The organism is Pseudonocardia hispaniensis, from assembly GCF_042658695.1.
Classification (GTDB): domain Bacteria; phylum Actinomycetota; class Actinomycetes; order Mycobacteriales; family Pseudonocardiaceae; genus Pseudonocardia; species Pseudonocardia hispaniensis.
In genome coordinates, this window is record NZ_JBHSQW010000011.1 from 71055 (window position 1) to 115146 (window position 44092).

44 protein-coding genes, 1 tRNA gene and 1 pseudogene are annotated in these 44092 nt (G+C 70.7%); 24 read left to right on the top strand and 22 right to left on the bottom strand.

Annotated features, from left to right (window positions below; all coding sequences use genetic code 11):
• Positions 1-55 precede the first annotated feature (55 nt).
• Both ACFQE5_RS05810 and ACFQE5_RS05815 read left to right on the top strand, forming a co-directional pair.
• A complete protein-coding gene (locus ACFQE5_RS05810) occupies positions 56-856 on the top strand; it encodes a siderophore-interacting protein (protein ID WP_379583608.1) in 801 nt (266 codons plus the stop codon).
• Positions 857-1039: 183 nt separating this feature from the next.
• Positions 1040-3589, top strand: a complete 2550-nt coding sequence (locus tag ACFQE5_RS05815; protein ID WP_379583610.1) for an ATP-dependent Clp protease ATP-binding subunit — start codon at positions 1040-1042, stop codon at positions 3587-3589.
• A gap of 705 nt (positions 3590-4294) precedes the next feature.
• Here the strand turns inward: ACFQE5_RS05815 and ACFQE5_RS05820 are convergent.
• Positions 4295-5749: a GAF domain-containing protein gene (locus ACFQE5_RS05820; RefSeq protein ID WP_379583612.1), complete on the bottom strand. Its 1455-nt coding sequence runs from the start codon at positions 5747-5749 to the stop codon at positions 4295-4297.
• Between the two features lie 192 nt (positions 5750-5941).
• Between ACFQE5_RS05820 and exaC the strand changes: the two genes are divergently transcribed.
• Both exaC and ACFQE5_RS05830 read left to right on the top strand, forming a co-directional pair.
• Positions 5942-7465: an acetaldehyde dehydrogenase ExaC gene (exaC, locus tag ACFQE5_RS05825; RefSeq protein WP_379583614.1), complete on the top strand. Its 1524-nt coding sequence runs from the start codon at positions 5942-5944 to the stop codon at positions 7463-7465.
• Positions 7465-7812 carry a DUF779 domain-containing protein gene (locus ACFQE5_RS05830; protein ID WP_379583616.1) on the top strand — a complete coding sequence of 116 codons (348 nt, stop codon included), beginning with the start codon at positions 7465-7467 and terminating at the stop codon, positions 7810-7812. The genes exaC and ACFQE5_RS05830 overlap by 1 nt, the downstream gene beginning before the upstream one ends.
• A gap of 65 nt (positions 7813-7877) precedes the next feature.
• On the opposite strand, the gene ACFQE5_RS05835 is transcribed toward ACFQE5_RS05830, so the two are convergent.
• The 5 genes from ACFQE5_RS05835 to ACFQE5_RS05855 all read right to left on the bottom strand — a co-directional run bounded on the left by ACFQE5_RS05835 (position 7878) and on the right by ACFQE5_RS05855 (position 11031).
• Positions 7878-8366, bottom strand: a complete 489-nt coding sequence (locus tag ACFQE5_RS05835) for a beta-class carbonic anhydrase (protein WP_379583618.1) — start codon at positions 8364-8366, stop codon at positions 7878-7880.
• Between the two features lie 88 nt (positions 8367-8454).
• Positions 8455-9279, bottom strand: coding sequence for an SIR2 family NAD-dependent protein deacylase (locus tag ACFQE5_RS05840; RefSeq protein WP_379583702.1), 825 nt, complete (start codon positions 9277-9279; stop codon positions 8455-8457).
• Positions 9276-9587: an antibiotic biosynthesis monooxygenase family protein gene (locus ACFQE5_RS05845; RefSeq protein WP_379583620.1), complete on the bottom strand. Its 312-nt coding sequence runs from the start codon at positions 9585-9587 to the stop codon at positions 9276-9278. The genes ACFQE5_RS05840 and ACFQE5_RS05845 overlap by 4 nt, the downstream gene beginning before the upstream one ends.
• A gap of 4 nt (positions 9588-9591) precedes the next feature.
• A complete protein-coding gene (locus ACFQE5_RS05850; protein ID WP_379583622.1) occupies positions 9592-10083 on the bottom strand; it encodes a 2'-5' RNA ligase family protein in 492 nt (163 codons plus the stop codon).
• Positions 10084-10125: 42 nt separating this feature from the next.
• The gene (locus tag ACFQE5_RS05855; protein WP_379583624.1) at positions 10126-11031 is read right to left on the bottom strand and encodes an A/G-specific adenine glycosylase; all 906 of its coding nucleotides are present in this window, start codon (positions 11029-11031) and stop codon (positions 10126-10128) included.
• Between the two features lie 101 nt (positions 11032-11132).
• Here ACFQE5_RS05855 and ACFQE5_RS05860 point away from each other — a divergent pair, with 101 nt between their 5' ends.
• Positions 11133-11825, top strand: a complete 693-nt coding sequence (locus tag ACFQE5_RS05860) for a hypothetical protein (protein WP_379583626.1) — start codon at positions 11133-11135, stop codon at positions 11823-11825.
• Between the two features lie 4 nt (positions 11826-11829).
• On the opposite strand, the gene radA is transcribed toward ACFQE5_RS05860, so the two are convergent.
• On the bottom strand, positions 11830-13206 hold the full coding sequence (gene radA / locus ACFQE5_RS05865) for a DNA repair protein RadA (protein ID WP_379583704.1): 1377 nt from the start codon (positions 13204-13206) through the stop codon (positions 11830-11832).
• Positions 13203-13769, bottom strand: coding sequence for a copper chaperone PCu(A)C (locus ACFQE5_RS05870; protein ID WP_379583708.1), 567 nt, complete (start codon positions 13767-13769; stop codon positions 13203-13205). The genes radA and ACFQE5_RS05870 overlap by 4 nt, the downstream gene beginning before the upstream one ends.
• A gap of 267 nt (positions 13770-14036) precedes the next feature.
• On the opposite strand from ACFQE5_RS05870, the gene ACFQE5_RS05875 reads away from it, so the two are divergent.
• Genes ACFQE5_RS05875 through ispF form a run of 3 tightly spaced genes read left to right on the top strand, consistent with a single transcriptional unit; the run spans position 14037 to position 15709 of the window.
• Positions 14037-14528, top strand: a complete 492-nt coding sequence (locus tag ACFQE5_RS05875; protein WP_028928940.1) for a CarD family transcriptional regulator — start codon at positions 14037-14039, stop codon at positions 14526-14528.
• A 33-nt stretch (positions 14529-14561) separates the two neighbouring features.
• Complete coding sequence (gene ispD, locus ACFQE5_RS05880) at positions 14562-15245, top strand: 2-C-methyl-D-erythritol 4-phosphate cytidylyltransferase (RefSeq protein WP_379583628.1); 684 nt, start codon at positions 14562-14564, stop codon at positions 15243-15245.
• Positions 15242-15709, top strand: a complete 468-nt coding sequence (gene ispF / locus ACFQE5_RS05885; protein ID WP_379583630.1) for a 2-C-methyl-D-erythritol 2,4-cyclodiphosphate synthase — start codon at positions 15242-15244, stop codon at positions 15707-15709. Before ispD ends, ispF begins: the two co-directional genes overlap by 4 nt.
• A gap of 6 nt (positions 15710-15715) precedes the next feature.
• On the opposite strand, the gene ACFQE5_RS05890 is transcribed toward ispF, so the two are convergent.
• The gene (locus tag ACFQE5_RS05890; RefSeq protein WP_379583632.1) at positions 15716-16144 is read right to left on the bottom strand and encodes a VOC family protein; all 429 of its coding nucleotides are present in this window, start codon (positions 16142-16144) and stop codon (positions 15716-15718) included.
• 95 nt (positions 16145-16239) lie between these two features.
• On the opposite strand from ACFQE5_RS05890, the gene cysS reads away from it, so the two are divergent.
• Together cysS and rlmB are read left to right on the top strand one after the other, a co-directional pair.
• Positions 16240-17634 carry a cysteine--tRNA ligase gene (cysS, locus tag ACFQE5_RS05895; RefSeq protein WP_379583634.1) on the top strand — a complete coding sequence of 465 codons (1395 nt, stop codon included), beginning with the start codon at positions 16240-16242 and terminating at the stop codon, positions 17632-17634.
• 40 nt (positions 17635-17674) lie between these two features.
• On the top strand, positions 17675-18652 hold the full coding sequence (rlmB, locus tag ACFQE5_RS05900) for a 23S rRNA (guanosine(2251)-2'-O)-methyltransferase RlmB (protein ID WP_379583706.1): 978 nt from the start codon (positions 17675-17677) through the stop codon (positions 18650-18652).
• 9 nt (positions 18653-18661) lie between these two features.
• Here the strand turns inward: rlmB and ACFQE5_RS05905 are convergent, their stop codons facing one another.
• Genes ACFQE5_RS05905 through ACFQE5_RS05915 form a run of 3 tightly spaced genes read right to left on the bottom strand, consistent with a single transcriptional unit; the run spans position 18662 to position 21384 of the window.
• Entirely contained in the window at positions 18662-19507 is an 846-nt protein-coding gene (locus ACFQE5_RS05905) for a metal ABC transporter permease (RefSeq protein ID WP_379583636.1), read from the bottom strand.
• Positions 19500-20372, bottom strand: coding sequence for a metal ABC transporter ATP-binding protein (locus tag ACFQE5_RS05910; protein ID WP_379583638.1), 873 nt, complete (start codon positions 20370-20372; stop codon positions 19500-19502). The genes ACFQE5_RS05905 and ACFQE5_RS05910 overlap by 8 nt, the downstream gene beginning before the upstream one ends.
• 34 nt (positions 20373-20406) lie before the next feature.
• Positions 20407-21384: a metal ABC transporter solute-binding protein, Zn/Mn family gene (locus ACFQE5_RS05915; RefSeq protein WP_379583640.1), complete on the bottom strand. Its 978-nt coding sequence runs from the start codon at positions 21382-21384 to the stop codon at positions 20407-20409.
• A 136-nt stretch (positions 21385-21520) separates the two neighbouring features.
• On the opposite strand from ACFQE5_RS05915, the gene ACFQE5_RS05920 reads away from it, so the two are divergent.
• Positions 21521-22624 carry a LacI family DNA-binding transcriptional regulator gene (locus ACFQE5_RS05920; protein WP_379583642.1) on the top strand — a complete coding sequence of 368 codons (1104 nt, stop codon included), beginning with the start codon at positions 21521-21523 and terminating at the stop codon, positions 22622-22624.
• Positions 22625-22636: 12 nt separating this feature from the next.
• Here ACFQE5_RS05920 and otsB read toward each other — a convergent pair whose 3' ends face one another.
• From otsB to ACFQE5_RS05935, 3 genes are read right to left on the bottom strand one after another with little or no spacing between them, the layout of a single operon-like run.
• Positions 22637-23407, bottom strand: coding sequence for a trehalose-phosphatase (otsB, locus tag ACFQE5_RS05925; RefSeq protein WP_379583644.1), 771 nt, complete (start codon positions 23405-23407; stop codon positions 22637-22639).
• Positions 23400-24827, bottom strand: a complete 1428-nt coding sequence (locus ACFQE5_RS05930) for an alpha,alpha-trehalose-phosphate synthase (UDP-forming) (RefSeq protein ID WP_379583646.1) — start codon at positions 24825-24827, stop codon at positions 23400-23402. The genes otsB and ACFQE5_RS05930 overlap by 8 nt, the downstream gene beginning before the upstream one ends.
• Positions 24828-24883: 56 nt before the next feature.
• Positions 24884-26296 (bottom strand): threonine/serine exporter family protein, encoded by a 1413-nt coding sequence (locus ACFQE5_RS05935; protein ID WP_379583648.1) that lies wholly within the window; start codon positions 26294-26296, stop codon positions 24884-24886.
• Positions 26297-26664: 368 nt separating this feature from the next.
• Between ACFQE5_RS05935 and ACFQE5_RS05940 the strand changes: the two genes are divergently transcribed.
• The 3 genes from ACFQE5_RS05940 (at position 26665) to ACFQE5_RS05950 (ending at position 27914) form a co-directional block, all read left to right on the top strand.
• A tRNA-Thr gene (locus ACFQE5_RS05940) sits at positions 26665-26740 on the top strand.
• 306 nt (positions 26741-27046) lie between these two features.
• Positions 27047-27598, top strand: a complete 552-nt coding sequence (locus ACFQE5_RS05945) for a GNAT family N-acetyltransferase (protein WP_379583650.1) — start codon at positions 27047-27049, stop codon at positions 27596-27598.
• Positions 27519-27914, top strand: a complete 396-nt coding sequence (locus ACFQE5_RS05950) for a PEP-utilizing enzyme (RefSeq protein ID WP_379583652.1) — start codon at positions 27519-27521, stop codon at positions 27912-27914. Before ACFQE5_RS05945 ends, ACFQE5_RS05950 begins: the two co-directional genes overlap by 80 nt.
• Positions 27915-28046: 132 nt before the next feature.
• On the opposite strand, the pseudogene ACFQE5_RS05955 reads toward ACFQE5_RS05950, so the two are convergent.
• Positions 28047-28265, bottom strand: a pseudogene (locus ACFQE5_RS05955) (MarR family winged helix-turn-helix transcriptional regulator); the annotation flags it as partial.
• A 157-nt stretch (positions 28266-28422) separates the two neighbouring features.
• On the opposite strand from ACFQE5_RS05955, the gene ACFQE5_RS05960 reads away from it, so the two are divergent.
• Positions 28423-29562 carry a cytochrome P450 gene (locus ACFQE5_RS05960; protein ID WP_379583654.1) on the top strand — a complete coding sequence of 380 codons (1140 nt, stop codon included), beginning with the start codon at positions 28423-28425 and terminating at the stop codon, positions 29560-29562.
• Between the two features lie 95 nt (positions 29563-29657).
• On the opposite strand, the gene ACFQE5_RS05965 is transcribed toward ACFQE5_RS05960, so the two are convergent.
• A complete protein-coding gene (locus ACFQE5_RS05965; RefSeq protein WP_379583656.1) occupies positions 29658-30137 on the bottom strand; it encodes a hypothetical protein in 480 nt (159 codons plus the stop codon).
• A 151-nt stretch (positions 30138-30288) separates the two neighbouring features.
• Here ACFQE5_RS05965 and ACFQE5_RS05970 point away from each other — a divergent pair, with 151 nt between their 5' ends.
• Both ACFQE5_RS05970 and ACFQE5_RS05975 read left to right on the top strand, forming a co-directional pair.
• A complete protein-coding gene (locus ACFQE5_RS05970; protein ID WP_379583658.1) occupies positions 30289-31632 on the top strand; it encodes a phosphoribosyltransferase family protein in 1344 nt (447 codons plus the stop codon).
• Positions 31632-32744, top strand: coding sequence for a CapA family protein (locus ACFQE5_RS05975; RefSeq protein WP_379583660.1), 1113 nt, complete (start codon positions 31632-31634; stop codon positions 32742-32744). The genes ACFQE5_RS05970 and ACFQE5_RS05975 overlap by 1 nt, the downstream gene beginning before the upstream one ends.
• Before the next feature lie 55 nt (positions 32745-32799).
• On the opposite strand, the gene ACFQE5_RS05980 is transcribed toward ACFQE5_RS05975, so the two are convergent.
• The 3 genes from ACFQE5_RS05980 to ACFQE5_RS05990 form a co-directional block, all read right to left on the bottom strand.
• Positions 32800-33069: a DUF1876 domain-containing protein gene (locus ACFQE5_RS05980; RefSeq protein WP_379583662.1), complete on the bottom strand. Its 270-nt coding sequence runs from the start codon at positions 33067-33069 to the stop codon at positions 32800-32802.
• An 80-nt stretch (positions 33070-33149) separates the two neighbouring features.
• Positions 33150-33626, bottom strand: coding sequence for an Hsp20/alpha crystallin family protein (locus tag ACFQE5_RS05985; RefSeq protein WP_379583664.1), 477 nt, complete (start codon positions 33624-33626; stop codon positions 33150-33152).
• A 52-nt stretch (positions 33627-33678) separates the two neighbouring features.
• Positions 33679-34227, bottom strand: coding sequence for a flavodoxin family protein (locus ACFQE5_RS05990; protein WP_379583666.1), 549 nt, complete (start codon positions 34225-34227; stop codon positions 33679-33681).
• Between the two features lie 481 nt (positions 34228-34708).
• On the opposite strand from ACFQE5_RS05990, the gene fabG reads away from it, so the two are divergent.
• On the top strand, positions 34709-35470 hold the full coding sequence (gene fabG / locus ACFQE5_RS05995; RefSeq protein WP_379583668.1) for a 3-oxoacyl-ACP reductase FabG: 762 nt from the start codon (positions 34709-34711) through the stop codon (positions 35468-35470).
• Between the two features lie 70 nt (positions 35471-35540).
• Here the strand turns inward: fabG and glsA are convergent, their stop codons facing one another.
• A complete protein-coding gene (glsA, locus tag ACFQE5_RS06000) occupies positions 35541-36494 on the bottom strand; it encodes a glutaminase A (RefSeq protein ID WP_379583670.1) in 954 nt (317 codons plus the stop codon).
• A gap of 222 nt (positions 36495-36716) precedes the next feature.
• Between glsA and ACFQE5_RS06005 the strand changes: the two genes are divergently transcribed.
• Positions 36717-38225: an APC family permease gene (locus ACFQE5_RS06005; RefSeq protein ID WP_379583672.1), complete on the top strand. Its 1509-nt coding sequence runs from the start codon at positions 36717-36719 to the stop codon at positions 38223-38225.
• A gap of 83 nt (positions 38226-38308) precedes the next feature.
• Here the strand turns inward: ACFQE5_RS06005 and ACFQE5_RS06010 are convergent, their stop codons facing one another.
• Entirely contained in the window at positions 38309-38974 is a 666-nt protein-coding gene (locus ACFQE5_RS06010) for a FadR/GntR family transcriptional regulator (RefSeq protein WP_379583674.1), read from the bottom strand.
• A 257-nt stretch (positions 38975-39231) separates the two neighbouring features.
• On the opposite strand from ACFQE5_RS06010, the gene ACFQE5_RS06015 reads away from it, so the two are divergent.
• Genes ACFQE5_RS06015 through ACFQE5_RS06035 form a run of 5 tightly spaced genes read left to right on the top strand, consistent with a single transcriptional unit; the run spans position 39232 to position 44056 of the window.
• Complete coding sequence (locus ACFQE5_RS06015; protein ID WP_379583677.1) at positions 39232-39963, top strand: SDR family NAD(P)-dependent oxidoreductase; 732 nt, start codon at positions 39232-39234, stop codon at positions 39961-39963.
• Positions 39960-41234 carry a YlbE family protein gene (locus ACFQE5_RS06020; protein WP_379583680.1) on the top strand — a complete coding sequence of 425 codons (1275 nt, stop codon included), beginning with the start codon at positions 39960-39962 and terminating at the stop codon, positions 41232-41234. The genes ACFQE5_RS06015 and ACFQE5_RS06020 overlap by 4 nt, the downstream gene beginning before the upstream one ends.
• Before the next feature lie 2 nt (positions 41235-41236).
• Positions 41237-41998 carry an SDR family NAD(P)-dependent oxidoreductase gene (locus tag ACFQE5_RS06025; protein ID WP_379583682.1) on the top strand — a complete coding sequence of 254 codons (762 nt, stop codon included), beginning with the start codon at positions 41237-41239 and terminating at the stop codon, positions 41996-41998.
• Complete coding sequence (locus ACFQE5_RS06030; RefSeq protein WP_379583684.1) at positions 41995-43068, top strand: hypothetical protein; 1074 nt, start codon at positions 41995-41997, stop codon at positions 43066-43068. The genes ACFQE5_RS06025 and ACFQE5_RS06030 overlap by 4 nt, the downstream gene beginning before the upstream one ends.
• Positions 43061-44056, top strand: coding sequence for a hypothetical protein (locus ACFQE5_RS06035; RefSeq protein ID WP_379583686.1), 996 nt, complete (start codon positions 43061-43063; stop codon positions 44054-44056). Before ACFQE5_RS06030 ends, ACFQE5_RS06035 begins: the two co-directional genes overlap by 8 nt.
• The last annotated feature ends 36 nt before the right edge of the window (positions 44057-44092 follow it).

The window sequence follows — 44092 nt, forward strand, 5'->3', positions numbered from 1 at the left end:
CCCCGCCGCGTCTGGTCCGCCTAGGCTGGGGGCTCGCGGCAGCGAGGAGGACGCGATGAGTCGCAGACTCACCAGCCTGCGGGTCGTGCGAACCGAGTGGCTCAACCCGCGCATGATCCGGGTCGTCGCCGGCGGAGCCGATCTGGCCGGTTTCCCCGACACGGGCCACACCGACCGCTACGTCAAGATCGTTTTTCCCCGGCCGGGGGTCGCCTACCCCGTCCCGCTCGATCTCGACCTCGTCCGGCGGACGTTCCCGCGGTCGCACTGGCCGCTCACCCGCACCTACACCGTCCGCGCCATCGATCGGGCCGCGGGCACGATGACCATCGACTTCGTCTACCACGGTGACAGCGGGCTGGCCGGGCGCTGGGCCGCCGCAGCGGGCACCGGTGACCCGCTGCTGCTCCTGGGCCCCGGAGGGGCCTACGCTCCGCGGGCCGACGCCGACTGGCACCTTCTGGTGGGTGACGAGGCCGCCATACCCGCCATCGCCGCGGCCCTCGAACGGATCCCCGCCCGCGTCCCGGCAACGGTGATCATCCAGGTCGACGGCCCGCAGGAGCACCAGGATCTGCGTTCCCCGGGCGAGGCGCGCATCACCTGGCTGCACCGGCCCGACCAGCTTCTCGATGCGGTGGCCGGGCTCGAGTTCCCGCCGGGGGCCGTGCACGCGTTCGTCCACGGCGAGGCGGGGGCGGTGAAGCAGGTGCGCCGGCACCTGCTCGCCGAGCGCGGCGTTGCGCGCGACGCGCTTTCGATCTCCGGTTATTGGCGCCTCGGTCGCGACGAGGACGGGTTTCGGCAGGACAAGGCCGCCGAGCGCGCCGCGCCGGAAGCGGCGACGGCAGGCTGAATCGGCTCCGAACCATTTTCCGGAGGTCGCCGGGAATCCCGAGGCGTGGGACCGTGTTGGCTTCTACCGTGTGCGCCGGGGCGGTGCACTAGAGGCGGTGGAGGCCGCTCGCCCGATACAGTGGTATGGGGCGCCCGCGGTGCAACGCGCGCCGCACGAGGGCGCAGCAGGCAAGGAGTGCACATGTTCGAGAGGTTTACCGACCGAGCGAGGCGGGTTGTCGTCCTGGCCCAAGAAGAGGCCCGGATGCTCAACCACAACTACATCGGCACCGAGCACATCCTCCTTGGCCTGATCCACGAGGGCGAGGGTGTGGCAGCGAAGGCGCTCGAGTCGCTCGGGATCGCCCTGGAGGGCGTCCGTCAGCAAGTCGAGGAGATCATCGGGCAGGGGCAGCAGGCACCCTCGGGCCACATCCCGTTCACCCCGCGGGCGAAGAAGGTCCTTGAACTCTCGTTGCGCGAGGCGCTGCAGCTCGGCCACAACTACATCGGCACCGAGCACATTCTGCTCGGCCTGATCCGCGAGGGCGAGGGCGTCGCGGCACAGGTGCTGGTCAAGCTGGGTGCCGACCTGAACCGGGTGCGCCAGCAGGTGCTCCAGCTCCTGTCCGGCTACCAGGGCAAGGAGCCCGCCGAGGCCTCGACGGGCCGTGGCGAGGGCACCCCGTCCTCGTCGCTGGTGCTCGACCAGTTCGGTCGCAATCTCACCCAGCAGGCCCGCGAGGGCAAGCTGGACCCGGTCATCGGCCGGGCCAAGGAGATCGAGCGGGTCATGCAGGTCCTGTCCCGGCGGACCAAGAACAACCCCGTCCTGATCGGCGAGCCCGGCGTCGGCAAGACCGCGGTTGTCGAGGGGCTGGCCCAGGGGATCGTCAAGGGCGAGGTGCCCGAGACGCTCAAGGACAAGCAGCTCTACACGCTCGACCTCGGTTCGCTCGTCGCGGGCTCGCGCTACCGCGGTGACTTCGAGGAACGCCTGAAGAAGGTGCTCAAGGAGATCCGCACCCGCGGCGACATCATCCTGTTCATCGACGAGATCCACACGCTGGTGGGGGCGGGCGCCGCCGAGGGCGCGATCGACGCGGCGTCGATCCTGAAGCCGATGCTCGCCCGCGGGGAGCTGCAGACGATCGGCGCGACCACGCTCGACGAGTACCGCAAGTACGTCGAGAAGGACCCGGCGCTGGAGCGCCGCTTCCAGCCGATCCAGGTCGGCGAGCCGAGCGTCACCCACACCATCGAGATCCTCAAGGGTCTGCGCGACCGGTACGAGGCGCACCACCGGGTCACCATCACCGACCCCGCCCTGGTCGCCGCGGCCACCCTCGCCGACCGGTACATCAGCGACCGCTACCTGCCGGACAAGGCGATCGACCTGATCGACGAGGCCGGAGCCCGGATGCGGATCCGCCGGATGACCGCACCGCCGGATCTGCGTGAGTTCGACGAGCGGATCGCTGCGGTGCGCCGCGACAAGGAGTCCGCGATCGACGCGCAGGACTTCGAGCGGGCCGCGCACCTACGTGACCAGGAGAAGCAGCTGCTCGTCCAGAAGGGTGAGCGGGAGAAGCAGTGGAAGTCCGGCGACCTGGACGTCGTCGCGGAGGTCGACGACGAGCAGATCGCCGAGGTCCTCGCCAACTGGACCGGTATCCCGGTGTTCAAGCTCACCGAGGAGGAGACCACGCGGCTGCTCCGCATGGAGGAGGAGCTGCACAAGCGGATCATCGGCCAGGAGGACGCCGTCAAGGCGGTGTCCCAGGCGATCCGGCGTACCCGCGCGGGCCTCAAGGACCCGAAGCGTCCGTCGGGCTCGTTCATCTTCGCCGGGCCGTCCGGTGTCGGTAAGACCGAGCTGTCCAAGGCGCTGGCGAACTTCCTGTTCGGCGAGGACGACGCGCTCATCCAGATCGACATGGGTGAGTTCCACGACCGCTACACCGCGTCGCGGCTCTTCGGCGCCCCGCCCGGATACGTGGGCTACGAGGAGGGCGGTCAGCTCACCGAGAAGGTGCGGCGCAAGCCGTTCTCGGTGGTCCTGTTCGACGAGATCGAGAAGGCCCACCAGGAGGTCTACAACACCCTCCTGCAGGTGCTGGAGGACGGAAGGCTGACCGACGGCCAGGGCCGGACGGTGGACTTCAAGAACACCGTCATCATCTTCACCTCGAACCTCGGCACCCAGGACATCTCGAAGGCCGTCGGCCTTGGGTTCGCGCAGAGCAACGACGAGGCGTCGAACTACGAGCGGATGAAGAACAAGGTCAACGACGAGCTGAAGAAGCACTTCCGCCCGGAGTTCCTCAACCGCATCGACGACATCATCGTCTTCCACCAGCTCACCGAGGAGCAGATCATCAGGATGGTCGACCTGATGATCACCCGGGTCGAGGCGGCGCTGGCCAACAAGGGCATGTCCATCGAGCTGACCCCGGCGGCGAAGAGCCTGCTCGCCCGTCGCGGCTTCGACCCCGTGCTGGGTGCCCGGCCGCTGCGCCGGACCATCCAGCGCGAGATCGAGGACCAGCTGTCGGAGAAGATCCTGTTCGGCGAGGTCGAGCCGGGTCAGATCGTCATCGTCGATGTCGAGGGCATCGACCCGGACGCCCCCGAGGGCTCCCGGGCCGCCGACGACAAGGCGCATTTCACCTTCCGCGGTGAGCCGCGCCCGGCCGTCACCGTCCCCGACGCACCGCCGGTCGACATGGCCGCCGGCAGCGGCGAGGAGTAAGCAACACCCGATGGGCCGGCCCGGACGATGTCCGGGCCGGCCCTTCGCGTCGCCCTCCCCGCGAGTCGCGGTATTTCCGTGCGCGAGTCGCGGTATTTCTGCGACCGAGTCGTGGGATTTCCGTGCCCCGCGTCACCGAGGCGGGACGAGAAAGCGCCGGTGCCGCCGCTACGACGACGTCCGGCGGCGAGCCAACCGCCGTGCCTGACCCTCACCCGCCTGTCGTGCACCAGGACGGAGCTCCCGCAGCCGAGCCGGTCCACAGCCAGCAGAAGGACACCCACGACAGCGGTCTCCGCGCGGGTGCACCGTCGAGCCTCGTTCTCAGGTCGGACGCCTGGTAGCGCAGGTGGGGTGATCGTGTCCGCACCGTTGTGCCTGCCGACGCAGCGTCCAGGCCGCCATCTCGGCGGGGGACTTCCGGGGTCCACGGCGTCCTCGGCGCCGCGCTCGCTCGGGGTACTTGCGCTTTGCCCTCCGGCCCGAACGACCGCAGCTGGGCCGGGACCAGCCGGGTTGTCGGTCACGGAGCTGGCGGCGAGGGCGAGCAGCACCGGGTCCTGTGCGACGGACCGGGCGGTTACGAGGTGGGCCCGCGTCGATGCCGAAGGAGCGAACGATCGCGTCCTCGGCAGACCTGCTCGCGACTCGCGCACGGAAATACCGCGACTCGCGCACGGAAATACCGCGACTCGCGGGGAGGGGCTAGGGGAGGGAGGTGGTGGTGCGGGCGGCGAGCACGGCGCGGCGCGGGTCGGACGCGGGAAGGACATGCAGGAGTTGTTCGGCGAGCTCCATATCGCCTGCGCCGTCGGCGGTCCGTGCCAGTGCCCACATGTCGCTGACATCTCCCTGGTGCAGCACGGCGTTGCGGATCGCGGCGGCGAGCTGTTCGCGTTCCTCGCGCACCGCGGGCGCCTCGGAGGACGGCAGCAGCGGGCCCCGGTAGAGTTCCGCCGCCTCGCGCAGCGCGCCCTCGGTGAGGGCGGAGCGAACTCGCACGAAATCGGCGTCGACGCGGGCGTGCAGCCGGTAGGGCTGGGTGTGGATCACGCTGGCCACGAGGGCGACCCGCAGCCGGTGCATCTCGGCCCGGACGGTGACGGCCTTACCGGCATCCCCGTAGAGGTCGGCGGCCAGTTCGTCGGCGGTGCGCCCCCGTGGGTGCAGGGCCAGGACGGTGAGCAGTTCGGCGTGCCGCTGGGTGAGCGGCACGCGGCGCCCGTCGAGGCGCGCCGCGGGACGCACCGCCCCGAGGAACGGCAGGGTCAGCACAGGCCGGTCACGGGTGCCCGGGCGGGGCAGGCGCAGCAGCCACCCCTCGGCGAGTGGTTCGAGCACGCCCTCCCCGCCCTCGGCGAGCCGGACCCGTTCACCGCCCTGTGGTAGCGCGATCCGGTCGGGCAGCCACCCGGCGGGTTGCGCCGCCAGGACCCGGCCCTGCGGGTTGAGCAGGGCGCCCGGCTCGCCGCGCAGCGCGATGAGATGCGACATGTTGCGCTGCCGCAACTGCTCGTCGCGGACGGAGAGCTGGGCGGCCAGGTGGTTCTCGGCCAACCGTGCGGCGGCGATGACCAGCGCGAACGTCGTCGGATGGAACGTCTGTAGCGGCCCGGTGACGTCAACGGCGCCGATCAGCTCGCCGGACTCGGGGTGGTGGATGGGGGCGGCCGCGCAGGTCCACCGGTGGTAGGCCCGCACGAGATGCTCGGCGGAGTGGATCTGCACCGCGCTGTCGGCGGCGAGCGCGGTGCCCATCGCGTTGGTGCCGATGCAGTCCTCGCTCCACCGGGTGCCCTCGACGAGCCCGACCCGCTCGGCGCGCTGCAGGACGTCACGATGACCCTCCCGCCAGAGGATGTGCCCGTGAACGTCGGTCACGATCATCATGTGCATGGCGTCGTCGGCGATGCCCAGGAGCGTGTCCCGCAGCACCGGCAGCACGGCGGCGAGCGGGTGCCGGCTGCGCATCTCCCCGAGCTCGCGCTGCCGATAGACCAGCGGCGGCCCGTCCAGTTCCGGATCGACCCGTGCGGCGAGCGAACGCCGCCAGGACGCGGACACGATCGGCCGCGGCTCGGCCGGGGCCTCGTCGCCGCTGAGCACCGCGTCCCGGACCTTGGCCAGCAGGCGGGCTCGCTCGACCGGATCGTTTGTCATATCCCTCACCGGACGTCAGGCGGACGGCGGAACCCCATCCTGATTCGTTCGTGGTAGTAAGGCAAGCCTGAGGCTGATTGGCGTCTGCGACCTGTCTGAACGGATAGGTTCGCACCTGCGGTGCAACGCCGCTGCAACCCCCGCATCCCTAGTGTCCCTGCCCACCTGCACCAACGAGGGGAAGGATGCACGATGGCCAGGTATGCGGCCCCGGGCGACGCCGGCAGCGTCGTCTCGTTCCGGTCCCGCTACGACCACTTCATCGGTGGCGAGTACGTCGCGCCGAAGAAGGGGCAGTACTTCGAGAACCCGACCCCGATCACCGGACAGACGTTCACCGAGGTCGCCCGGGGTACGGCCGAGGACGTCGAGGCCGCCCTCGACGCCGCGCACGCCGCCGCCCCGGCCTGGGGGAAGACGTCGCCCACCGAGCGGGCCAACATCCTCATCAAGATGGCCGACCGGATCGAGGCGAACCTGGAAAAGGTCGCCATCGCGGAGAGCTGGGAGAACGGCAAGGCCTGCCGGGAGACCCTGGCCGCGGACATCCCGCTCGCGATCGACCACCTGCGCTACTTCGCGGGCGCGATCCGCGCGCAGGAGGGCGGCATCTCGCAGATCGACGACAACACCGTCGCCTACCACTTCCACGAGCCGCTCGGCGTCGTCGGCCAGATCATTCCCTGGAACTTCCCGATCCTGATGGCGATCTGGAAGCTCGCCCCGGCGCTGGCCGCGGGCAACGCGATCGTGCTCAAGCCCGCCGAGCAGACCCCGGCGTCGATCCACGTGCTGCTGGAACTGGTCGCGGACCTGCTCCCGGCCGGGGTGCTCAACGTCGTCAACGGCTTCGGCGTGGAGGCCGGCAAGCCGCTCGCGCAGAACAAGCGCATCCGCAAGATCGCCTTCACCGGAGAGACCACCACCGGCCGGCTGATCATGCAGTACGCCAGCGAGAACTTGATCCCGGTCACCCTCGAGCTGGGCGGCAAGAGCCCGAACATCTTCTTCGACGACGTCGCCGCCCAGCAGGACGCCTTCTACGACAAGGCGCTCGAGGGCTTCGCGATGTTCGCTCTCAACCAGGGCGAGGTCTGCACCTGCCCGTCGCGGGCGCTGATCCAGGGCGGGATCTACGACGACTTCCTCGCCCAGGCCGTCAAGCGCACCGAGCAGATCAAGCAGGGGCACCCGCTCGACACCGAGACGATGATCGGTGCCCAGGCCTCCAACGACCAGCTCGAGAAGATCCTGTCCTACATCGACATCGGCCGGCAGGAGGGCGCGCGGATCCTCACCGGGGGTGAGCGCGCCGACCTCGGGGGCGAGCTGTCCGGCGGCTACTACATGCAGCCGACGATCTTCGAGGGCGACAACTCGATGCGGATCTTCCAGGAGGAGATCTTCGGTCCCGTGGTCTCGGTGACCCGGTTCGCCGACTACGACGACGCCATGAAGATCGCCAACGACACGCTCTACGGCCTCGCCGCCGCCGTGTGGTCGCGCGACGGCACCATCACCTACCGGGCCGGGCGCGACATCCAGGCGGGCCGGGTGTTCGTGAACAACTACCACACCTACCCGGCGCACGCGGCGTTCGGCGGCTACAAGCAGTCGGGCATCGGACGGGAGAACCACAAGATGATGCTCGAGCACTACCAGAACACGAAGAACCTGATGGTCAGCTACTCGCCGGACGCACTGGGATTCTTCTGATGGCCGAGCGGGTCGCGCTGACATCGGCGGCCGCCGAGCTCCTGCGGAAGCTGACCGCGGTGCACGGCCCGCTGATGTTCCACCAGTCCGGCGGGTGCTGCGACGGAAGCTCGCCGATGTGCTATCCAGCGGGGGAGTTCCGAACCGGCGACTCCGACGTCCACCTCGGCGACCTGGAGGTGGACGGGATCGACGCGGTTCCGTTCTGGATGTCCGCGGCGCAGTTCGAATACTGGAAACACACCCATCTCACCGTGGATGTGGTGGCCGGGCGGGGCAGCGGATTCTCGGTCGAGGCGCCCGAGGGCGTCCGGTTCCTGATCCGCTCCCGGTTGCTCAACACCTGACGCCGGGTCGGCGCGGGGGGCGTGGCGATGGCCGTCGGGGGTCGGTCATCGCCACGGCCGCTGGCTCAGCCGACCTCGTTCAGCCGCCCGGTCGCGACATCGAACACGAAGCCGCGGACCGCGTCCCGGTGCGGCAGGAACGGGTTGGCCATGATTCGGGCGATGGACTGGCGGACATCCGCGGCGGGATCCGGGAACGATTCGGCGGCCCACCCCGGTTTGATACCCGTGTCGTCCTGAATCGAGCGACGGAACTCGTCGTCGGTGAAGGTCAGCATGCCGCAGTCGCTGTGGTGAATCAGAATGATCTCGGTGGTGCCCAGCAGCCGCTGGCTGATCGCCAGCGAGCGAATCGTGTCCTCGGTGACGACGCCGCCGGCGTTGCGGATGACGTGCGCCTCGCCGTCGCCGAGTCCGAGCACCCGGTAGACGTCCAGCCGCGCATCCATGCAGGCCACGATCGCGACGTGTTTGCTGGGCGGCATCGGCAGCGGACCGGAGAAGGTTTCGGCGTATCGGGCGTTGTTGTCGAGCAGTTCATCAGTGACGGACATCGTTGTCTCCCTCGATAGGAACTGCCATCCCCGCGAGTCGCGGCAATTATGCGACCGAGTCGCGGTATTGACGAGTTCCAGCGAACCGCTAATGGAGGCGTTCGTCGAGGGCACGGAGCGCTTCGGCCGCCCGGGCGGCGATTTCGGCGCCCCGGCCGTGTCGTACCTCGGGCTCGTGCAGGTTGATCCGGACGAGCGCGCCCGACGAGGCGGAGGCGAGTTCGGCCTGCCGACGGACCGTGGGGACGGCGGTGCCGGCACCGATCTCGACCACGGTGAGCCGCCGACCCTCGGCGCGCAGCGACCGAAGCCACCGGGTGTGGCTATCCAGTTGCGCCTGGGTGCGGGCGGGATCCCAGGAAAGGTCCCCGAACATGAGGATGTTCGGCCTGGCCAGGCCGCCGCAGGCGGGGCAGGACGGCAGCGGGGCCGCCGCCCGCATCGTCACCGGATCGACCCGCGCCGAGACGCCGTCGGCCGGCCACACCGGCTGTCCGCAGTTGTCGAGACACTGCAGGTGGTGGATCGACCCGTGGCATTCGGCGACCACATCGGCGGCGAATCCGGCGCGGTGGAACTGGCCGTCGACGTTCGAGGTGAACACCCGCGCCGGCCACCGGCGCGCCCACGCCAGCAGCACCCCGAAGCCGTCGTGCGGCACCGTCGAGCGGTAGAGGTCGAGGCGGTGGCCGTAGAAGCCCCAGGCCAGTTCCGGGTCGTCGGCGAAATGCACCGGATCGGCCAGCTCCTCGAACCGCAGGCCCAGCGCCCGATACGGCGGGTAGGCGCGCCAGAATCCCTCGGGGCCGCGGAAGTCCGGCAGGCCCGAGTCGACGCCCATCCCGGCACCCGCGCAGACCAGCAGGGCGTCGGCGCCACGCAGCAGCTCGGCCGCGCGGTCGAGCTCGTTCAGGAGCCCGACGCGGTCGAGGACTGGATGACCTCGAACTCCAGGAGGGAGGACCCCGACGCCACCGGGCGGGCGCGCTCGCCGGAGTGTGCCTGCATGGCCGGGCCGGTCAGCCAGGCCTGGAAGTCCTCCTCGGTCTCCCAGTGCGTCACCACGAAGTAGCGGTTCTCGCCCTTGACCGGCCGCAGCAGCTCGAAGGAGATGAACCCCTTCTGGCCGTCGACGGCATGGAGCCGGTTGGCGAAGCGCTGCTCCAGCTCTGGGCCTGCGCCCTCGGGGACCTCGATAGCGTTGATCTTCACGACTGCCACGGGTTCAGGTTATCGGCTCTGCGGTTCCGGTTCGCGTGTCGACCAGCTCGACGCCGCTGACCCCGGCCCGCACCGGCCGGAACGGGTGGAGCAGCGCGAACGCCTCGGCCGGCCGTTCGTGCGCCAGCGTGCAGTGCGGAAGCCAGGCCCCGGGCAGGTAGGCGGCGACCGGGGCGCGCACCCGGCCGGCGAGTGCGTCGTGCACGGCGGCGTGGACGGCCAGCAGCTCGGCATCGACGATCGCGGCCAGCACGAGCTCGTCGTCGTGGCCCGCGATGGTGCCGAGCGTGGCCAGCCACAGCGCGGGCAGGGTCAGCACCCGCAGTTCGTCGATGAGGGCGGCGCGCGCGGCGGGCGGGATCGTGGCCGCCGCGGCGAACGTGACGGCCGGTCGGGCGGTGGGCGCCGGTATCCCGGCGGCGTGCAGTCGCTCCCGCAACGCCGTGAGCTCGGCCACGGCGTCGTCGTCGAGGCGGAACCGCACGGCGTGGCTCATCGCCTCGACCGGGTTGCATCGGCCCGGACCATCATCCGCCGCTCACGGGGCGCAGCCCAGCCTGAACCGGCCGTCGGCGAGCTGTTCGGCCAGCCCGTCGACGAGCAGCGAGTCCAGGCAGCGGTCGCGCTGGGCGGCATCGGACCAGACGGCGTCCAGGACGGCCTTCTCGACCGGCATCGAGGTGTCGCGCAGCACGTCGAGGAGTCTGCCGCGGACCTGCCGATCGGTGCCGGCGTAACCCTGCGGGGGCCGCCGTGGTCCGGTGTAGGCCGGGTGTCCGGCGGCGTGCCAGGCGCACGCCCCGCGGGCCGGGCAGACCCCGCACAGCGGGTTGCGGGCGGTGCAGATCACGGCCCCGAGCTCCATCAGCCCGGCACAGACCCGGGCGGCGGCCGGTTCGTCGGCGGGCAGCAGCGCCTCGACGTCGACGAGGTCGGCCTTGGTTCTGGCGGGTCCGGCGGCGCCGCGGCCGTGCACGGCGCGGGCAACGACCCGCCGGACGTTCGTATCCACGACCGGGCAGCGCCGCCGGTAGGCGAACGCGGCCACCGCCCGCGCGGTGTAGCTGCCCACCCCGGGCAGCGTCTCGAGAATATCCACATCGGACGGAACGACGTCGTCGTGCTCGGTGGCGATCACCCGTGCCGCCTCGTGCAGCCGCACGGCTCGGCGCGGGTAGCCGAGCTTCCCCCACGCGCGCAGCACATCGGCGCGCGATGCGGCGGCGAGTGCGGAGGGCAGCGGCCAGTCGGTCATCCAACGGGTCCAGACCGGCTCGACGCGAGCCACCGGGGTCTGCTGGAGCATGAACTCACTGACCATGACGCCCCACGGCGTGGTCCCGGCCCGGCGCCACGGCAGGTCCCGGGCCTGAGCGTCGAACCAGGGCAGGATGAGATCAGCCAGCGGGGGTACGGGCGGCGCCACGGTTGCTGATCGTGCCATCGCGGTGAATGATCATCCGGGGAGGGCGGCTCCCTCCTTCCGGGGGCGACATGCCGGTGCCATCCGCCACCTGCAGTAATCGCTGAGCTACGCTGAGTGACATGTGGGAGCCGGTGGGGCCGCTGCCCGCGTCCGTCTACTGGCGTCGACGCCTGGTCGCGCTCGGCTGCGTCATCGCGACGTTCGCCCTGGTCGGCGTGACGATAGCGGGCGCCACCGGGCCGGATGAGCCGGGCCACGCACCGGCTGTCCAGGCCGCGACCCTGGTCAGCGACGTTGCGCCGGTGACCGCCGCGCCGACCGTCGACCGGGTGGAGAATCCCCGGGACAGTCCCGGGCCCCCACCCGCCGAGCCCCCACCCGCCGAGTCCCCATCCGCAGCGCCCCCGCCGGCCGAGCCCCCACCCTGCACGAACGCCATGCTCACCGCGGGAGCCGAGATCGACCGCCCGGTTCACCGGGTCGGCGAGCGCCCGGTCCTGCGCGTCGTCATCACCAACATCAGCGACCGGCCCTGCATCCGCGACCTCGACGGAAAGCGGCTGGAGATCGTGGTCTGGAGCGGCGACGGGGTCGACCGGCTGTGGTCGAGCAACGACTGCGTCAACCCGGCTCGCGCCGATGTGCGAACCCTGGCCCCGGGCGAACCGGTGGCGTTCGCCGTCACCTGGGCGGGGCGCACGTCCTCCCCGGGCTGCGCAGAGCCGCGCCGGGCGGTCCCCGCGGGCGCATACCGCGTCATGACCCGCATCGATGACCTGATCAGCGCGCCCACCCCGTTCCTGCTGATCTGAGCGATCAGCCGGCGCGCAGCCCCCGTACGACGTGCGCGAGGTCGGCGACCTCCTGGACCCGCATCCCCATCGGCTTCACGTCGCTGCCGAGCGGCACCAGTGCCCGGGTGAAGCCGAGCCGGGCGGCCTCGGCGAGCCTGCGCCCGATCCCATTCACCCGGCGCACCTCGCCGGCCAGCCCGATCTCGCCGAGCGCGACCAGGTCGGGGGGCAGCGCCACATCGCGTTTGGCCGATACCACCGCGAGGGCCAGAGCCAGGTCGGCCGCGGGTTCCACGACTCGCATCCCGCCGACGGTCGCGGTGTAGACCTCGGCGTCGTACAGCTTGATCCCCACCCGCCGCTCCAGCACCGCGAGCAGCATGGCGACGCGAGCGCTGTCCAGGCCGCTCACCGCGCGCCGCGGGCTGGGGATGTTCTCGCCCGCGACCAGCGCCTGCACCTCGGCCAGCAGCGGACGACGTCCGTCCATCACCACGGTCACCGCGGTCCCGGGGACGGCCTCGTCGTGCGTGGTGCCGAAGCGGGCCAGGAACAGCCCCGAGGGGTCGGCGAGCCCGACGATGCCCTCGTCGCGCAACTCGAAGCAGCCGACCTCGTCGGCCGCGCCGAAGCGATTCTTCACCCCACGGACCATGCGCAGCGTCGAACTCCGGTCGCCCTCGAAGGACAGCACGACGTCGACGAGGTGTTCGAGCACCCGCGGGCCGGCGATGGATCCGTCCTTCGTGACGTGCCCGACCAGGATCACCGGCAGGGCGCGCTCCTTGGCCAGCGCCGTGAGTGCGACGGTGACCGCGCGGACCTGGGTGACCCCGCCGACGTTGCCGTCCGCCTCGGCGGTGGACATGGTCTGGATCGAGTCGACGATCAACAGGTCCGGGCGCAGCAGCTCCAGATGCCCGACGATCGCGCCGAGGTCGGACTCCGCCGCCAGGTACAGCCGGTCGTGCACCGCCCCGGTGCGCTCGGCGCGCAACCGCACCTGTCCGGCCGACTCCTCACCGGTGACATACAACACCGTGCCGCGTGCGGCGGCCTTGGCCGCGACGTCGAGCAGCAGGGTCGACTTGCCGACGCCCGGCTCTCCGGCCAGCAGGACCACCGAGCCGGGGACGAGACCGCCGCCGAGCACCCGATCGAGCTCGTCGACGCCGGTCCGGCGGGCCCGTGCCGCGTCGAGCTCGACCTCGGCGATCGGCCGGGCCGGGGTGCTGGGCGCGCCCGCCGCGACCCGCTTCGCCCGCGTGGCCGGGGTGACCTGCTCCTCGAGCGTTCCCCAGGCCTGACAGGAGGGGCAGCGCCCCACCCACTGCGCGACCTGGTGCCCGCACTCGGCGCAGCGGTACCCAGTGCGTGCGGTGCGGGGGCGTCCGGTCAGTGGCCGCCTCCGCCGCCGCTGCCCTCGGTCTGGCGGCCGGTCGCAGAGGCGTCGACCGGCAGGTCGACGGTCACGGCGCCGGCCCGCTCGAAGACCAGCACGATCGGGTAGTCCAGACCCGGGCTGACGTCGCGGGTGAGCCCGTCGAGGACGACGTCGATCTGGCGCGAGTTCGGCACCTTCGTCGCATCGCCGCCGGAAATGAGCGCCTGCTCTCCGGGAATCATCGTGTCCCCGGTCACCTGAACCGCGGTCGCGACCGGGCTGCTGGCGGACAGCAGTCGGTCGGCGGTGTCGGACTGGTTCGCGATGACGAGCGCCACCGGTGCCGCGCCCCCGCGCGGGTAGATGACCTTCCCGTGCTGGTGCTCGTCCGGGAAGGTGATCATGGCGTTGCGCACGGCGATATCGCCTGCCGTGACGTTCGCGCCGCTGACGGCGGGGGTCTGCCGGGCGGTCTGCGCGATCTGCCCGGCGCCGCATCCCGTCAGCCCCAGCGCTGCGATCGTGCCACCGATGACGAGGGCGAATCGGATCGGACGGAAGCGCTCAGTGCGGCTCACGGGTCGGACATCCTTCCTGCCGTCGCCCCCCTTGCCGGCGGGGTGCGGTGTCGCGGGGGTCGCCCGTTTCGCGGGGTGACCAGGCGGAAGCGTAACCGCGCCGGTCACGGGCCCGGCACGCGGTTCCCGTTGGCCGGCGGCCCGGTCCTGCCCGACGCACGTTTCGGGCCCGCTGTCAACCCCCTGACCTGCGACGACGAGCCACGTCGGGCCGCGGCTGTTTACGTGCCGTGTTAACCTGGATGCATCGAAAGGGGCAGAGGACACATGGTTTTCAAGGTCGGAGAGACCGTTGTCTACCCGCACCACGGTGCCGCTCTCATCGAGGCCATCGAAACCCGAACGATCAAGGGCGAGGAACGCAAGTATCTCGTCCTGAAGGTCGCGCAGGGGGATCTCACGGTGCGCGTACCCGCTGACAACGCCGAGGTCGTCGGCGTTCGAGACGTTGTGGGCCAGGAGGGTCTGGATCGGGTGTTCGAGGTGCTGCGCGCCCCGCACACCGAGGAGCCGACCAACTGGTCGAGGCGGTACAAGGCGAATCTGGAGAAGCTTGCCTCGGGTGATGTGAACAAGGTCGCCGAGGTGGTCCGCGACCTGTGGCGGCGAGAGAAGGACCGCGGGCTGTCCGCCGGTGAGAAGCGCATGCTGGCCAAGGCCCGGCAGATCCTGGTCAGCGAGCTGGCGCTGGCCGAGGGGACCGATGAGGAGCGCGCCGAGGTCCTGCTCGACGAAGTGCTCGCCACGGCCACTGCCTGACCTGCGATCTGTCCGTTCCGCCCCGAACCCCGCATGAGCGTCATCGCCGTCGTTCCCGCCGCCGGGTCGGGGCAGCGGCTCGGGGCCGGTGTCCCCAAGGCGTTCGTGCCGATCGACGGTGTCCCCATCCTGGTGCACGCCGTGACCGGCCTGCTCGCCTCGGGTGTGGTCGACCGGGTGCTGGTCGCCGTCCCGGCCGGCCAGGTGGAGGCCGCCCGGACGTTGCTCGACGGCCGTCCGGTCGGGGTGCTGGCCGGCGGGGCCGATCGGACCGAGTCGGTCCGATGCGCGCTCGACACGCTCGATGACCTCTCCGCCGGGATCGTCGTCGTCCATGATGCGGCGCGCCCGTTCGCGCCCCCCGGGCTGACCGCGGCCGTCGTCGACGCCGTTCGGTCGGGGCACCCGGCGGTGGTCCCGGCGCTGCCGCTCGCCGACACGGTCAAACAGGTCGATGGCGACGGCAGGGTGCAGGTCACCGTGGACCGTTCGACCTTGCGCACGATCCAAACCCCGCAGGGTTTCGACCTTGCGCTGCTGCGCCGGGCGCACCGGATCGCCGCCTCGACCGGGTCCGCGGCGACCGACGACGCGGGGCTGGTCGAGGCGCTGGGCGAACCCGTGCACACCGTGCCCGGCCATCCGGCGGCATTCAAGATCACCACAGCGTGGGACCGGGAGCTGGCGGAGCTGCTGGTCGCGAAGGGGGTTCGGTGAGGGTCGGCATCGGCACCGACGTGCACGCGATCGAGGCCGGCCGGCCGTGCTGGGTGGCCGGGCTGCTCTGGGACGGCGTCGATGGCTGTGCCGGGCACTCCGACGGCGACGTCGCCGCGCACGCCCTGTGCGACGCCCTGCTCTCCGCGGCGGGTCTCGGCGACGTCGGTGCGGTCTTCGGCACCGGCCGTCCGGAGCGGGCGGGCGCGAGCGGGGTGGCGCTGCTGGTCGAGGTGCGCGAGCTGCTCGCGGCGGAGGGCTGGACGGTGGGCAACGCCGCCGTCCAGGTCATCGGGATCGCCCCGAAGATCGGCCAGCGCCGCGCCGAGGCTCAGCGAGTGCTCTCCACGGCGGTCGGCGGCCCGGTGGCGGTGTCCGGGACGACGACCGACGGCCTCGGCCTGACCGGTCGCGGCGAGGGTCTCGCGGCGGTCGCGACGGCCCTGCTCCTGCCCGTCGGCTAGCGACCGCTACCGCGTCACCGCGTCGAGCCGGGCCTGGATCTCATCCGGAGTCAGGTCGAGGCGGCGGGCGGCGATCATCCAGTGGTGGCCGAACGGATCGGCCAGCCGTCCGCCGCGGTCGCCGTAGTCGTGGTCGGCGATCGGGAACACGACCCGCGCACCGGCCGCGAGCATCCGCTCGGCGACCGCGTCGGCGTCGTCGACCTCGAGCGTGAGGATCACCGGTGGGCCGTCCGAGCCCGGGGCGGGGTCGGCGTCGTCGGCGTCCTTCACGGCGAACCGCACCGGCCCGACCTGGAGCATCGCATGCACGACCCGGCCGTCCACGGTGTAGCGTTCGGTGATCTCCGCGCCCAGTGCGGCGGTGTAGAAGTCCAGGGCGGCGTCGCCCCCTTCGACGACGAGCCGGGGGTGGAACGAACGAATCTCGGGCATGGACCCAGCATCGCGCCGAGGGGTCCGGCTGTCTTGGACGAAACGGATCTGGGCCGACGGACCGGGCTGACCAGGGTGTCCGTACTCTGGAACGCGTGAGCCTGCGCCTGTTCGACACCGCAACCAGAAAGCAGCGGGACTTCGTTCCGCTGCGGGATGCGACTGTGTCGATGTACGTCTGTGGCGCGACGGTGCAGGGTCTGCCCCATATCGGCCACGTTCGCAGCGGGCTCAACTACGACGTGCTCCGCCGTTGGTTCACCCACCGGGGGTTCGACGTCACGCTGGTGCGCAACGTCACCGACATCGACGACAAGATTCTGCACAAGGCGGCCGAGGCGGGCCGGCCGTGGTGGGAGTGGGCCACCACCCACGAACGGGCGTTCGCCGCCGCCTACGACGCGCTGGGCTGCCTACCGCCGTCCATCGAGCCGCGCGCCACCGGGCATGTGCCGCAGATGATCGAGCTGATCGAGCGGCTCATCGACCGCGGCCACGCCTACCCGGCGGCCGGTGACGTCTACTTCGCGGTGCGCACGCTGCCCGAGTACGGGGCGCTGTCGCGGCAGAAGGTCGACGATGTCACGCAGGGTGAGGCCGAGTCCGGGGCCAAGCGCGATCCGGTCGACTTCACCCTGTGGAAGGCGGCCAAGCCTGGCGAGCCGTCCTGGGCGACGCCGTGGGGCCGGGGCAGACCGGGTTGGCATCTCGAGTGTTCGGCGATGGCGACCACCTACCTCGGCCCGGAGTTCGACATCCACGGCGGCGGGCTCGACCTCGTGTTCCCGCACCACGAGAACGAGCAGGCGCAGTCGCATGCGGCGGGCGACGGGTTCGCCCGCTACTGGCTGCACAACGCGTGGGTGACCATGGGCGGCGAGAAGATGTCCAAGTCCCTGGGCAACACGCTGTCCATCGAGGCGTTGCTGGGCCGGGTCCGCGGCGTGGAGCTGCGCTACTACCTCGTCGGCCCGCACTACCGGTCGGCGATCGAGTACTCCGACGCGGCGCTGACCGAGGCCGTCGCGGCGTACCGGCGCATCGAAGGCTTCGTGCACCGGGTTCGCGAGCGGGTGGGCGCGCCCGAGGCCGACGCCGAGGTGCCCGCCGAGTTCGCCGCCGCGATGGACGACGACCTGGGCACCCCCGGCGCGCTGGCCGTCGTCCACGGAGCGGTCCGGGAGGGCAACTCCGCGCTCGACTCCGGTGATCGCGGCGGCGCGGTGGCCGCCGCGGCGGCCGTCCGCGGGATGACCGCGGTGCTCGGGCTCGACCCGCTCGCGCCCAGGTGGTCCACCGTCGAGCGCACCGATGAGGCCGCGCTGAGTGCGCTGTCCGCGCTGGTCGAGGACCTTCTGGTCCGGCGCCAGGAGGCCAGGGCGGCGCGCGACTTCGCGACGGCCGACAAGCTGCGGGACCGGTTGATCGCGGCGGGCATCCTCGTCGAGGACAACCCGGACGGGCCGACCTGGTCCCTCAAGAACCTCTGACATCGACTCTCATCCCGCAGTGAGCGAGGGATACGCACATATGGCCGGCAACTCCAAACGGCGCGGTGCCCTGCGCAAGGAAGGCACCAAGAAGGGCCCGGTCGTCGGCTCGGGAGGGCAACGCCGCCGGGCGCTGCGGGGCAAGGGCCCAACCCCACCGGCCGAGATGAGACCCGGCCATCCGGCGGCCCGCCGTGCCGCCCGGGAGGCTGCACGCAAGCAGCAGGAGGGTGCCAAGGCCGCCGGATCGCGCCGACGCCCCGGTGACGGCGACACCCCGGAGACCGTGCTCGGCCGCAACCCGGTTGTCGAATGCCTGCGCGCCGGGGTGCCGGCGACCGCGCTGCACGTCGCGCTCGGCACCACAGCCGACGAGCGGATCGCCGAGGCAGTGCAGCTTGCCGCCGAGGCCGGGATCTCGATCCTCGAGGTGCCGCGGGGCGACCTGGACCGGATCGCGGGCGGTGCACTGCACCAGGGCCTCGCGCTGCAGGTGCCGCCGTACGGCTATGCCCATCCCGACGAGCTGCTCGAGGCCGCGGCGGCGTCGGGGCGATCCGCGCTCATCGCCGCGCTCGACGGCGTGACCGATCCGCGCAACCTGGGTGCGGTGGTGCGCTCGGTGGGGGCGTTCGGTGGACACGGCGTGGTCGTCCCGCAGCGGCGCGCCGCGGGGATGACCGCGGTCGCCTGGCGCACCTCCGCGGGTACCGCGGCCCGGGTTCCGGTGGCGCGCGCGACGAACCTGACCCGCACGCTGCGGGAGTACGCCTCGGCCGGACTGATGATCGCCGGGCTGGCCGCTGACGGCACGGTGTCGCTCGACGAGTTCGATCTCGCCGCCGACCCGCTGGTGCTGGTCGTGGGCTCGGAGGGGAAGGGCCTGTCCCGGTTGGTCCGCGAGACCTGTGATGTCACCGTCTCGATCCCGATGGCGGGCCCGGTGGAGTCGCTCAATGCGGCGGTGGCGACCGGGGTGGTGCTCGCCGAGGTCGCGCGCCGCCGCCGCAACGCCTGAGCGGAAAGCTCAGGCGCGGACGCGGGTTCGGCCGATGATCCGGCAGACGACGTAGCAGCCGAACGCGATCGCGGCCACGTAGCCCGACACCGGCAGCCCCGGCGCCAGCGACAGCACCGTGCCGCCGAGCAGCGCCAGTTCCGCGATGGCGATCGCCAGCACGCTGGCGGTCAGCGGGTTGGCCGTCACCTGGGCCGCGGCGGCACCCGGTGCGATCATCACCGACAGCACCAGGATGGCGCCGACGATCGGCACTGCGAGCGCCGTCGCCAGCCCGATGAGCACCGCGAAGACGACCGAGAGCAGTCGCACCGGCACCCCGCGGGCGAGGGCCACGTCGGGGTCGGTGCTGGCGAACAGCAGCGGCCGGTAGAGGATCGCCAGCACCAGCACGACGAGCGTTGCGACCACGCCGAGCACGGCCAGGTTCGTCGAGTCCACCGACACGATCGAGCCGGTCAGCAGCCCGAACTTGTTCGAGGCCCGGCCGCTGTAGAGCGCGAGCAGCAATACGCCGAGCCCGAGCCCGAACGCGAGCACGACGCCGATCACGGCGTCGCGTTCGCGCTGGCGCAGCCCCAGCAGCCCGAAGACGAACCCGGCAACGACCGCGCCCGCGACCGCGCCCGCGCCGACGCTGACGCCGGCCAGCAGCGCGGCGGCGCCGCCGGTGAAGGCGAGCTCGGCGGTGCCGTGGACGGCGAACGACATCCCGCGGGCCACGATCAGCGGTGCGAGCGCTCCGGCCACCAGTCCGAGCACCGTGCACGCGATCAGCGCGTTGTGCACGAACGGCAGCCCGAGCAGCTCGCGGGTGCCGTCGAAGCTGAAGATCCGGCCGAGGATCTCAGTCATGGCGCACCACCTCGTGAACGATGGGCTCGGCGTCGCCGTGGTCGGGATGGCAGCTGGTGTCGGCGCCCACGACGACCAGCCGGTCCCGCACCCGAAGCACGTCGATCTCCGACCGGTAGAGCTCGGAGAGCACGGCGGAGGTCATCACCTCCTCGGTCCGGCCGATCCGGAACCGGCCGTCGACGAGGTAGAGCACCCGATCCACCAGCGTGAGGACGGGGTTGATCTCGTGGGTGACGAACAGGACCGCCGTCGACGCGGCGCGCCGCCGTGCGTCGATGAGCCGGGTGACGGTGTGCTGGTGGGCCGGGTCGAGCGAGAGCAGCGGCTCGTCGCACAGCAGCACCGAGGGGTCACCGACCAGCGCCTGCGCCACCCGCAGTCGCTGCTGCTCGCCGCCGGAGAGCCGGCCGATCGGGGCCTGGGCGTAGCCGGTGCCGCCGACGGCGGCGAGGGCGGCGTCGACCCGTTCCCGGCGCTTGCGGCGCGAGCGCAGGCCGAGGCCGAGCCGGTGCCCGTCGAGCCCGAGCCCGACCAGATCGCGCCCGCGCAGCGGCAGGTCCGGTTCGAGTGCCTTCTGCTGCGGGATGTAGCCGATATCGGGGCTGCCCCGCCGCGGCGGGCGGCCCGCGATGCGTACCTCTCCCGCGGACAGCGACAGGATCCCGAGCAACACCTTGACCAGCGTCGTCTTGCCCGAGCCGTTGGGTCCCAGCACGGCGACGAACTCGCCGGGCGCGATATCGAGATCGAGATCGCGCCACAGCGTGCGCGCGCCGAAGCTGAGCCGGGCGCCGCGCAGCGACACCGCGGGTGCGGCGGCCCCCGGCCGGAGATCGGCTGGTGGGGCGCTCTGGCTGGTCACGATTCCCATGGTGCCGACCTCATCCCGGTGCGCGTCAGGAGCGATCGACGGCACGTGAGAGCGCGTCGATCTGCCCACCCATCCAGCTGAGGTAGTCGGTCGTACCCTCGGGCAGCGTTTCGGTCACCTCGACGACGGGGACACCCGCGCGCACCGCCGCCTGCTTGACCTGGTCGGTCGTCGGGGTCTGGGTCTGCGCGTTGAGCAGCAGCGCGCGTACCGGGTCGCCGGTGAACAACGCGAGGGTCTGCTGCAGCACCGCGGCGGGCGGGTCGGTGTCGGTCTCGACGGCGTGCGCGAACTCCTCGGGGGTGGCATCGGTGAGCCCGGCGTCATGCAACAGCCAGCCCGGCACCGGTTCGGTGACCGCGACGCGTGCGCCGGGGTGGCTGGTACCGATCGCCGTGGCGCGCTCGAGCAACTCGCCGACCTGCGTGTTGAACCTCTCGGCGTTGGCGGTGAACTCCGCGGCGGACGCCGGGTCGAGGCGGGCGAGCTCGCCGGCGATCCGGCTCGCGACCGTCTGCATGGTGGGCAGGCTGTACCAGACGTGCTCGTTGAACTCGCCGTGGTCGTGTCCGTCGGCGTGGTCATGCCCGGGCTCGAGCGCGGGTTCGAGTCCGGACACCTCGACCGCGTCGATGACCGGGCGGTGACCGCCCGCGGAATTGACGATCTTGGACATGAAGTCGTCGTAGCCGCCGCCGTTGAGCACGACGAGCTGAGCCTGTGTGACGCTCGCCGCCTCGGCGGGAGTGGCCTCGTGCGAATGTGGATCGGCGGACGGGTCGTCGATGATCGAGGTGACGGTGACCCGGTTGCCGCCGACCGCGCGGACGATCGATCCGTAGACGTTGGTGGAGGCGACGACACGGACGGTCCCCACGTCCGCCGCGGGGGCACCGCCGGTGCCGGCGTCACCGGAGCCGCAGGCGGTCAGGGCCAGGGCGAGGGCAGCGAGACCGGCCGTCACGGTGCCGACGCGGAGGCGTCGCGGGAGGCGCAGGGACATGGAAGCTCCTGTATCAGTGGATGCGCATGTTTGTATTGATAACCATTATCTGTGCAACTCTATCGGGTCTCCGGTCACGATGCGCGTTGGTCGGGGGGCCCTTTCGCCTCGCGGATCGCCCGGTTAGGTTCGTGGAATGTCTGGGGCTCCGCATACCCGCAGGCCGGCAACGTTGGCCTCGCTCGCTGCGGAACTCGGCGTGTCCAGAACCACCGTGTCCAACGCCTACAACCGGCCCGACCAGCTCTCCGCCCCGCTGCGCGCCAGGGTGCTCGAGGCGGCGCGGAGGCTGGGTTATCCCGGTCCCGATCCGGTGGCGCGCTCGCTGCGCACCCGCCGGGCCGGTGCGGTCGGGCTGCTGCTCACCGAGGCCCTGTCCTACGCGTTCCGGGACCCGGTCGCCACTGGTTTCCTCGAGGGACTCGCCTTGGCCTGCGAACAGGCCGGCCAGGGCCTGCTGCTGGTCCCGGTGAGTCCCGAGCACGCCGATGTCACCGCAGTGCACCAGGCCGGCGTCGATGGCTTCGTCGTCTATTCCGTCCGCGAGGACGATCCGCATTTCCTCGCCGTGCTGCAACGGCCGGTGCCCACCGTGGTCTGCGACCAGCCGATCGGTGTCGAGGGCGTCGACCGGGTGGGGGTCGACGACCGTGCCGCGATGCTGGGCATGGCCCGGCACCTCACCGGGTTGGGCCACCGCCGGTTCGGGGTGTTGTGCATGCGGCTGACGGCGCATCGACACGACGGCCCCGCCGACGAGGCTCGCCAGGCCCAGACCAGCTATCCGGTGCAGCGCACCCGGCTGGCGGGGTTGCGCGACGGGTTCGCCGAGGTCGGGGTGACGTGGGCCGAGGTGCCGGTGCACGAACGTTTCGAGCACACGATCGACGCCGGGGCCGCCGCCGCGGCCGAACTGCTGGCTGCGCATCCGGACATCACGGCCCTGGTGTGCACCTCCGACATCCTCGCTCTCGGCGCATTGCGCTATGCCGTCCAGCACGGCCTCGGCGTCCCCGAGGAGCTGACGATCACCGGTTTCGACGGGGTCCCCGAGGCCGAGCGGGCCGGGCTCACGACCGTCCGGCAGCCGGTGCGGGACAAGGGGCAGGTCGCAGGGGAGCTACTGCTCGAACGCGGCGACCGCAGCAAGCCGCGTCAGGTGATTCTGCCCACCGAACTGGTGGTGGGCACGACGAGCAAGGCGCCACGCGCCCTGCATCGGTTCTTCTCCGGCTGGTGATCCGGGCGGTGCTCAGCGCAGCGCCCGGAGCCGGCGCAGCCGCTGCAGCAGCACCGCGACGTCCGGCGGCTCGGCCACCCGGTACCGGGCCAGGCTCGGCCCGTCGCCGACCTTGACCCCGACATCGCCGGGGCGCAACCGTGCGAACGCGGCCTCATCGGTGACGTCGTCGCCGACGAACAGGACCGCGCCCGCGTTGCTCCGCTCGCGCAACACGTCGAGCGCGCCGCCCTTGCTCACCTGCACCACGGCGAGGTCGATGACGGCCTTGCCCTCGGTTGGATGGATGCCGGGCCGGGCGGCGGGTCCGGCGCGCACCGCGTCGAGCACGCGCGCCCCGGTCGCGGGATCGGCGTTGCGCACGTGCACCGCGACCCCGGCGGGTTTGTGCTCGAGCGCGACGCCGGGGGCGCCGTTCACCAGCCGAGAAAGCTCCGCGATCAGCTCGGATCGCCGCCGCTTCTGGTCGTCGTCGAGAAACCCGCCGGGGTTGTCGGAGAACTCGCCGCCGTGGCTGCCGACCATCTGCACGGGTGCGGCGAGCCCCGAGACGGCGGCCAGGTCGGCGAGTCCGCGCCCGGAGACGAGCACCACCGTGGTGTGCGGCAGCGCGGCAAGCCCCTGGACGGCGCGAGCGCTCTCGGGCAGCGGCCGGGCGGCTGAGGGCCGGCTGACGATCGGGGCGAGCACGCCGTCGAAGTCGAGCGCGACGAGCAGTTCGGGCGTGGCGGCGAGCGTCTGCAGGGCGGCGTCGAGGTCCGGGGCCGGCCTGCGCTCAGTCATCACCGGCCTCCGCGGTCGGAACATCGGGCATGCCGAGTGCGGACAGGAACGACCGGGCCCAGCGGTCGACGTCGTTGGTGAGGACCTGGCGGCGCATCGCCCGCATCCGCCTGCGCAGGTCGGCGACCGGAGCGGTGAGCGCCGCGTGGAGAGCGTTCTTGACGCCGTCGGTGTCGTGTGGGTTGACCAGGAATGCCTGGGTGAGCTCGGCGGCCGCGCCGGCGAACTCGGAGAGCACGAGAGCGCCGCCGAAATCGTGCCGACAGGCGACGTACTCCTTGGCGACGAGGTTCATCCCGTCCCGTAAAGGTGTGACAAGCATCACGTCGGCGGCCACGAAGAACGCGACAAGGTCCTCGCGCGGCAGCGACTGGTGGAGGTAGTGCACGGCCGGATGCCCGACCCTCGCGAACTCGCCGTTGATACGCCCGACCGCGAGCTCGATGTCGTCGCGCATCCGCTGGTAGTGCTCCACCCGCTCGCGGCTGGGGGTGGCGAGCTGGATCATCACGGTGTCGTCGGCGCTGACCCGACCCTCGGCGAGCAGCTCGTGGAACGCGAGCAGCCGCACGTCGATGCCTTTGGTGTAGTCCAGCCGGTCGACCCCCAAGATGATCTTCTTCGGCTCGCCGAGGTCGGCGCGGATCTGGGCGGCGCGCTTCTGCACGGCCTCGCTGCGCGCGAGCCGGTCGAGCGCGGCGGAGTCGATGGAGATCGGGAAGGCGCCGAAGCGCACGGGGCGATCGTCGACCATGATCTCGTTGCGGCTGCGCCCCGGTGTGGCCTGCGCGAGGTTGGTCGCCAGCCAGCGGAAGTTCCGTGCGCCGCCGGGGGTGTGGAAGCCGACGAGGTCGGCGCCGAGCAGACCCTCGACGATCGCGCGGCGCCACGGGAGCTGCATGAACAGCTCGGTCGGCGGAAACGGGATGTGCAGGAAGAACCCGATCCGCAGGTCCGGCCGCAGCGTGCGCAGCGCAGCCGGCAGCAGCTGCAGCTGGTAGTCCTGCACCCAGATCGTGGCGCCCTCGGCGGCCACCTCGGCCGTCGCTCTGGCAAAGCGCTGGTTGACTCGGACGTAGGCCTGCCACCAGTGCCGGTGGAACGCGGGCGGTGCGACGACGTCGTGGTAGAGCGGCCAGAGCGTGCCGTTGGAGAAGCCCTCGTAGTACTCCTCGACCTCCTGGGCGGAGAGCCGGACCGGGTGCAGTTGCAGGCCGTCCTCGACGAGCGGTGCGACGTCGACGTCCGGCGTTCCCGGCCAGCCCACCCAGGCGCCGTCGCGGCTGCGCAACATCGGCTCGAGTGCGGTCACCAGCCCACCCGGACTGCGTTTCCACCGCTGGTCGCCGTCGGGCAGTTTCTCCAGGTCGACCGGAAGCCGGTTAGCCACCACAACGAAATCGGCGCCTGGCAGAGCCACGAATCCTCCTCGCGCCGCGGCCTTGGTCACCGGGGCCACGGATCCAACGAGTGAGCCTACTGCCGATCACCGTCCGGCGTCGGTTCCGCAGCGGTGGACCGGGTCCGTGGCTGGGTCATGAACTCGCCCAGGGCGACCCCCGCGGCCAGCGCCAGCCCGATGGCCATCGCGAGGGTGACCGTGACGAGCCCCTCGGCAAGGCCCTGCACCGCCAACTGGTAGAAGCCGCGATAGGCGGTGAGCCCGGGCAGCAGCGGGGTGATCCCGGCGAGCGTCACCATCACTGTCGGTATCCGCAGGTGGCGGTGCAGCAGCCCTGCGATGACCCCGATCCCGACCGCCGCGACGCCCGTCGCGGCCACCGGGCCGAAGCCGGCGAGCTGGGTCAGCGCGCCGTACGCGCCCCAGCCCGCGGCGCCCGTGAGGCCGGCGACCGGCAGCATGCGCAGCGGCGCGTACCCGGCGAGCGCGAAGGCAGCCGCCGCGACGGCCCCCGAGATCAGCGACGCGGTGAACCACCCGGCACTGACCCGGATGGCACCTGCCACCTCGAGCGTCACGCCGACCTGCAGGCCCAGCTTCAGACCGATGACCACACCGGTCAGCAGGCCCGCGGACAGCACCGCGATCTCGGCGGCCCGGCCCGCCGAGGTGACGTAGAAGCCGGAGACGGCGTCCTGGACGGTGCCGACGACCGACAGCCCGGACAGCAGCACCGTGATTCCGGCCGCGATGACCAGCGACGGACCGGTGCCCGCCGGGAAGGCCCCGGCGACCAGCAGCCCGACCGTCGCGAGCGTGGCCAGCAGGCCGCCGACGACCTGGCGGAAGAACGGGGGCAGGCCCCACCGGTTCAGCAGCCGCCCGGTCCGGTCGATGACGGCGGTGACGACGAACGCGATGAGCGCGGTGAGTGCGCCGCCGCCCAGCAGCACGGCGACGGACGCCGCCAGGCCCGCCCAGCCGACCGTTGCAACCCAGCGCGGGTAGGGGTGCCGTGCCTCGGTGACCGCGGAGAGCTCCTGGGCCGCGCCGCGCGCATCGAGCCGGCCCGCCTCGACCCCGGCGACGATCCGGAGGGCGGCGGCGAGCCGGGTGAGGTCGAGCGAGCGGTGACGCACCAGCCGCATGGACGTGACCGGCGGGGCGGCCATGCCGCGGTGGCAGCACATCGTGACCGAGGTGAACGTGATGTCCACGGCCACCGCCGAGAGCCCGCAGGCCGCGGCGAGCCGCAGCATCGTCGTGGTGACCTCGTCGACGCTCTCACCGCTGGACAGCAAGACCTCGCCGATGCGCATGCACAGGTCGAGGACCTCCTGGACCCGGGCGTCGTCGGGGACCTCGGGGCCGACGCTGAGCATCGGGACGGTCGACGGTCCCGCGGCGAGCAGCCGCCGGGCGTCGCGGCGCAACGCGCCGCGCAGCCGCCGGGTGAACCGGTCGGCGGGGGCGTCTCCGGCGACCACTCTCAGCCCGTGCGGTGCGGCCTACGACCGGGCCGGTCGATGATCGAGGAAGCCATGCCCGCCAGGGTAGAGACGCCGCCGGGCCCTGCGCGCTGCCGGGCCGTACACCAGGGCCATCGCGACTCGGCCACCCTTGATCGACGTTGCGGCCGCCGCAGCCGCGAAGTTCGCGGCTCCCGGCTCCCAAACGCCGATCATCGGTTCGGCGTCGATCGGGGATCCGGGAGGCCCCGGATCCCGGTCCGATGCTGTCGAGCCCGGACCCTCATGCCACTATGTACCTCGATCTCCGAGGCCGAGCATCGGACGGTGGCCGCTGCCGGGTCGTTCGGCCTCAGACCTCGCGAAGTGCAGGCGGGGTACGCCTCGCCGGTGTAGCTCAGTTGGTAGAGCAACCGCCTTGTAAGCGGTAGGTCGTCGGTTCGAGTCCGACCACCGGCTCCACAAGCCCCATGGGCACCGGCTCGCCCCCGGTGATCGTCGAAAGCGGGACATGCGCCGCACCCATGCGTCCCATGTCCCGTTCTCGTCGATCATGGACGTTCATCCGGGCCCGGATGGACGGCTCTCCGATCCGCCATGAGCGGGCAGAATCCGGCTGTGGCCCACCATGAGGGGAGCCGGTTCGGACGCCGGGCCACTGGACGAGCCGCATGGAGGCGTTGCGGTGCTTCGCGGTACGGGAGCGGCTGATCCGGCCGTGTGCCTCGTCGTCCCCTTCGGCGCGCTCCGTCGCCGGGCGGCCAGGCGGTGACCACCTACCGTTTCCGTCGCCTCAGCCGGGCGGACTTCCCCCTGCTCGCGGGCTGGCTCGCGCAACCGCACGTCCACCGCTGGTGGTACCACCAGAGCACGCCCGAGGCCGTCGAACACGACTTCGGCGGCGGTGTCGACGGCACGGAGCCGTGCGAGGACCTGATCGTCCACCGCGATGGCGAGCCGATCGGCCTGCTCCAGCGGTCCCGCATCGCCGACTATCCCGAGGAGTTCGCCGGGCTCGCCGCGATCACGACGGTGCCCGCCGGGGCCGTCACCATCGACTACCTCATCGGTGACCCGGAGCGGACCGGTCGCGGGATCGGCACCGAGATGATCCGCGCCGCCGTCGCCGAGACCTGGGAGGCCTATCCCGACGCCGCCACGATCATCGTCGCCGTGGTCGCCGCCAACACCGCCTCCTGGCGGGCGCTGGAACGCGCCGGGCTGCGTCGCGTCGCCGTGGGTGACCTGGAGCCGGACAACCCCGCGGACTCGCCGCTGCACTACATCTACCGGATCGACCGGGGCGACATCGAAGCCTGACTCGCCGGCCACCGGCGCGGGCCGCGCCGCCGGCCGGGTCCGCCTGGTCCACGGGCCGGTCGACTCCGCCGCGTTCGGACCCGACGAGATTCTGGCCGCCAAGGCCACGGCGCCGGCGTGGACATCGCTGTTCGCGCGGGCCGCCGCGGTGGTCACCGACGGCGGCACCCTCGCGGCCCACGCCTCACTGGTCGCCCGCGAGTACGGCATCCCCGCCGTCGTCGGCACGGGCGATGCCACCGCCAGGCTCCGCGCCGGAGACATGATCACCGTCGACGGCACCACCGGGATCGTCACCCCCGCCACCGGGCGCTGAGCTGTTCAGTAGCCGGTCGGCGACGGCGACGAAGCCCGCGAGGTCGGCCGGAGGAAGGTCGCCCAGCAGGGTGTGGGCGCTCTCGCGGCGGGCCGTGGCCATCCACCCCGCGGTGTCCCTGCCGCGCTCGGTGAGGGCGACCAGGGTGGCGCGCCGATCTGTGGGGTGCGGCCCGCGCCGCACCCAGTCCTGCTCCTCGAGGACGTCGACGAGCGCGGTGACGTGCCGCGGCGTGCACCGCAGGGCCGCGGCGAGCGCGCGTTGGACCATCGGCCGTCCGTGCTCGTGCAGCACCAGCAGCACCTCGGCACGGCCCGGGGTGAGTCCGCGCTCAGCCAGGGCCGCCTGCATGCCCTCGCCGATGCGCGCTGCCAACTCGAAGGCCTTGTCGAGGGCGACGAGGGGGTCAACCGGCACGAAAAAGAGATTACTACATCATAGATCAGCCCATTAGTGTATTAGATACATCATGTGTATGGTCCTGGTTGGCTTCGACGGAAGGACGACCATGAACGAGACGGTGCGGAGAACCACGACGCCCGCCGGTGATCCGGCCTGGTATGTCTCGAACTACGACACGGTGCGCAGCCTCTTGGCGGACCGACGGCTCGGCCGGACGCATGCCGACCCGGCGAACGCGTCCCACTACTCGAAGTCGGTGATCTTCGGGCGTCCGGAGCCGGCGTCTCCGACCGAGGTCGCCGACCACGCGCGAATGCGCAGGTTGCTGTCACCGTGGTTCTCCGCGCGCAGGCTGGCGGCGCTGCGCCCGCGGGTGCAGCAGCTGGTCGACGGGCTGCTGGACGAGCTGGCGGCAGGCATCCGGCCGGTGGACTTCCACGAGGTGGTGTCGTTCCCGCTGCCGGCGCTGGTGATCTGTGAGCTGCTCGGCGTCCCCTACACCGACCGCGAGGACTTCCGGCGCTGGTCGGACGAGGCCGCCGACATGGAGGACCAGGAGCGGTCGTTACGCGGGCTCGGCGCCCTGTGGCAGTACGTCTCCGGCCTGGTCGCCGTGAAGCTCGACGACCCTGGCGACGACGTGCTCTCGGCTCTCGTAGCCGCGCACCGGGCCGATCCGGACGCCTTCGGCCTCGACGACGTCGCTCAGCTCGGCGCGGGTCTGCTGTTCGCCGGGCACGAGACCACGGTCGCCGCGATCGACACCGGCGTGGTGCTGCTCGCGACCCACCCGCAGCAGCGGGATGCGTTGCGCCGCAACCCCGATCTCGGAGAAGCCGCGGTGGAGGAGATCCTGCGCGCCGCGTTGCCGGATCCGGTTCCGGTGCGCGCGTCCGGTACCACCGGCCTGGCGCGCTGGACGAACGCCGACGTCGAGATCGGGGGCACGACGATCCCGGCGGGTGAGCTGGTGCTACTCGGTCTGCAAGAGGCCAACGACAGTCCGCGCCTGGTGGGGGACAGCGGCGGCTTCGACGTGACCCGCCATCCGAACCCGCATCTGACGTTCGGGCACGGCCCCCATTTCTGCATTGGCGCACCGCTGGCGCGCCTGGAGCTTCGGGTGCTGTTCGCCGCCCTGCTCGATCGTTTCCCCACCCTCCGCCTCGCCGTACCGCCGGCGGATCTGCAGCCCCGCAACGAGTCGCTCACCGGCGGTCTCGCCGCGCTGCCCGTCACCTGGTGAACCCAGGGGCGCGGCGAGGCTGACCGCCCGGCTCACCGAACGTGTCGAGGGCGTGGTCGCCGTGGCCGACGGTGTCCGAATGACCTTCGTCGAGGTCAGTCCGTGGCGGTGGTGACGGTGCTGGCCTCCACGATGAGCCTGGCGACGTCGACCGCGGACCGGTACGGGTCCTCGGTGACCGACCCGCCCGCCCGAATCGTCCGCTCGGCGCCTTCCGCCAGCGAGTCGAGCATGGCGGCGAGGGGTTCGGCGAGCACCGGGCTCACGATCGGGACCCACCCGGCGAATGCCGGCACAGGGGGACGCGCTGCCCGCGCCGCGTCCTCGAACTGTCTCATCGGGTCCCGCAACCCGGCGGACATCGGATCACCCGTCGAGAGCGGTCGCCCTGCGGGGAACACGGTGCGCCTCGGCATCTCATCCAGAACGGTGGCACGTCCCGCATCGCCGCAGACGTCCGGTTCGCGCCGGTGTGGTGGCCCGTCGTCCGGAATCCGCCGCAGCGCCTCGGCGGCCCGGCGTAGCCATTCCGTGGCGCTCCACGTCTCCCGAGATGTCATATCCTGCTTGGTCATCCTCCTGACCTCTTTCCACCAAGGACGGGTCATCGAGGCTACGCGTCGACGAGGGGTGCCGCCCGCGATCCGACGGGGTGGGTCCACGATCCCCTGCCGAGGCGGGCGCGGTGTGCCGAGTATCGGCGGTACGAGCCCGAGGAGGTACCCAATGCCGTTCACCGACCGGGTGGATGCAGGCGAGCGGCTCGCCAAGAAGCTGCGGCGGTGGCGCGGGGAGAACGTCGTGGTGCTCGGCCTTCCCCGGGGCGGGGTGCCCGTGGCGTTCCAGGTCGCGCAGGGGTTGCAGGCCCCGCTCGACGTGATCGTGGTGCGCAAGCTGGGGGTTCCGTTCCAGCCCGAGCTCGCGATGGGCGCCATCGGCGAGGGCGAGGTGCTGGTGCGCAACGAACGCGTGCTGCGAACGGCGCACATCAGCGACGCCGAACTCGCCGAGGTCGAGCAACGGGAGCGGGCGGAGCTCGACCGGCGCGCCCGGCGGTTCCGCGGTGACCGGCCCGGGCTGGGACTGGCCGGCCGGAGCGTGATCGTCGTCGATGACGGGATCGCCACCGGCTCGACCGCCGCCGCCGCGTGCCAGGTGGTCAAGGCCAGGGGCGCGGCGCGCGTCGTACTGGCGGTGCCGGTGTGCGCCAGGGAAAGTGCCGCTCGGCTCCGCGACGAGGTCGACGAGCTGGTGTGTCTCGAAACCCCCGCCCGGTTCGGCGCCGTCGGCCAGTTCTACGAACGTTTCGGGCAGACGTCCGACCACGAGGTCATCGCGCTGCTGCAACGCTCCGAACGGGGCGTCCAGGCACCGCGCGCCGCCCCGACCGACGACGACGATCCGCCGCTGCGCGACGACGAGATCGAGATGGGTGTGGGCACCGTGCGGCTGCCGGGGCAGCTCGTCGTACCGGTGGACAGCCGGGGAATCGTCGTGTTCGCGCACGGCAGCGGCAGCAGCAGGCACAGCCCCCGCAACCGGTACGTCGCGCGCGTCCTGCAGGGTGCGGGCCTCGCGACGCTGCTGGTCGATCTGCTGACCGAGCGCGAGGAGACGAGCCGCGCCGTCGTGTTCGACGTCGAGCTGCTGGCGGGACGGCTGGCCGAGATCACGGAGTGGGCGCGCCGTGAGCCGGAGTGCCGCGACCTGCCTGCCTGCTACTTCGGTGCCAGCACCGGTGCGGCGGCGGCGCTGTGGGCCGCCGCCGCACCGGACGCCGAGATCGCCGCGGTCGTGTCCCGCGGCGGCAGGCCCGACCTGGCCGCCCCGCGGCTGGGCGACATCCGTGTTCCGACCCTGCTCATCGTCGGCGGCCGCGACGAGATCGTCCTCGATCTGAATCGGCAGGCGCAGGCCAGATTGCGCTGCGCGAACCGGCTCGCCGTCGTCCCCGGTGCAACGCATCTGTTCGAACAGGCCGGGGCGCTCGAACAGGTTGCGGCACTGGCCCGGGACTGGTTCATCGACCACGTCGGCGCGGTACCGCATCCCGGCGGTCGAGGCAGCTGATGCCCGGCGAACCGATCACCGTCGTTCTGTGCGGCGACGTGATGCTCGGCCGCGGGGTGGACCAGATCCTGCCGCATCCGGGCCGGCCCGCGGTGCGGGAGCGCTACGTGACGGACGCGCGCTGCTATGTCGACCTGGCTGAATCGGCGAATGGTCCCATTCCACGCCCGGTTCCCTTCGCATGGCCGTGGGGGGACGCGATCGGGATGCTCGACGGGATCGCCCCCGACGTGCGCGTGATCAATCTCGAAACCGGCATCACCCGCAGCCGTCGGTTCGCCCCGGGCAAGGGCATTCACTACCGGATGAACCCGGCGAACATCCCCTGCCTCGCGCTGGCCCGGCCCGACGTCTGCGCGCTGGCGAACAACCACGTTCTGGACTTCGGCCGCCGCGGACTGGCGGACACCCTGGACGCCTTGGCCGGGGCCGGGTTGACGTCGGCGGGGGCGGGGCAGGGCGCCACGCAGGCCTGGCTGCCCGCTGCTGTCCCGGTCGACGGCCGCGCGCGGGTGCTGGTGTTCTCGATGGGAACGGCGTCCAGCGGCATCCCGGCGAGCTGGTCGGCGGTCGGGCGGCGGCCGGGCGTGGCATTCCTGCGCGAGCTCTCCGACGCCGCGGCTGACCAGGTGCTCGGGCGGGTGCGGCAGCACCGAACGCCCCGCGATATCGCCGTCGTGTCCATCCACTGGGGATCCAACTGGGGTTACGACGTCTCCCGGGAGCAGGTCCGTTTCGCCCACCGGTTGGTCGACGGCGGGGTCGACCTCGTGCACGGGCATTCCTCGCACCATCCCCGCCCGATCGAGGTCTACCGCGACAAGCTGATCCTCTACGGCTGCGGTGACTTCATCGACGACTACGAGGGCATCGGGGGCTTTGCGGACTACCGCGACGACCTGCGGCTGCTCTACGTCGCCGCCGTCGAGCCGGACACCGGGGTCCTGGTCCGGCTCCGGATGGCGCCCCTGCAGGCCCGGCGGATGCGGCTACGGCGGGCCGGGGTCGAGGACAGGAGGTGGCTGCGCGGCGTCCTGGACGCCATCAGCCGCGAGTTCGGTTCCGGAGTCGAGCTCGATGCCGACGGCATGCTCGTCCTGCACCGACCATGACATCCGTTGACGACGACGTCGCCGCCGACGGCGGCGACGTCGAGCGGCGTTCGTTTCAGAGATGAAGGTGAGCGGGCTCGCTGGTGATCTGCTCGATGTCGCCCGCGGCGACGTCCAGGAGGTGGTGGCTCAGCTCGGACAACGCTCGGGCCACCGCGATCTCGTCGCCGATCTCCGGCACGTTGCGGTCGGTCGGGTTGAGCCTCGCCAACCCGACACCGACCAGTTTGTCGGAATCACGGGCGAACAATCGGGCGACCGCCCGGGTACGGTTCTCGTGCTCGTCGATGTCGATGGTGACGGTCCATCGTTTTGCCACGGTCATGTCGCGCTCCTTCTGCGAAGAGCGGGGCCGGCGCACGCGTGCCGGGTGGTCGGCCCGGCCGCCCGACACGACGGTCGTGCTCAGGCCTTGGTTATCTTGATCTTGGTTGGTTCCGCCCCGGCGGAGGGCTCCACGACCGGGACCCGGATTTCGAGGATGCCGTCCTTGTACCTGGCGGTGATGTCGGACTCGGAAGCCCCTTCGGACAGGGGCAGGGTCCGACTGAGCACGCCGTGGCGCAGCTCGTGCCGGCGATATCCCGTTTCCTCGGTCTTCTCCTCGAAGTGTCGTTCGGCCCTGATCCGCAGGACACCGTCGCGGACGGTGATCTCGACGTCCTTGTCCGGGTCGATACCGGGCAGCTCGGCGCGAATCACCTGCGTGTTGCCGTCGCGGTACTCGTCGACCCGGATGAGATCTTCGCCCGGCCAGTCCCAGCCGAGCCCGAACGGACGGCGCATCGGCAGCGATCGCATCCACTCCTCGAAGACGCGGTCCATCCAGTTGAATCGGCGGGCGAGTTCGGAGCCGCGCTCGCGACGGGACATCATGCTCATACTCGTTGTCCTCCTCACCGTTGTGTGCCGATATCCGTGCCTGTCCACCGTGCTACGGACGCCGGCATCCGGGCAGGGCCCTTGGTCCCCCACCCCGGCCGAGCTGCGCGGCCAGCCGGGCGCCCCACTCTCGGGCTCGCGCGAGCTCGCCGTCGAGCAGTGGGCCCGGGGTGCCGCGGACCCAGAACGTCGTCGCCGGATCGAGGGCGGTGAAACCGCGCTTGCGCAGCCGCGACCGGGCCCGCCGTGCTGCCGACCCGGGGATCCGGGGCCGCGATACCCGGGTGTCGAAACAGGCTGCGGCCGCACCCGGCCGTCCCGCAGGCAGTTGGTCGAGCCACTCCCGCAGCCCGATGCCGGTGGCGGTCTCGGCCCCGCGGGCCTGCTGGGCCGCATCCGCCCTGGTGGCCGGCCTGCTCAGCCCGAACGCGTGCGTCGGGCCGCCCACCACCAGCAGGTCGACGTCGGCGTCGACGGCCGATGGTGCGTCGGTGACCTCGCTGATGTCCACCGCCAGCTGGTTCGACAGACCCTCCGCGATGGCCTCGGCAATCCGTTTCGTGTTGCCGAAATAGGACTCGAAGACGACCAGTGCATGCACCGCACTCACCTCCAGGTGACGCTGATTCCCCCGATGGTCGGCCCGCCAACCGGACTGGAGCAGGGGCCTACGCCCGCATTCGTCCGGGCCGGCGGTCCCGCCGACGCGCGCGGCCACCCACGTGATGGTCTCGGTGACCGCATTGTGGAGCCATAACGTGATCGCAGGCCGATCCCAGAGCGCGTTATGGAGCCATAACGTTGTCGGGAGCCGCCTCTGCTGCCGACGCTCCTCGGCCACCGCAGACGGGCCGAGGCGGTCCGGACGCTGTCGCAGCTGCGCGTCGGCTACCGGTGTAGTGCGCCGTCGGCGACCCGGCCGACGACGCCGAGCCGCGCGCCTGGCTCGCCCGCATTGGAGCGGCCGGCGGCCGACCGAGGTGTCTCTGCGGTTCGCAACGGAGGTGTATGCGGCCGCTTCGATAAAAGGTCTATTGACTCGTTAATTAGACTTCCTGCATGACGTGTGAGAGGAGAGAGCCGTGAGTCGGCTTCGCGTTCTGGTGACTGGCGGGAGTCAGGGCATCGGGCTGGGCATCGCTGCGGTCTTCGCCCGGCAGGGCGCCAGGGTGGTCATCAGCGGCCGGGACGAGACGCGGCTCGACCGGGCCCGCCACGAGCTGTCGGTCAAGGGCCTGCCCGTCGAGGTGTGCGTCGGCGACGTGGCCAGCAAGCAGGGGTGCGAGCGGATGGCCGCCCGCGCCGTGGAGCTGCTCGGCGGCCTGGACGTCCTGTGCGCCAATGCCGGGATCTACCCCGAGGTTGGCCTGCCGGAGCTGTCCGAGGACGACGTGGACGCGATGTTCGCGACGAACCTCAAGGGGACGATCTTCAGCGTCCAGGCCTGCCTGGAGGCCCTCGCCGAGTCGCGTCGGGGACGTATCGTGGTCACCTCCTCGATCACGGGACCGGCCACCGGTTTTCCCGGTCTGAGTCATTACGGGGCCAGCAAGGCCGCGCAGCTGGGCTTCGTGCGTTCGGCGGCACTCGAGCTTGCCCCGCACGGGATCACCATCAACGCGGTGCTGCCCGGCAGCATCCGCACCGAGGGCCTCGACGGGCTCGGGGCGGACACGATCGCCGCCATGGAGCGGTGCATCCCGCAGCGGCGGCTCGGCTCGGTCGAGGACATCGGCTACGCCGCGGCCTATTTCGCCAGCGACGGTGCCGGCTTCGTGACCGGCCAGACCCTGGTTGTCGACGGCGGCCAGACCCTGCCCGAGCTCCCGCTGCACGACCACTGAACGACGGGCCTCGCGGCGGACGAACGGCAGATCCCGTCGACCGCTGCGGGGCTCGTCCGCATCCCCCTCGTCAGAACACCGTCCAGCCCGCCAGCCGGGAGAACTCCTCGAGCGCCGCGATACCGCCGACCGGATTGCCATCGACCCCGAGCGGGGGGCTCCAGACGCACACTGTCCCGACCCCGGGCAGGACGGCCACGATGCCGCCGCCGATGCCGCTCTTGGCGGGCAGGCCGATCCGATAGGCGATCTCGGCGGCGGCGCCGTACATCCCGGAGATGAGGAGAACGGCGTTGACCCGGCGGGACATCGAGGGGTCCAGGGGGCCTGCGGCACGATTCCGTTCGGCGAGGAACAGCGCCGATGCGGCGACGGTGCGCGCCGAAGCCGCGATGGCGCACTGGGCGAAGTACTGGTCGAGCACCTCATCGATCGGGTTCTGCAGACGCCGATGCTCGGCCAGGACATGCGCGATGGCGTGGTTGCGGTGATCCGCGTGTGCCTCCGACGCCGCGACGTGACTGTCGGAGAGCACGCACTCCCCGGATGGTCCGGCGATGAGGTCCCGAGTGGCCTGCACGGCATCCCCGGTGCAGGACAGCAACCGGTCGGTGACGACGAGGGCGCCTGCGTTGACGAACGGGTTGCGGGGTTGTCCGGCCCGGAGCTCCAACTCGGCCACAGAGCCGTAACCCGCTTCGGTGGTCCCCCAGCCGACGTGGTCCCAGGCGAAGGGGTCTCGCGCCAGCAAGGCGCACAGAGAATAGAGCTTCGTTACGCTCTGTAGGGAGAACGGCTCATCCGCGTCGCCCACCGCCACCACATCACCGTGGACGGTCGCGACGACGAACGCGAACTTGGTGGGCGGTACCAAGCCGAGCGCCGGGACCTGAGCGGTCACTCGGCCGTCGGCCGCGGCGGCGCGCCCTCGGGAGACAGCTCGCTCGCTGTACTCCCGCAGGAGGCTGGGCCGAACCTCGTATGGGCTCTCGCCCGCTGCGGCGTACGGCCGAGTCAGGTTCATCGTGGTCCTTCGTCAACGAGTTCCCGTGCGGGTAGCTGGACACTATCGCACATATGGACTAAGCAATAGCCCATAGACGTCTCCCGGTGAGGAGTCGAGGGTGCACAGCACCGCTCCGGCCAGGGTCCGGGCGCGCTCTTCTACTGCATATGGTCTAGAGGTCTTGTCAATGGACCTTAAACTGCCTAGGCTCCCGCGTTACCCGACTGAAAGGTTGCACGCATGAGCATCACCGGAGCGACCGGCCAATCCGCCGAACCTAGATCATCGAGTCGGCTCAAATCCGGGGCGATCGGTCTCGTCGGAGTGGTCTTCATGGTCGTCGGGTTCTCCGCGCCAATCGCGGGAATGACGGCCAACCTGCCGGTCGCCGTAGGTTTCGGAAACGGCATCGGGGCTCCGGGCGGCTTCATGATCGCGACCGTGGTCCTGACGTTCTTCAGCATCGGGTTCGTTTCCCTGGCTCGGCACATCACGGCGGCGGGCGCGTTCTACACGTTCATCGCCAAGGGCTGGTCCAAGGTGCTCGGCCTTCCCGCCGGGATCATGAGTATGTGCACCTACATGCTCATGGAGGCCGGCCTCATCGGGTTGGTCTCGATGTACGCCAAGGGAACGATGAGCGCACAGTTGGGTATCGACCTGCCGTGGGAGATATACGCGCTGGTTGCCCTGGCCACCATCTCGCTGCTCTCCCATCGGGACATCTCGGTGGCGGCCAAGGTACTGGGCCTGGTGTTGATCCTCGAGGTGGCCTTGCTGCTCGCGATGGCCTTCGGTGTGCTCTTCTCCGGTGGTGGTCCCGACGGGATCCTCTGGACGTCCCTGAACCCTGCCACGGCGCTGAGCACCAACGGTGTGGCAGGCGGAGTCGTGGGATTGGGCCTGTTGATGGCATTCTGGTCGTGGGTGGGCTTCGAGTCGACCGCGATCTACGGTGAGGAGTCCAAGGACCCCAAGCGGATCATCCCACTGGCCACACTGATCGCGGTGGTCGGCATCGGCGTGTTCTACACCTTCATCTCGTGGACCGCCGTGTCCGGTAACGGGATCACGAACTCGGTGGCGATCGCCTCGGGGCCCAACCCGTTCGATTTGCTCTTCGTGCCGACCGGTACCTATTTGGGTAGCTGGGCGGTGACCCTGTTCGAATGGTTGCTGGTGGCGGGCTCGTTCGTCTGCGCGCTGGCCATCCACAACTCGGCGGCGCGCTACCTCTACGCCTTCGGGCGTGACGGACTGATGTGGTCGCGCCTTGGCCAGGCTCATCCCGTGCACGCCTCGCCCTGGGTCGCCTCGCTCACCCAGACCGTTTTTGCCGGGGTAGTGTTGCTGCTTTGTTCGGTGATGAAGGCCGATCCCTATGCGACCCTGTTCGTGCTGGTGGCGATTCTGGCCACCCTGTGCCTGCTGACCGTACAGGCGATCTGCTCCATTGCGGTCATCGTTCATTTCCACGTCTATAAGCGAGATCGAGAGACCGCGTCGTGGTGGCGGACCCTGCTGAGTCCGGCAATCGGCGGTCTGGGCATGCTCTTCGTCATCTACTTGATGATGTCGAATATGTCCGCGGCTGCCGGGGAGGCATCGGAGACACTGTTCTTCAAGCTGATTCCATGGATCGTGGTGGGCTTGCTGGTGGGCTCCATCGCGACGGCGCTCTACTGGCGCAAGAGCCGTCCCGATCTCTATGCGCGAATCGGCAGCACCGTCTTCGAGGAAGGCGCATAGGCGATCGCTCTCTCGTCAAGAAGGGATCTGGGGTTGGAACACCTCGAGGTGTTCCAACCCCTGGGAGGCTCTGGCTTGAGCGGTCAGCGCTTGAGCCAGGCCTCCACGGTCACTCGGGTACCGGAGATGTGCTCCTCCATGATCGAGGCAGCGAGATCCCCGTCCTTGACCTCGATGGCATCCACGAGCGCCTCATGTTGATCATTCGCATTGGGCTCGAGACGGCCGAAGAGCGAGCCAACCGGCATCCACATCTTCCCTCTGGCATCCGCCACGGCCTCGGCCAGATGGCTGTTGCGAGAGGCCTCGGCGATGCCGAGATGGAACGCGGAGTCGAGCGCCTGAAACTCACTGACCAACTGCGGTTTCTGCTCGGTCAGGCTGAGGCGCAGGACCCGGTCCATGCTGTTGGAGATCTTGCGCAACCGCTTCACGTCGGCGACGAGTCGCCGCTCGGCGGCCAGCCGAGCGGCGCCGGCCTCGACGATCGTGCGGTAGTCGAAGGCGTCACGCAGGGCGGCCCGGTTCTGGCGCAGGCGCGCGCGCTCCTGCACGGGGTCGTACTTCCGCTCCTGGACGATGAAGCCGCCACCGCGCCCGCGCCGGACCGAGATGAGCCCATCCCGCTCTAGGACCGCGATGGCGGCCCGGACCGTGGTGCGGGAAACCGAGAGCATCATGGCCAGGTCGCGCTCGGTGGGGAGTCGATCCCCGGGTCGGAACTGGCCCTGTTGCAGCGCGCGGCGCATCTGATCGACGACGAGCTCGTGGGCGGCGATCTGTCGCACCGGAACGAGGCTTGAACTCGAGGCCAATGAGGCACGCTCCTTCCGTAGATGGCAACGCTACCGCACCCCGGATGACTGGAGGTCGTGACGTCCTGTTGGGGGATCAAAGGTTGGACCTGTTCGGTGGCCATGGGTTAAAGACCTAATCCATTGACCTTTAGGACTTTCTCGGGTAGAACGATGGCTCCGCCGACCAGCAGCTCAGCAGAGGGAGCGAAGTGACCCGCAAAGTCATCGTCACCGGAGGCGCCGGAACCATCGGCAGGGCCATCTGCCAACGTCTGTTGCGCAGCGGTCTCGAGCCGGTCGCGGCCGATCTCGCCGATGCCGGTTCCGAGCAGCCGCACTCCGCCGAGGAGGCCCCATGGACTGCCTTCGTCGACATGGACGTCACCTCTCGGGCGAGTATCGAGGCCGCGGTGGCGAAGGCGCTCAAGCCGGGGGAGCAGCTAGCCGGCCTGGTCAACTGCGCCGGGGTTCTGCGGGACTCCTTCCTCGGTGAGCTCTCCGAGGACAACCTCGACCTGATGTTCCAGGTCAACATCGCCGGCATGGCCCGGGTGGTGGAGGTGACCGCCCCTCGCATCCGCGACCACGGCTCGATCGTCAACATCGGCTCCCTGACCGGGCATTTCGGGCGCTTCGAGGGAGCCTCGGTATACGGCGCCACGAAGGCCGGTATCGCGGCTTATACGCGCTACCTGGCCTCGGAGCTGGCGCCGCGCAAGATCCGGGTCAACAACGTGGCTCCCGGGGTGATCCGGGCTCCGATGAGCCCGTCGATGGCCCGGGTGTCCGGCGGTGAGGACGCCTCCGCGCAACACGCCATGCTCAAGCGGATCGGGGAGCCGGAAGAGGTTGCCGAGGTGGTCGAGTTCTTTCTCTCCGACCGGTCGTCCTTCGTGACCGCGCAGACGCTCCTGGTGGACGGTGGTGTGGTGGCGTGGTGAGCCAATCCGGTCTGCTGTCCACGGCCCCGGGGACCGTGGCCGAAGCGAACGCCGAGGCCTTCGCGCGACTCGACGCCGCCGACCCATGGGTCGTCGACGTCCGCCTGGCTCGGGACGCCATTCCGGGCTACACCGACCGCCTGGTACTGACCTCCGGTGCACCCATGCCGTGGACCTCGTATCAGGGCGGGCAGCGCGAGGCTTTGATCGGTGGCGCGCTCTTCGAGGGCCTGGCCGCCAGCCGGGAGGAGGCGATCGCCGGATTCGCCGACGGCAGCATCCAGATCGGGGCGTGCCATGACTACGGCGCCGTCGGTTCCTTGGCGGGCATCTACACCGCGTCGATGCCGGTCTTCGTGGTGGAGAACCGCTCCCACGGCAATGTCGGCTTCTGCAACTTCTACGAGGGCAAGGAGCCGCGCCGGCTCAACTACGGGTGCTACGACGAGGGCGTCCACCAGCGGCTCGAACACGTCAACAACGTGCTGGCCCCGGTCGTCGGCGAGGCGATCCGTCGTCAGGGCGGAGTGGCCCTCAAGCCGCTGATCGCCCGCGCCCTGCGGATGGGCGACGAGGTGCACAGTCGGAACGCGGCCGCCTCGGTGCTGTTCAACCGGGAGATCCTGCCCGCCGTGCTCGACATGGTCGGTGAAGGCTTCCCCGGCGTCCGCGACTCGATGCTGCATCTGGCCGAGAACGACTACTTCTTCCTGCGGCTGTCCATGGCTGCTGCCAAGGCCACCGCCGACGCGATGGTGGTGCCGGGCTCCACGCTGGTCTCGGCGATGGCCTTCAGCTGCCGCGGGTTTGCCATCAAGCTGGCCGGTCTCGGTGACCAGTGGTTCGAGGGGCCGCCGCCGATCCACCAGGGAAAGCTCTTCGCGGGCCACACCGACGATGAGATCACCTGGATGGGTGGGGAATCGCCCATTACCGAGACCATCGGCCTCGGCGGATTCGCGCAGGCCTGTGCCCTCTCCCTGCAGGACTACCAGGGCGGCTCCCCAGAGGTGATGATCGAGCGGAACATGGAGATGTACCGCATCACCCACGGGGAGAACTCGACATACCGGATCCCGCTGTTCGGCTTCCGCGGCACGCCCACCGCTGTGGACGCGCGGAAGGTGCTGGCCACCGGCATCCTCCCGGTGATGGATGTCGGCCTGGCCGGTCGTGATGGCGGCCAGATCGGCGCAGGGGTCATCCGCGCCCCGCGCGAGTGTTTCGAGATGGCCATGACCGCCTTCGAACAGCGCTACGGAGCGCAGTGACCATGGCCGACGCCACCATGACGCTCACCTTCGGGGGCCGCGCAGCCATCGTCACGGGTTCTGCTTCGGGGATCGGCGCCCAGGTTGCCAAGCTCCTGGTGGGCGCCGGGATCCGGACCCACTGTCTCGACCGGGCGGAGACGCCGCTCTTCGAGGGCGCCGACAAGGGTCTCCAGCAGGTGCATACCGTCGATATCGCCGACCTCGACGGGCTCACCCGCGCACTGGCCGGCGATCTTCACGACGTCGCCTACGTCGTCAACTGCGCCGGGATTCACTCCGACACCGGCTACGCCGGGGTCGGTCTCGCGGAATGGGACAGGCTGCTGAAGGTCAACCTGGTCGGCGCCTACAACGTCGTGGAGCTGGCGCGGCCCCATCTCGTCACGCAGCCCGTGGCCGCCGTCGTGAACGTGGCCTCGCTGGAGGCCCATCGGGTCATCGCACTGTCCAACCCAGACCCGACGCCCCACTATGCGGCCTCGAAGGCGGCGCTGGCGATGCTGACTCGCACCGCCGCGCGGGCGCTGGCTCCATCCGGGGTGCGGGTCAACAGCGTCTCTCCCGGGTTCGTGGCCACCCCGATGGCCAGCCAGCATGGTGATACCACCGCGCTGCCCCCGGCCTTGCAGGACCGGGTCCCTCTGGCGCGCTTCGCCCAGCCGGACGAGATCGCTCATGTCGTGGCATTCCTGCTCAGCGACCAGGCGGGCTACATCACCGGGTCTGACCTCGTCGTCGATGGAGGTTTCTCGCTGACATGACCGCCGACGGGGAGCAGACCACATCGCATGTCAGGTACGAGCCGTCCCTGGGCCGAGCCGCCCGCGTCGGGTCCTGGGACGAGCTGACCAAGGGCACCTTCCGCACGGCCCGCGATCTCCTCGCGGCGGGGGATCGGGAGGGCGCCGCGCAGCTGCTCGAGGTCTCGGTCCTGGAGGCGACGGAACTGCGTGACGTCTATGACCGCTGGCCGGCCAACTCGGCCGAATGGATCCGGGCCCAGGGCGCTACCGCTGAGCAGGTGACCGATGCCCTTGCCGATCTCGCAGCCAAGATCGGTCCGGAGGCGATGGCCGGGATCGCCGAGGCGTGGCCGCGCTTCGTGAACGCGGTCGAGCGAGCCGCAGATCTGTGCCGGAGCGGGGACGCGGGTGCGGACGAGGCGATCGAGGCCACCCGGGCGACGTGGCAGACCGTCCATGACCAGGCCGTCGATCGTCTCTCGGGCCTCATCGATGTGGCCGCGCGCCTGCTCGGGGAGTCCGCGGTGCCGCGGTTGTGGGACCACCTCATGAACGAGTGGTACGACCTGCACTGCGCCCGCTACGACGTGCGTAACCAGCGCTGGCCGATTTCGATAAACCAATTGATGATCGCCATCGTCGACGGCTTCCACGCCCATCTCAGTGGCGCCGACCGGCAGGGCGACATCGAGATGATCGAGGAGGCGGACCGGATCGGCTTCCGCTTCGCCCCCTGTGGCTCGGGAGGGCGCTCGCTCGATCCCCGGATCACCGACGGAAAGCCCCGAGCCGGTGCGCCGTATGAGTTCGCCGTGACCACCCAGGCGCATGACTGGGCGTGGAACAAGATCGGTATCTGTTCGTATTGTGTGCACTGCTGCCTGCTCAACGAAGTCGTCCCCATCGATCGCCTCGGCTACCCCACCCGGGTGATCGACGCGCCGACGTGGCCGGCCAGCACGACGGACGCCTCGTGCACGTGGTGGATCTACCGCGATCCTTCGCTCGTCCCCGATTCCGTTTACCACCGGGTAGGCAGGGATCCCGCACGCCGACCGAGCCCGATCCGAGGAGATGGTGATGGCTGATCTCAGCCCAGTGGCGCTCACCCAACTGGAGATCCCGGACTACGACCACGGCCTCAGGGGCAAGGTTCTCAACGCCCGTAAACTGTCTCCGGGATCGTCGACGGCGTTCTGCACGATCGCCTACGGCCTCTCGCTGGCCGACGATGTCACCGACGTCTCCTTCAGCCGTATGGAGAACGGATATCCCGATGCTCGGGTCGTTCTCGACGAAAGCACGCGAGTCGATCTTCCCTGGCGAGGCCGTACCGAGGCCGTGATCGGTGATCTCGTCGACCGCGATGGGGAGCCCTTCGGCGCCTCACCACGATGGATGTTGAAGTCCCTGCTCGACCAGTACGCGGCACGGGGGCTGGTGCCCGTCCTCGGCTACGAGTACGAGGTGTGGATCTTCGAGGACAGCCCTGGGAGGTCGCGGGACTCCCTCGCCGCGATCCAGCCGTTCGGCCGGGTGGAAAGCGCGTACAGCCTGTCCAGGTCGGCGGGCGTTGCGAACCTCGCCGAGGAATTCGCCGCCCGGATGGAGGCGATCGGGGCGTCCATCGACGCCTTCCACTCCGAGCTCGGCCCGGGGTTCTTCGAATTCGCGCTGGCGCCCCAGCCGGCCATGGCCGCGGCCGACGGGGCCGCCCGCGCGCGCCAGTACCTGCGCGACCTGTGCGCTGAACGGGGACTGGCCGCATCGTTCATGGCCAAGCCGTATGGCGATCGGTCCGGCGCCGGTGGACACGTGCATTCGAGCCTGACCCGCGAGGGCCGGAACATCTTCGCCTCCGAGTCGGGGAACATGAGCGAGGAGGCGGCGCACTACGTGGCCGGCCTGGTGGACTCGCTCGGTGAGTTCTCGTTGATGTTCAACCCGTTCGTCAACTCCTTCAAGCGGCTCGACCCCGCGATGTGGGTGGCGACGGGTGCCTCGTGGGGTGAACCGTCCTGGGTCTGCGAGAGGCTGAGGTTCAGGCCACCGCACCCTGTTGGGCGATGGCCGTAGCGTACAGCATTTCCCGTTCGATCGGGGGCATGTAGT

Coding starts and splice junctions, on each gene's coding strand:
- ACFQE5_RS05810 (WP_379583608.1), top strand. CDS start 56: ATGAGTCGCAGACTCACCAGCCTGCGGGTCGTGCGAACCGAGTGGCTC.
- ACFQE5_RS05815 (WP_379583610.1), top strand. CDS start 1,040: ATGTTCGAGAGGTTTACCGACCGAGCGAGGCGGGTTGTCGTCCTGGCC.
- ACFQE5_RS05820 (WP_379583612.1), bottom strand. CDS start 5,749: ATGACAAACGATCCGGTCGAGCGAGCCCGCCTGCTGGCCAAGGTCCGG.
- exaC (WP_379583614.1), top strand. CDS start 5,942: ATGGCCAGGTATGCGGCCCCGGGCGACGCCGGCAGCGTCGTCTCGTTC.
- ACFQE5_RS05830 (WP_379583616.1), top strand. CDS start 7,465: ATGGCCGAGCGGGTCGCGCTGACATCGGCGGCCGCCGAGCTCCTGCGG.
- ACFQE5_RS05835 (WP_379583618.1), bottom strand. CDS start 8,366: ATGTCCGTCACTGATGAACTGCTCGACAACAACGCCCGATACGCCGAA.
- ACFQE5_RS05850 (WP_379583622.1), bottom strand. CDS start 10,083: ATGAGCCACGCCGTGCGGTTCCGCCTCGACGACGACGCCGTGGCCGAG.
- ACFQE5_RS05855 (WP_379583624.1), bottom strand. CDS start 11,031: ATGGCACGATCAGCAACCGTGGCGCCGCCCGTACCCCCGCTGGCTGAT.
- ACFQE5_RS05860 (WP_379583626.1), top strand. CDS start 11,133: ATGTGGGAGCCGGTGGGGCCGCTGCCCGCGTCCGTCTACTGGCGTCGA.
- ACFQE5_RS05875 (WP_028928940.1), top strand. CDS start 14,037: ATGGTTTTCAAGGTCGGAGAGACCGTTGTCTACCCGCACCACGGTGCC.
- ispD (WP_379583628.1), top strand. CDS start 14,562: ATGAGCGTCATCGCCGTCGTTCCCGCCGCCGGGTCGGGGCAGCGGCTC.
- ACFQE5_RS05890 (WP_379583632.1), bottom strand. CDS start 16,144: ATGCCCGAGATTCGTTCGTTCCACCCCCGGCTCGTCGTCGAAGGGGGC.
- rlmB (WP_379583706.1), top strand. CDS start 17,675: ATGGCCGGCAACTCCAAACGGCGCGGTGCCCTGCGCAAGGAAGGCACC.
- ACFQE5_RS05905 (WP_379583636.1), bottom strand. CDS start 19,507: ATGACTGAGATCCTCGGCCGGATCTTCAGCTTCGACGGCACCCGCGAG.
- ACFQE5_RS05915 (WP_379583640.1), bottom strand. CDS start 21,384: ATGTCCCTGCGCCTCCCGCGACGCCTCCGCGTCGGCACCGTGACGGCC.
- ACFQE5_RS05920 (WP_379583642.1), top strand. CDS start 21,521: ATGTCTGGGGCTCCGCATACCCGCAGGCCGGCAACGTTGGCCTCGCTC.
- otsB (WP_379583644.1), bottom strand. CDS start 23,407: ATGACTGAGCGCAGGCCGGCCCCGGACCTCGACGCCGCCCTGCAGACG.
- ACFQE5_RS05960 (WP_379583654.1), top strand. CDS start 28,423: ATGAACGAGACGGTGCGGAGAACCACGACGCCCGCCGGTGATCCGGCC.
- ACFQE5_RS05965 (WP_379583656.1), bottom strand. CDS start 30,137: ATGACCAAGCAGGATATGACATCTCGGGAGACGTGGAGCGCCACGGAA.
- ACFQE5_RS05970 (WP_379583658.1), top strand. CDS start 30,289: ATGCCGTTCACCGACCGGGTGGATGCAGGCGAGCGGCTCGCCAAGAAG.
- ACFQE5_RS05975 (WP_379583660.1), top strand. CDS start 31,632: ATGCCCGGCGAACCGATCACCGTCGTTCTGTGCGGCGACGTGATGCTC.
- ACFQE5_RS05980 (WP_379583662.1), bottom strand. CDS start 33,069: ATGACCGTGGCAAAACGATGGACCGTCACCATCGACATCGACGAGCAC.
- ACFQE5_RS05985 (WP_379583664.1), bottom strand. CDS start 33,626: ATGAGCATGATGTCCCGTCGCGAGCGCGGCTCCGAACTCGCCCGCCGA.
- glsA (WP_379583670.1), bottom strand. CDS start 36,494: ATGAACCTGACTCGGCCGTACGCCGCAGCGGGCGAGAGCCCATACGAG.
- ACFQE5_RS06005 (WP_379583672.1), top strand. CDS start 36,717: ATGAGCATCACCGGAGCGACCGGCCAATCCGCCGAACCTAGATCATCG.
- ACFQE5_RS06010 (WP_379583674.1), bottom strand. CDS start 38,974: ATGCGCCGCGCGCTGCAACAGGGCCAGTTCCGACCCGGGGATCGACTC.
- ACFQE5_RS06025 (WP_379583682.1), top strand. CDS start 41,237: ATGGCCGACGCCACCATGACGCTCACCTTCGGGGGCCGCGCAGCCATC.
- ACFQE5_RS06030 (WP_379583684.1), top strand. CDS start 41,995: ATGACCGCCGACGGGGAGCAGACCACATCGCATGTCAGGTACGAGCCG.
- ACFQE5_RS06035 (WP_379583686.1), top strand. CDS start 43,061: ATGGCTGATCTCAGCCCAGTGGCGCTCACCCAACTGGAGATCCCGGAC.